The organism is Sulfitobacter sp. THAF37, assembly GCF_009363555.1.
In the GTDB taxonomy this organism is placed as follows: domain Bacteria; phylum Pseudomonadota; class Alphaproteobacteria; order Rhodobacterales; family Rhodobacteraceae; genus Sulfitobacter.
On sequence record NZ_CP045372.1, the window covers coordinates 503,733 to 561,403 of the forward strand.

The 57,671-nt window shown below is 64.4% G+C and carries 49 protein-coding genes and 2 tRNA genes (2 of these 51 cut by a window edge); 26 read left to right on the forward strand and 25 right to left on the reverse strand.

Annotated elements, in window-relative coordinates:
- The 7 genes from ileS to FIU94_RS02550 all read right to left on the reverse strand — a co-directional run.
- Positions 1-2,481, reverse strand: the 5' portion of a protein-coding gene (gene ileS / locus FIU94_RS02520) for an isoleucine--tRNA ligase (protein WP_152464285.1). 531 nt of this gene lie to the left of the window's left edge; the window shows 2,481 of its 3,012 coding nt (coding positions 1-2,481); its start codon is at positions 2,479-2,481; the stop codon falls past the left edge of the window.
- Positions 2,482-2,751: 270 nt separating this feature from the next.
- Positions 2,752-3,399, reverse strand: coding sequence for a phosphoribosylanthranilate isomerase (locus tag FIU94_RS02525; protein WP_152464286.1), 648 nt, complete (start codon positions 3,397-3,399; stop codon positions 2,752-2,754).
- Between the two features lie 7 nt (positions 3,400-3,406).
- Positions 3,407-3,757 (reverse strand): lipopolysaccharide assembly protein LapA domain-containing protein, encoded by a 351-nt coding sequence (locus FIU94_RS02530; RefSeq protein WP_152464287.1) that lies wholly within the window; start codon positions 3,755-3,757, stop codon positions 3,407-3,409.
- A complete protein-coding gene (gene ihfB / locus FIU94_RS02535; protein ID WP_071969997.1) occupies positions 3,757-4,041 on the reverse strand; it encodes an integration host factor subunit beta in 285 nt (94 codons plus the stop codon). Before ihfB ends, FIU94_RS02530 begins: the two co-directional genes overlap by 1 nt.
- A 343-nt stretch (positions 4,042-4,384) precedes the next feature.
- Positions 4,385-6,178: a 30S ribosomal protein S1 gene (rpsA, locus tag FIU94_RS02540; RefSeq protein ID WP_302848717.1), complete on the reverse strand. Its 1,794-nt coding sequence runs from the start codon at positions 6,176-6,178 to the stop codon at positions 4,385-4,387.
- A gap of 190 nt (positions 6,179-6,368) precedes the next feature.
- Positions 6,369-7,067, reverse strand: a complete 699-nt coding sequence (locus FIU94_RS02545) for a L,D-transpeptidase (protein ID WP_152464289.1) — start codon at positions 7,065-7,067, stop codon at positions 6,369-6,371.
- A gap of 55 nt (positions 7,068-7,122) precedes the next feature.
- On the reverse strand, positions 7,123-7,488 hold the full coding sequence (locus tag FIU94_RS02550; RefSeq protein WP_152464290.1) for a hypothetical protein: 366 nt from the start codon (positions 7,486-7,488) through the stop codon (positions 7,123-7,125).
- A 165-nt stretch (positions 7,489-7,653) separates the two neighbouring features.
- Between FIU94_RS02550 and FIU94_RS02555 the strand changes: the two genes are divergently transcribed.
- Positions 7,654-9,051, forward strand: coding sequence for an FAD-binding oxidoreductase (locus FIU94_RS02555; RefSeq protein ID WP_254702596.1), 1,398 nt, complete (start codon positions 7,654-7,656; stop codon positions 9,049-9,051).
- A gap of 259 nt (positions 9,052-9,310) precedes the next feature.
- Here the strand turns inward: FIU94_RS02555 and FIU94_RS02560 are convergent.
- Positions 9,311-9,386, reverse strand: a tRNA-Thr gene (locus tag FIU94_RS02560).
- Positions 9,387-9,740: 354 nt separating this feature from the next.
- Here FIU94_RS02560 and FIU94_RS02565 point away from each other — a divergent pair.
- The 8 genes from FIU94_RS02565 to FIU94_RS02600 all read left to right on the forward strand — a co-directional run bounded on the left by FIU94_RS02565 (position 9,741) and on the right by FIU94_RS02600 (position 22,629).
- Positions 9,741-10,841, forward strand: coding sequence for an ABC transporter ATP-binding protein (locus FIU94_RS02565; protein ID WP_152464292.1), 1,101 nt, complete (start codon positions 9,741-9,743; stop codon positions 10,839-10,841).
- Between the two features lie 111 nt (positions 10,842-10,952).
- Positions 10,953-12,047 carry an extracellular solute-binding protein gene (locus tag FIU94_RS02570; RefSeq protein ID WP_152464293.1) on the forward strand — a complete coding sequence of 365 codons (1,095 nt, stop codon included), beginning with the start codon at positions 10,953-10,955 and terminating at the stop codon, positions 12,045-12,047.
- Between the two features lie 87 nt (positions 12,048-12,134).
- Positions 12,135-13,829 carry an ABC transporter permease gene (locus FIU94_RS02575; RefSeq protein WP_152464294.1) on the forward strand — a complete coding sequence of 565 codons (1,695 nt, stop codon included), beginning with the start codon at positions 12,135-12,137 and terminating at the stop codon, positions 13,827-13,829.
- A 4-nt stretch (positions 13,830-13,833) separates the two neighbouring features.
- Entirely contained in the window at positions 13,834-15,012 is a 1,179-nt protein-coding gene (locus FIU94_RS02580; protein ID WP_152464295.1) for an ABC transporter permease, read from the forward strand.
- A gap of 136 nt (positions 15,013-15,148) precedes the next feature.
- On the forward strand, positions 15,149-17,413 hold the full coding sequence (locus tag FIU94_RS02585; protein WP_152464296.1) for an acyl-CoA dehydrogenase: 2,265 nt from the start codon (positions 15,149-15,151) through the stop codon (positions 17,411-17,413).
- Positions 17,410-18,705 carry an acetyl-CoA C-acetyltransferase gene (locus tag FIU94_RS02590; protein WP_152464297.1) on the forward strand — a complete coding sequence of 432 codons (1,296 nt, stop codon included), beginning with the start codon at positions 17,410-17,412 and terminating at the stop codon, positions 18,703-18,705. Before FIU94_RS02585 ends, FIU94_RS02590 begins: the two co-directional genes overlap by 4 nt.
- Complete coding sequence (locus FIU94_RS02595; RefSeq protein ID WP_152464298.1) at positions 18,705-20,780, forward strand: 3-hydroxyacyl-CoA dehydrogenase NAD-binding domain-containing protein; 2,076 nt, start codon at positions 18,705-18,707, stop codon at positions 20,778-20,780. Before FIU94_RS02590 ends, FIU94_RS02595 begins: the two co-directional genes overlap by 1 nt.
- On the forward strand, positions 20,773-22,629 hold the full coding sequence (locus FIU94_RS02600) for an acetyl-CoA hydrolase/transferase C-terminal domain-containing protein (protein WP_254702597.1): 1,857 nt from the start codon (positions 20,773-20,775) through the stop codon (positions 22,627-22,629). Before FIU94_RS02595 ends, FIU94_RS02600 begins: the two co-directional genes overlap by 8 nt.
- Here FIU94_RS02600 and doeB read toward each other — a convergent pair.
- Together doeB and doeA are read right to left on the reverse strand one after the other, a co-directional pair.
- Positions 22,626-23,615, reverse strand: a complete 990-nt coding sequence (gene doeB, locus FIU94_RS02605; RefSeq protein WP_152464300.1) for a N(2)-acetyl-L-2,4-diaminobutanoate deacetylase DoeB — start codon at positions 23,613-23,615, stop codon at positions 22,626-22,628. The genes FIU94_RS02600 and doeB overlap by 4 nt on opposite strands.
- A complete protein-coding gene (gene doeA, locus FIU94_RS02610) occupies positions 23,612-24,796 on the reverse strand; it encodes an ectoine hydrolase DoeA (RefSeq protein ID WP_152464301.1) in 1,185 nt (394 codons plus the stop codon). The genes doeB and doeA overlap by 4 nt, the downstream gene beginning before the upstream one ends.
- Positions 24,797-25,200: 404 nt before the next feature.
- Between doeA and FIU94_RS02615 the strand changes: the two genes are divergently transcribed.
- From FIU94_RS02615 to FIU94_RS02625, 3 genes are all read left to right on the forward strand, one after another.
- Positions 25,201-25,683, forward strand: a complete 483-nt coding sequence (locus tag FIU94_RS02615; RefSeq protein WP_152464302.1) for an Lrp/AsnC family transcriptional regulator — start codon at positions 25,201-25,203, stop codon at positions 25,681-25,683.
- Between the two features lie 118 nt (positions 25,684-25,801).
- Complete coding sequence (locus FIU94_RS02620; RefSeq protein WP_152466925.1) at positions 25,802-27,277, forward strand: NAD-dependent succinate-semialdehyde dehydrogenase; 1,476 nt, start codon at positions 25,802-25,804, stop codon at positions 27,275-27,277.
- 25 nt (positions 27,278-27,302) lie between these two features.
- The gene (locus FIU94_RS02625) at positions 27,303-28,679 is read left to right on the forward strand and encodes an aspartate aminotransferase family protein (protein WP_152464303.1); all 1,377 of its coding nucleotides are present in this window, start codon (positions 27,303-27,305) and stop codon (positions 28,677-28,679) included.
- A 57-nt stretch (positions 28,680-28,736) separates the two neighbouring features.
- Here the strand turns inward: FIU94_RS02625 and FIU94_RS02630 are convergent, their stop codons facing one another.
- The 4 genes from FIU94_RS02630 to FIU94_RS02645 all read right to left on the reverse strand — a co-directional run bounded on the left by FIU94_RS02630 (position 28,737) and on the right by FIU94_RS02645 (position 32,563).
- On the reverse strand, positions 28,737-29,165 hold the full coding sequence (locus FIU94_RS02630; protein ID WP_152464304.1) for a cytochrome c: 429 nt from the start codon (positions 29,163-29,165) through the stop codon (positions 28,737-28,739).
- A complete protein-coding gene (locus tag FIU94_RS02635; RefSeq protein ID WP_152464305.1) occupies positions 29,162-29,593 on the reverse strand; it encodes a cytochrome c in 432 nt (143 codons plus the stop codon). The genes FIU94_RS02630 and FIU94_RS02635 overlap by 4 nt, the downstream gene beginning before the upstream one ends.
- On the reverse strand, positions 29,590-30,012 hold the full coding sequence (gene cueR, locus FIU94_RS02640) for a Cu(I)-responsive transcriptional regulator (protein WP_152464306.1): 423 nt from the start codon (positions 30,010-30,012) through the stop codon (positions 29,590-29,592). The genes FIU94_RS02635 and cueR overlap by 4 nt, the downstream gene beginning before the upstream one ends.
- A gap of 91 nt (positions 30,013-30,103) precedes the next feature.
- A complete protein-coding gene (locus FIU94_RS02645) occupies positions 30,104-32,563 on the reverse strand; it encodes a heavy metal translocating P-type ATPase (protein WP_152464307.1) in 2,460 nt (819 codons plus the stop codon).
- A gap of 161 nt (positions 32,564-32,724) precedes the next feature.
- On the opposite strand from FIU94_RS02645, the gene FIU94_RS02650 reads away from it, so the two are divergent.
- Entirely contained in the window at positions 32,725-33,717 is a 993-nt protein-coding gene (locus FIU94_RS02650; protein ID WP_152464308.1) for an aldo/keto reductase, read from the forward strand.
- 19 nt (positions 33,718-33,736) lie between these two features.
- Here the strand turns inward: FIU94_RS02650 and FIU94_RS02655 are convergent, their stop codons facing one another.
- The 6 genes from FIU94_RS02655 to FIU94_RS02680 form a co-directional block, all read right to left on the reverse strand.
- On the reverse strand, positions 33,737-33,919 hold the full coding sequence (locus FIU94_RS02655; protein ID WP_152464309.1) for a hypothetical protein: 183 nt from the start codon (positions 33,917-33,919) through the stop codon (positions 33,737-33,739).
- 16 nt (positions 33,920-33,935) lie between these two features.
- Positions 33,936-35,384 carry a peptidoglycan-binding protein gene (locus tag FIU94_RS02660; RefSeq protein ID WP_152464310.1) on the reverse strand — a complete coding sequence of 483 codons (1,449 nt, stop codon included), beginning with the start codon at positions 35,382-35,384 and terminating at the stop codon, positions 33,936-33,938.
- Positions 35,366-37,144, reverse strand: a complete 1,779-nt coding sequence (locus tag FIU94_RS02665; RefSeq protein WP_152464311.1) for a hypothetical protein — start codon at positions 37,142-37,144, stop codon at positions 35,366-35,368. Before FIU94_RS02665 ends, FIU94_RS02660 begins: the two co-directional genes overlap by 19 nt.
- Positions 37,141-38,850 carry a hypothetical protein gene (locus FIU94_RS02670; protein WP_152464312.1) on the reverse strand — a complete coding sequence of 570 codons (1,710 nt, stop codon included), beginning with the start codon at positions 38,848-38,850 and terminating at the stop codon, positions 37,141-37,143. The genes FIU94_RS02665 and FIU94_RS02670 overlap by 4 nt, the downstream gene beginning before the upstream one ends.
- Before the next feature lie 172 nt (positions 38,851-39,022).
- Complete coding sequence (locus tag FIU94_RS02675; RefSeq protein WP_152464313.1) at positions 39,023-40,174, reverse strand: lytic murein transglycosylase; 1,152 nt, start codon at positions 40,172-40,174, stop codon at positions 39,023-39,025.
- Between the two features lie 101 nt (positions 40,175-40,275).
- Positions 40,276-40,686 carry a CreA family protein gene (locus FIU94_RS02680; RefSeq protein WP_254702642.1) on the reverse strand — a complete coding sequence of 137 codons (411 nt, stop codon included), beginning with the start codon at positions 40,684-40,686 and terminating at the stop codon, positions 40,276-40,278.
- Between the two features lie 176 nt (positions 40,687-40,862).
- On the opposite strand from FIU94_RS02680, the gene FIU94_RS02685 reads away from it, so the two are divergent.
- Positions 40,863-42,092: a putative DNA modification/repair radical SAM protein gene (locus FIU94_RS02685; protein ID WP_152464314.1), complete on the forward strand. Its 1,230-nt coding sequence runs from the start codon at positions 40,863-40,865 to the stop codon at positions 42,090-42,092.
- Positions 42,089-43,528, forward strand: coding sequence for a UdgX family uracil-DNA binding protein (locus tag FIU94_RS02690; RefSeq protein ID WP_254702598.1), 1,440 nt, complete (start codon positions 42,089-42,091; stop codon positions 43,526-43,528). Before FIU94_RS02685 ends, FIU94_RS02690 begins: the two co-directional genes overlap by 4 nt.
- Before the next feature lie 212 nt (positions 43,529-43,740).
- Here the strand turns inward: FIU94_RS02690 and FIU94_RS02695 are convergent.
- From FIU94_RS02695 to FIU94_RS02710, 4 genes are all read right to left on the reverse strand, one after another.
- Positions 43,741-43,817: transfer RNA gene (locus FIU94_RS02695), tRNA-Arg, on the reverse strand.
- Positions 43,818-43,894: 77 nt separating this feature from the next.
- Positions 43,895-45,280 carry a HAMP domain-containing sensor histidine kinase gene (locus FIU94_RS02700; protein WP_152464315.1) on the reverse strand — a complete coding sequence of 462 codons (1,386 nt, stop codon included), beginning with the start codon at positions 45,278-45,280 and terminating at the stop codon, positions 43,895-43,897.
- Positions 45,281-45,343: 63 nt separating this feature from the next.
- On the reverse strand, positions 45,344-46,762 hold the full coding sequence (locus FIU94_RS02705; RefSeq protein WP_152464316.1) for an NAD(P)/FAD-dependent oxidoreductase: 1,419 nt from the start codon (positions 46,760-46,762) through the stop codon (positions 45,344-45,346).
- Positions 46,759-47,493, reverse strand: a complete 735-nt coding sequence (locus FIU94_RS02710; protein ID WP_152464317.1) for a TVP38/TMEM64 family protein — start codon at positions 47,491-47,493, stop codon at positions 46,759-46,761. Before FIU94_RS02710 ends, FIU94_RS02705 begins: the two co-directional genes overlap by 4 nt.
- Positions 47,494-47,794: 301 nt before the next feature.
- On the opposite strand from FIU94_RS02710, the gene rpmH reads away from it, so the two are divergent.
- From rpmH to yidD, 3 genes are read left to right on the forward strand one after another with little or no spacing between them, the layout of a single operon-like run.
- Positions 47,795-47,929 (forward strand): 50S ribosomal protein L34, encoded by a 135-nt coding sequence (gene rpmH, locus FIU94_RS02715; protein WP_037911188.1) that lies wholly within the window; start codon positions 47,795-47,797, stop codon positions 47,927-47,929.
- Between the two features lie 22 nt (positions 47,930-47,951).
- Positions 47,952-48,377 carry a ribonuclease P protein component gene (rnpA, locus tag FIU94_RS02720; RefSeq protein WP_152464318.1) on the forward strand — a complete coding sequence of 142 codons (426 nt, stop codon included), beginning with the start codon at positions 47,952-47,954 and terminating at the stop codon, positions 48,375-48,377.
- Positions 48,374-48,616 carry a membrane protein insertion efficiency factor YidD gene (gene yidD, locus FIU94_RS02725; protein ID WP_152464319.1) on the forward strand — a complete coding sequence of 81 codons (243 nt, stop codon included), beginning with the start codon at positions 48,374-48,376 and terminating at the stop codon, positions 48,614-48,616. The genes rnpA and yidD overlap by 4 nt, the downstream gene beginning before the upstream one ends.
- Before the next feature lie 414 nt (positions 48,617-49,030).
- On the opposite strand, the gene FIU94_RS02730 is transcribed toward yidD, so the two are convergent.
- A complete protein-coding gene (locus FIU94_RS02730; protein ID WP_152464320.1) occupies positions 49,031-49,933 on the reverse strand; it encodes an alpha/beta fold hydrolase in 903 nt (300 codons plus the stop codon).
- 133 nt (positions 49,934-50,066) lie between these two features.
- On the opposite strand from FIU94_RS02730, the gene ttcA reads away from it, so the two are divergent.
- The 8 genes from ttcA to FIU94_RS02770 all read left to right on the forward strand — a co-directional run.
- Positions 50,067-50,930 carry a tRNA 2-thiocytidine(32) synthetase TtcA gene (ttcA, locus tag FIU94_RS02735; protein WP_152466928.1) on the forward strand — a complete coding sequence of 288 codons (864 nt, stop codon included), beginning with the start codon at positions 50,067-50,069 and terminating at the stop codon, positions 50,928-50,930.
- Positions 50,931-51,030: 100 nt separating this feature from the next.
- Positions 51,031-52,572 carry a bifunctional diguanylate cyclase/phosphodiesterase gene (locus tag FIU94_RS02740; protein ID WP_152464321.1) on the forward strand — a complete coding sequence of 514 codons (1,542 nt, stop codon included), beginning with the start codon at positions 51,031-51,033 and terminating at the stop codon, positions 52,570-52,572.
- Positions 52,573-52,732: 160 nt separating this feature from the next.
- Positions 52,733-54,547, forward strand: coding sequence for a membrane protein insertase YidC (yidC, locus tag FIU94_RS02745; RefSeq protein WP_152464322.1), 1,815 nt, complete (start codon positions 52,733-52,735; stop codon positions 54,545-54,547).
- Positions 54,544-55,284, forward strand: coding sequence for an MOSC domain-containing protein (locus FIU94_RS02750; protein ID WP_152464323.1), 741 nt, complete (start codon positions 54,544-54,546; stop codon positions 55,282-55,284). The genes yidC and FIU94_RS02750 overlap by 4 nt, the downstream gene beginning before the upstream one ends.
- Positions 55,284-55,934 carry a ribosome biogenesis GTP-binding protein YihA/YsxC gene (yihA, locus tag FIU94_RS02755; RefSeq protein ID WP_152464324.1) on the forward strand — a complete coding sequence of 217 codons (651 nt, stop codon included), beginning with the start codon at positions 55,284-55,286 and terminating at the stop codon, positions 55,932-55,934. Before FIU94_RS02750 ends, yihA begins: the two co-directional genes overlap by 1 nt.
- A 29-nt stretch (positions 55,935-55,963) precedes the next feature.
- Entirely contained in the window at positions 55,964-56,827 is an 864-nt protein-coding gene (argB, locus tag FIU94_RS02760) for an acetylglutamate kinase (RefSeq protein ID WP_172975833.1), read from the forward strand.
- On the forward strand, positions 56,824-57,477 hold the full coding sequence (locus FIU94_RS02765; protein ID WP_152464325.1) for a ferredoxin: 654 nt from the start codon (positions 56,824-56,826) through the stop codon (positions 57,475-57,477). Before argB ends, FIU94_RS02765 begins: the two co-directional genes overlap by 4 nt.
- A 1-nt stretch (position 57,478) precedes the next feature.
- Positions 57,479-57,671 carry the start of a histidine phosphatase family protein gene (locus FIU94_RS02770; protein WP_152464326.1) on the forward strand. 299 nt of this gene lie beyond the right edge of the window, so only the first 193 of its 492 coding nucleotides appear in the window; it begins with the start codon at positions 57,479-57,481; the stop codon falls past the right edge of the window.

Genomic DNA, 57,671 nt, shown 5'->3' on the forward strand with positions numbered 1-57,671 from the left:
CAGGTCCAGCACGGTGCGCGCCGACCGGCGGCGCAGCGTGTCGCCGTCGCAATAAAGCGCGTCCTTGCGGATGTCGAAGTAGAAGGCCGACAGGTCCACCGTGGCGAAGGTGAAGACCGCCTGGAACACCCCCTGGAAGTCGAACCGCGCGTAGCCGTCGCGCACGACCTTGTCCAGTTCCGCCAGCCGGTGCAGCACCCAACGCTCAAGCTCGGGCATGTCGGCGGGGTCGGTACGGTCGGCCTCGGTGAAGTCGGTCAGCGAACCCAGCATATAGCGCATGGTGTTACGCAACCGGCGGTAGCTGTCCGCGACCCCTTTCAGGATCTCGTCCCCGATCCGCTGATCGGCGGTGTAATCGGTCTGCGCCACCCAAAGCCGCAGGATATCCGCGCCGTACTGATCCACGATCTGCTGCGGCACGATGGTGTTGCCGATGGACTTGGACATCTTCATGCCCTTGGCATCCAGCGTGAAACCATGCGTCACCACGTTGCGGTAAGGCGCGCGGCCCGTGGTGCCGACCGATTGCAGCAGCGAGGAATGGAACCACCCGCGATGCTGGTCGGTCCCTTCCATGTAGACATCCGCGATGCCGTCCTCCGTCCCGTCGGGCCGGTCGCGCAGGGTAAAGGCGTGGGTCGACCCGCTGTCGAACCAGACGTCGAGAATATCGCGCACCTGGTCGTAGTCGTCCGGGTTCACGATCCCCTCAAGGAAGCGCGCCTTGGCGCCCTCCTCGTACCAGGCATCGGCGCCCTCGGCCTCGAACGCTTCGACAATCCGCTTGTTCACCTCTTCGTTGCGCAGCAGGAAATCCGCATCCGTGGGCAGCGCACCCTTCCTGGTAAAGCACGTCAACGGCACGCCCCAGGCGCGCTGGCGCGACAATACCCAGTCGGGCCGCGCCTGCATCATGGAATACAGGCGGTTGCGCCCCGATTTCGGGGTCCAGTTCACATTGTCGATCTCGGTCAGCGCGCGTTCGCGGATGGTTTTGCCATGCATGTCCAGCCCGTCGCCCACCGGTTTGTCGATGGCCGCGAACCACTGCGCCGTGTTGCGGTAGATCACCGGCGCCTTGGACCGCCATGAATGCGGATAGCTGTGCTTGATCTTGCCGCGGGCCAGCAGGCCGCCCACCTCGGCCAGCTTGTCGATGACCGCCGCGTTGGCGTTGCCTTCCTTGCCGTTCGGCTTGAGAATCGCCTTGCCGCCGAAAAACGGCAGATCGTCGCGGAAACGCCCGTCGGGGTTCACGTTGTAGGTGATCACCTGCCCCAGCATCCCCAGACCCCGGTAAAGCTCGTATTCCTCCAGCCCGTGCGACGGCGCACAATGAACAAATCCCGTGCCCTCGGTATCGGTCACGAAATCCGCCGCGCGAAAATCGCGCAGCGCGTCCCATTCGCCCTCCGACCCTTCGGAACCCGCCAGCGGGTGCTGCAGCCTGATGCCCGCCAGCTGTGCCGGTGTGACATCGCGCAGGCGTGTCCACATCCCCTCCTCCAGCCGCGCGCGGCCAAGGACATCGGCGGCCAGCTTGTCCGCCAGAAGGTACCGGTCGCCCACTTTGGCCCAGCATTCCTCCGGCGTGGCTGTGACCTCGTAGAGGCCATAGGAAATGTCATCGCCGTACACCACGGCCTTGTTGCTGGGCATGGTCCAGGGGGTGGTGGTCCAGATCACCACATGGGCACCCATCAGGTCCTCGGCCACCTCCGCGCGTGCCGCCTCGATGCGCTGACGCGCGTCCGGTGTCTCTTCCTCGCCCATGGTGACGAGATCCGGCAGGTCGAAATCGGCGACGCGGAATTTCACCCAGATGGTGAAGCTTTCCTTGTCGTGGTACTCCACCTCCGCCTCGGCCAGGGCCGTCTGCTCGACCGGCGACCACATCACCGGCTTTGAGCCTTGATACAGCGTGCCATTCATCAGGAACTTCATGAATTCCTCGGCGATCACCCGCTCGGCGTGGAAATCCATGGTCAGATAGGGATCGGCCCAGTTGCCGGTGATGCCCAGCCGCTTGAATTCCTCGCGCTGCACATCGACCCAGCCGGCGGCGAACTGGCGGCACTCCGCGCGGAACTCGTTGATCGGGACCTGGTCCTTGTCGCGCCCCTTCTTGCGGTACTGCTCCTCGATCTTCCACTCGATCGGCAGGCCGTGACAATCCCAGCCGGGGATATAGCGCGCGTCAAAGCCCATCATCTGGTGGCTGCGCACGATCATGTCCTTGATCGTCTTGTTCAGCGCGTGACCGATGTGCAGGTTGCCGTTGGCATAGGGCGGACCGTCATGCAGGGTGAAGGGCGTCCTGCCCTGTTTCTCGCGCAAGCGGTCATAGACCCCGATCCGTTCCCAGCGTGCCAGCCACTCGGGCTCGCGCTTGGGCAGGCCCGCGCGCATCGGAAAGTCGGTCTTGGGCAGGTTCAGCGTGGATTTGTAGTCAGGCGTTTCTGGCGTGTCGGCACACATGTCTTGCGTCCTTCGAATCTCGGGAAAAATGGTCTGATCGGTGCGATGGTCTCGAACACCTCAAGCCCGGCGTCTCCGATCGGTCAGAGCGCCGGGGAAATAATTCGAATGAGGATCGCGAAATGCCATGCCATGGGGGGCTTATAATCAGGCACCGCCCGACGGACAAGGCCCGACCCCCCTCTCTTTTTGCACATAAATACTCCGGGGGAGTTTGAGGGGGCAGCGCCCCCTCATCAGCAAAATGAAATCGCGTACCGCGTCAGCGGTTCATTGCGAAAGCGCCGCCGCGCAGAAGGCCGCCATCCGGTCCGCGTCCTTGACCCCCGGCGCGCTTTCCACGCCCGAGGACACGTCGACCTGCCGCGCTCCGGTCATCGCGATCGCCTCTGCCACGTTGTCCGGGGTCAGCCCGCCCGCCAGCATCCATGGCACGGGCCACCGGCGGCCCGCGATCAGCCGCCAATCAAAGGACAGGCCATTGCCGCCGGGCAGTGCCGCCTCCTTCGGCGGCTTCGCATCCACCAGGATCTGATCCGCGACATCCGCGTAATCGTCCAGCGCCGCCAGGTCGTCAGCTCCGGCCACGCCGATGGCCTTCATCACCGGCAGACCGTACCGCGCCTTGATCCCGCGCACCCGCGCCGGGGTCTCCTTGCCGTGAAGCTGAAGCATGTCGATCGGCACCTCGGCCAGCATCCGGTCGAGAAATGCGTCGGTCGCATCCACCGTAAGCGCGACCTTGCAGATGCCCTCGGGCACCGTGCCGGCCATGAAGGCGGCATCGGGCAGCGCCAGGTTGCGCGGCGATTTGTCAAAGAACACAAAGCCAAGATAGCGCGCCCCCGCCAGGATGGCGGCGGGCACGTCGGCGCTGTCGGTCAGACCGCAGATCTTGACGTTGACGGAGGGGGGCACCGCTGGTTCAGCCGGTCTCGTCCAGCAGGGCCAGGACCGCGTCCTTGTCCTTGTGCTTCTCGCCCTTCAGGCGCGCCACCTCGCGCTCCAGCCTGCGCATCTCGCGCGCCTGCCTGGCCGCCTCGGCCCGTTCGCCATACTCGCGGATCCATTCCCAGATGAACCCGATCAGCAGCCCCGCCAGGATGCTGCCCAGGATCACGACGAACAGCGGCAGGCCAATCTCAGGCGTGACCGCGAACCATTGCGCCACCTCGGAGGGCAGAACCCGCAGCACCACGACCTCGCGGTTCGCAAGGGCAACGGACACCAGCGCAATCGCGAAGATCGCGATGCAGAAATAACGAATGTAACGCATCAGGCCTTTCCGTTCAGACGATCCCGGAGCAGCTTTCCGGTCTTGAAAAAGGGTACATGCTTTTCTTCCACATGCACGGTCTCCCCGGTGCGGGGGTTGCGGCCCACCCTGGCATCGCGCTTCTTGACGGAAAATGCGCCGAATCCGCGCAGTTCGACCCGGTCGCCCTTTGCCATGGCGCCTGTGATCTCGTCGAAGATCGTATTCACGATGCGTTCGACATCCCGTTGGTAAAGGTGCGGGTTGTCGTCTGCAATCTTCTGGATCAATTCAGACCGGATCATCGCGATACCCCCCAAGGCACTTAATATTATATGTCTTCAAGCCGACACTATAGGAAGAAACCCCGCGCCAGTGAAGCCGTGGCGGAGACAGACCCCGACTTTTTTGGCCGCAGAACCCGCTGTTTTTCGGGCTTTTTTGCATAACTCCAGAACTTGCGCAGCCCTCCGCGGCAAAACCCGGGCCGGGTTTGCGCAGGGCCGGAACCGATTCGCCGCGCATGTCACAGGACATACAGGCTGACGCCGGGCACCGCAGGACAGCGCCGAAGATGCTACCATGACGTGCAAAGGGCCCCGCATTTTTCGATGCGGGGCCCTCTGACGATGGTCGGTTGCGATGCGCTTACTTGTCGTCGTCGCCTTTCAGCGCCGCGCCAAGGATGTCGCCCAGCGATGCGCCGGAGTCGGAGGAGCCGTATTGTTCGACGGCCTCTTTCTCTTCGGCGATCTCGCGTGCCTTGATCGACACGCCCAGGCGGTGCGCCTTGGTGTCGACGTTGGTGATGCGGACGTCGACCTTGTCGCCGACCGAGAAACGCTCGGGGCGCTGTTCGGCACGGTCACGCGACAGGTCAGAGCGGCGGATGAAGGACTTCATGCCTTCGTATTCCACCTCGATGCCGCCATCCTCGATGGAGGTCACGGTGACGGTCACGATGGAGCCGCGCTTCACACCGCCCACGGCTTCGGCGAACTTGTCACCGCCGACACCCTTGATGGAAAGCGAGATGCGCTCCTTCTCGACGTCGACTTCGGAAACGACCGCCTGGACGACGTCGCCCTTGCGATAGTCCTGGATGGCTTCCTCGCCGCGCTGGTCCCAGCTGAGGTCGGAGAGGTGAACCATGCCGTCGATGTCGCCGGGCAGACCCACGAACAGACCGAATTCGGTGATGTTCTTGACCTCGCCCTCGACCTCGGTGCCTTCGGGATGGGTTTCGGCGAAGACTTCCCACGGGTTGCGCATGGTCTGCTTGAGGCCAAGCGACACGCGGCGTTTGGCCTGGTCGATTTCCAGCACCATGACTTCCACTTCCTGAGAGGTGGAGACGATCTTGCCGGGGTGGACGTTCTTCTTGGTCCAGGACATTTCCGAGACGTGAACCAGACCCTCGACACCGGGCTCCAGCTCCACGAAGGCGCCGTAGTCGGTGATGTTGGTCACGCGGCCGGTGTGCACCGTTTCCAGCGGGTACTTGGCGGCAACCAGATCCCACGGATCTTCCTGCAGCTGCTTCATCCCGAGGCTGATGCGGTGGGTTTCCTTGTTGATCTTGATGACCTGCACCTTGATCGTCTCGCCGATGGCGAGGATCTCGGACGGGTGGTTGACCCGGCGCCACGCCATGTCGGTCACGTGCAGCAGGCCGTCGACACCGCCAAGGTCAACAAACGCACCGTATTCGGTGATGTTCTTGACCACGCCGTCGACGTTCTGACCTTCGGTCAGGTTGCCGATGACTTCGGCGCGCTGTTCGGCGCGGGATTCTTCCAGGATCGCACGGCGCGACACCACGATGTTGCCACGGCGGCGGTCCATTTTCAGGATCTGGAACGGCTGCTTGAGGCCCATCAGCGGGCCGGCGTCGCGCACGGGGCGCACATCGACCTGAGAACCGGGCAGGAAGGCGACGGCGCCGCCGAGGTCCACGGTGAACCCGCCCTTCACGCGGCCAAAGATCGCGCCTTCGACACGCTCTTCCGCGGCATAGGCTTTTTCCAGGCGATCCCAGGCTTCCTCACGGCGCGCCATCTCGCGGGAGATGACTGCTTCGCCACGGGAATTTTCGACCTGGCGCAGGAAAACTTCGACTTCGTCGCCGACTTCGATCTTGGGCGCTTCACCCGGATCGGCAAATTCTTTCAGCTCGACACGGCCTTCCATCTTGTAACCGACGTCGATGATGGCCTGACCGGCCTCGATGGCAATGACCTTGCCTTTGACAACAGACCCCTCCTCGGGGGTGTCCATCTCAAAGCTCTCCTCCAGGAGTGCTTCAAATTCGTCCATAGCGTTTGACATGTAGCTTTTCGTTTCCTTTTTAGATGTATCTGGCCGCGCGGTTGTCTCCGCCGGTCTTGAGTGTGAATTGGACCTCGGGCCGTTCCGGCAGACGCAAAAGAAAGAGGGCCGGATGGTTCCGACCCTGCCTCAGTCCTGCGTCCGGTGCTGTCATCGCCCCTTAGACAGAGGCGCGTATAGGTCATTTGCCGCCCGCGCGCAAGGCCCCCGAACCGCGGAGCGGCCCGAAAAGCCGCTATACGCGTCTTGCGCGCCCACGCCTTGCGGACCCACCCACCGGCAGATCCGCAAGCCGGGGCCGCGATCAGTAGAGCGCGGTGGTGCGTTCGGGCTTCATCGACGGCAGGACGATCACCGCCGCCCCGTGGACGCTGCGGTCAAAAAGGTGGATCACATCCTGGTTCAGCATCCGGATGCAGCCCGACGACACCGCCTTGCCCAGCTCGCGCGGCGAGGCATCGCCGTGGATGCGGTAAAGCGTGTCGATGCCGTCCTGGAAGAGGTAGAGCGCGCGCGCGCCCAGCGGATTGCCCGGTCCCGGATCCATCCCGCCATTTGCCACCGAATAGGGCGCCAGTTCGGGCTTGCGCGCGATCATCGTCTCGGGGACCTTCCAGCGGGGCCATTCGCGCTGGAACTGCAGCCGGGCGGTGCCGTTCCAGGCGAACCCCTCTGCCCCGACGCTGACACCATAGCGGGTGGCGGTGTCGGAGGTTTCGACGAAATGCAGCATCGCCGCGTCGGGATCGACGACGATCGTACCGCGCGGGCGGTCGGGCCAGGGGTTCGCCACCTCCTGCCGCCAGAGCGCCGGGTCGATACTGCCCGCGGGAATCGCCGGGACCGGGAAAGGTTCGCCCGGCACCGCATCGTAGAAGGCGGGCATGGGCGGGGGTGGCGCGGGCACGGGGGCGGGCGCCGTTGGCGCCTGAGGAAGCTGCCGGGCGCAGGCGCCAAGCGCCACCGCCCCGCCAGCGGCGAGGAAAGTTCTTCTGTTCATCATCTGTGATTGCCTTTTCTAATCCACGTCAGGGCGCTGTGGTGCGCCCGCTGTCAGATCAGGCGGCGCGCGGCGGCGTCCGGGGCGGCGCACGGGTCAGACCGGTCAGGGAACAGACCGGCTCCGCCGCCCGGGCATGGGGGCCACGGGCATCGGCCAGCGCAGGCTCTGCAGGCAACACGCCGACCGCGCCGCTGCAATGCAGTGTGGACAGGGACAAAAAGCGTGTTTCCTTCGCCTCGGCAGGGCCATCGAGGATGCGGTCCGCCCTGGCATCGGCGCGTGCCTCGGCGGCGGGCAGGATCGTGTCCGCACGGGTCAGGGCATCCGCCCCAGCACCACCCGCCCAGGCCGAAGCGACACCGCACCACGGCAAGAGCCCGGCCATCAGCAGGAGGATCAGAAGATGTCTCAGCGTCCGCATGGCATCCATGTCGCCCAAACCGGTCCGGCGCGCAATCGACAGCACGAGGTTGTGATCGGAAAGCCTTGCTTAAGGTCGCGTTTGCCACAGAATGAGCACGAACGAGGATCGGACGACAGGAGCACCGGGCAGTTGGTAGCATTCAGGACCGCGGAAGACAGAACTTTGAATGATATCAGGGCGATTATCGGGGATGCCGCCTGCAAGTCCGGGGCCGATGCCGCGCGCTATTACGAGGACCCGCGCGGCAGCTTTACCGGCAGGGACTGCGTGGTCGTCCTGCCCGAAACCACCGACCAGGTGTCGCAGATCCTGCGGCTGTGCAACGCGGCCGGCGTCGCGGTCATCCCCTATGGCGGGGGGACGGGCGTGGTCGCGGGGCAGCTTTCGCTGGACAGCGGCGATGCCATCATCCTGTCGCTGGAGCGGATGAACCGCGTGCGCAGCGTGTCGCCGGACGATTTCGTCATGGTGGCCGAGGCCGGTTGCGTGCTGGAAAACCTCCATGCCGAGGCCGACCGGCACGACCTGATGTTCCCGCTCAGCATGGCGTCCAAGGGCAGCTGCACCATCGGCGGCAACCTGGCCACCAACGCGGGCGGCATACAGGTGCTGCGCCACGGCAATGCCCGCGACCTTTGCCTGGGGATCGAGGCGGTGATGCCCTCGGGCGAGGTGCTGGAAGAGCTGAGCCCGCTGCGCAAGAACAACACCGGCTATGACCTGCGGCACCTGCTGATCGGCAGCGAAGGCACGCTGGGCATCATCACCGCCGCCAGCCTGACACTGAAGCCGCGCGACCCCGAGGCCGCGACCGCCTTTTGCGCCATCGGGTCGCCGGCGGATGCCTTGCGGGTCCTGCGGGCGCTGCGCACCGCCCTTGGCAACCGCATCAACGGCATGGAATTGATGAGCGGTTTCGGCGTGGGCCTTGTATGCGCGCATTTTCCGACGCTCAGAAACCCCTTTGCCGACGACCACGCCTGGTATCTGCTGATCGACACCGCGGGCAATCCGGGCGTGCGCGCCGAGACCGAGGCGGCGCTGGCGGCGTGTATCGAACAGGGCTTTGTCATCGACGTGATCATGGCCGCGTCCGAGGCGCAGCGCGATGCGCTATGGACCCTGCGCGAACATACGCCCGAAGCCAACCACAGGACCGGCGCATTCTGCAGCAGCGATACCGCCGTGCCGATCGGCCGGATCGACGCCTTCGTGTCCCGGACTCATGCCGCGATCACCGCCGTACATGGGGGGCTGCGCACGAACAGCTATGGCCACATCGGCGACGGCAACATTCATCACAACGTCTTCCCGCCCGACGGCATCGCCAAAGCCGACTTTCTGCAGGATCAGCCCGGCATCGCCGACCGGGTCCGCGAGGCGATCAACGAGGCGACCCTGTCCCTGGGCGGATCAATCAGCGCGGAACACGGGATCGGCCGCCTGAAGCGCAAGGACCTGAAGCGACATGCAAGCGCCAGCAAGATGACCGTGCTGCGCCAGATCAAAAAGGCGATCGACCCCAACAACATCCTGAACCCCGGCGCCCTGATCGACTAGCGGGGTGCGTTGAGGGCGCTTAGCCCCTGGCAGCCAAACCGGCCTCAAGTAGCCAAAGGCGGTGGGCCATAAAGGGTGGTGCCGGTGAGAGGACAACCCTCGAACCAAACCGGCCTCAAGTACCAGAAGGCGGTGGGCCGATTAGAACTGGTGCCGCTGAAAAGAGAGACCTAGAACCAAATGCTCTCATCGCTCCCCTGGAGCGACCGCCGCATGCAGTTGTTTCGAGAGTTGCGGCATCTTCCTTCGGAAGAGCCAGTGGTGCCGCTGAAGGGACTCGAACCCCCGACCCCATCATTACGAATGACGTGCTCTACCAGCTGAGCTACAGCGGCGTTCCTTTGTGATGCGGTCTGCCATGGCTCTGGCAGCAGACCGCGCGCTTCCATTAGCCTCTTCGTCTGGTTCACGCAAGACCGGTCAGTCGCTGCGCTGGCCGACCGTCGGGGTGTGGCTGTGTCGGCCACCGCCAGCCCACCGGGATCGGATGGCAGATGACGTAGCGGCAGCTTCTGAAATCAGTTCCGTCATGGATGCGGACCCGCCCGGAAATGCCTGATCATGCGTCGAAAAAGCATGCTTTGCGCGGTTTAGAGCGACCAGTCGGTTGCATTGTCCGGGGGCATGTGCTTGGCTACTTGAAACGCGCCGGAATGGCGCACAATACATAACACCTGGGGAGGTGCGATTTGTCTGAGACAGCGACTGGCGGCGATTTCGTCGTTTTTGACCGCGTGCAGAAAAGCTATGATGGCGAAACGCTTGTGGTCAAAGACCTCAACCTGTCCATCGGCAAGGGCGAATTCCTGACGATGCTCGGGCCGTCGGGGTCGGGAAAGACCACCTGCCTGATGATGCTGGCCGGATTCGAGACGGCGACTCACGGCGATATCCTGTTGGACGGAAAGCCGATCAACAACATTTCGCCCCACAAGCGCGGCATCGGCATGGTGTTCCAGAACTATGCCCTGTTTCCCCATATGACCATCGCCGAGAATCTCAGCTTTCCGCTGGAGGTCCGCAAGATGGGCAAGTCCGAGCGCGAGCAAAAGGTCAAACGCGCGCTCGACATGGTGCAGATGGGCGACTTCGGCGGCCGTCGCCCCGCGCAGCTTTCCGGCGGTCAGCAGCAGCGGATCGCCCTGGCCCGCGCCCTGGTGTTCGAACCTGACCTGGTGTTGATGGACGAACCATTGGGCGCGCTGGACAAGCAGCTGCGCGAACACATGCAGTTCGAGATCAAGCACATTGCCGACAACCTCGGGATCACCGTGGTATACGTGACCCACGACCAGACCGAGGCGCTGACCATGTCGGACCGTGTCGCGGTGTTCGAAGACGGGCGCATTCAGCAACTGGCGCCGCCGGACGAGCTGTACGAAAAGCCGCGCAACAGTTTCGTCGCGCAGTTCATCGGTGAGAACAACACGCTCGAAGGCGAGGTGAAGGAGATCAACGACGGGCTCGCGGTTGTGAAGCTGGACGACGGCAGCCTGATCGACGCGATGCCTGTCAACGTGTCCAAGTCAGGCGAGCGGACGCTGGTGTCGATCCGGCCCGAACGCGTCGAATTTGACATGACGCGCCTGAAGCCGGGTGCGCATACGCTGAATGCCGAAGTTCTCGAGTTCATCTACATGGGTGACATCTTCCGCACGCGCCTTCGGGTCGCGGGGAACGAGAACTTTATCGTCAAAACACGCAACGCACCGGATCAGGTGCGTTTTGAGCCGGGCCAGACCGTCGAGATCGGCTGGCAGGCAGAGGATTGCCGCGCACTTGACGCATAGGTGCGCGTGTCATGTCGCGGGCAGCCGCCCGCGATGAACACGAGGCCGGTATCCAATCCCGTTGTTGCTGGTCTCGTCTGAAGAAACGGGAAAAAATTGGGAGAATACCAAATGAAATTCACCAAGACGCTACTTGCTACGACCGCACTCAGTGCCGTTGCCGGCGTTGCGGCTGCTCAGGAAATGTCCAACGAGATGACCATCGTCTCGTGGGGCGGCGCCTATCAGAACAGCCAGCTGAAGGCCTATGTCGAGCCCTACCTGGAAATGAACCCGGATGTGAACGTGATCTGGGACGAAAGCTCGAACGAGGCCGTGGCCAAGCTGCGCGCGATGAACGAAGCGGGCAACATCACCTGGGATCTGGTTGACGTTGTCGCCTCGGACGCGATCCGTCTGTGCGACGAAGGCCTGGCGATGGAATACGACCCCGAAGAGCTGCTGGCAGAGGGCGATGACGGCACCTCCGCCGAAGACGACTTCGGCGACCTGATCGTCTCCGACTGCTACATCCCGCAGATCGTCTACTCGACCACCTTCGGCTACCGCACCGACATGGTGCCGGAAGGCGCCGAAGCCCCCAGCGACATCTGCTCGGTCTTCGACCTGGAAACCTATCCGGGCAAGCGCGCGCTGGAAAAGCGTCCGATCAACAACATGGAATGGGCGCTGCTCTGTGACGGTGTTGCGAAGGACGAAGTCTATGACGTTCTGGCCACACCCGAAGGTCAGGAGCAGGCGCTGGCCAAGCTCGACACGATCAAGGATGACGTGATCTGGTGGTCGGCCGGTGCGGACACGCCGCAGCTGCTGGCGGATGGCGAAGTCTTCATGGGCTCCACCTACAACGGTCGTCTGTATTCGGTCATCGAAGAGCAGGACCAGCCGGTCGGCATGATGTGGGACGCCCAGGTGTTCGACCTGGACGGCTGGATCATCCCGGAAGGTCTGGAAGAAGCCGACCTGAACCGCGTGAAGGACTTCATCAAGTTTGCCACGGACACCAAGCGTCTGGCGGATCAGGCGAACTACATCTCCTACGGCCCGGCCCGTGCCTCTTCGGCGCCGCTGGTTCCGGAGAACATGAAGCAGCACATGCCGACTGACCCGGCGAACTCGCAGAACACGTTCCTGTACAACTACGAGTTCTGGGCCGACTATCGCGACGATATCGACGCGAAGTTCCAGTCCTGGCTGGCACAATAAGCTGATACGGGGCGGGCCGTCTGGCCCGCCTCTCGCAGGCCGGATACTGCATCCGGCCTGCCCCCATTCCCTGCGAAGGACACCCCGATGAGCGATGTGACCGAGAAGACCGCGCCGATCCCTCAGGATCCCCCCGACCGGGAGGAGAAAAAATCCGATGGCAAGATCAGGGCCGCGGACGGCACATCCCTGAAAAGCAGTCTGAACCGCGCCCTGCGCCGCGAGAAGCTGCGCGCACTTGTCCTGATCGCCCCGCTGCTCATCTTCGTTCTCGTCACCTTCATCGCGCCGATCGCGGACATGCTGTTCCGCTCGGTCGAGAACCAGATCGTCGCCCAGACCCTGCCGCGCACCACGGATACGCTTGCGGATTGGGATTCAACCTCCGGGGAGCTTCCCGGCGCACCGGTCTACAAGGCACTTTACGAAGACATTTTCATCGCGCAGGAGCGCAAGCTGCACACCCGCCTCGGCTCGCGGCTGAACTACGAGCTGACCGGCGCGTCCTCGCTGTTCCGCAAGTCCGGCCGGGGGGTTGATGACATCGGCGAGGTCTACCAGGACCAGTTCGAGGATTTCGATGAATTCTGGGAAGAAGGCGAAAACTGGAACTCCTTCATGGGGTCCGACGCCTGGCTGGCCGACATACAGGCCTGGGACGAAGATTCGGGCGACCGCCAGCCTGCATTCGAGCTGCGCGAGGGCATCGACGAATTCTTTCCGCAGACGGCTGCAAAATACGCGATCTACGCCGACGTGATCCAGAACGAGGAAGAAGACAACCTCTACGACGAAGACCCCTGGGCGTTGATCTATTCGGCATTCTACGACGATCTGACCGGCCCGAACGCTGAAATCGCGGCCGCCTATACCGGGCCCGCTGCCGCACAGATCCAGTCCGCCGCCGCCGCCGCCGCGGACTTCGAACCGGTGGATTATCCCGCCGCTTTCGCCGAGATCGACGGGGATTGGGCGCAAACCCCGATCTGGCAGACGATCCAGACCTATTCCGGTCCCTTCACCAATGGCTACTTCCTGAACGCCGTCGACATGCAGAAGACGCCTGACGGCCCTGAACTGCGCCCCGAGAACGAGCGTATCTACGGCACCCTGTTCATGCGCACGCTGTTCATGTCGCTCATGATCACAGGCAGCTGCATCCTGCTTGGCTACCCGGTGGCCTGGCTGCTGGCGAACCTGCCCGCGCGCACCGCGAACCTGCTGATGATCCTGGTGCTGCTGCCGTTCTGGACATCGTTGCTGGTGCGGACATCGGCCTGGAAGGTGATGCTGCAACAGCAGGGCGTGATCAACGACACACTGGTCTGGCTGGGCATCGTGTCCGACGCGGGCCGGCTGGCGCTGATCAACAACCAGACCGGCACGATCATCGCGATGACGCATATCCTGCTGCCCTTCATGATCCTGCCGCTCTATTCCGTGATGGCGACCATCCCGCCTGCCTATCTGCGGGCCGCCAAGAGCCTGGGCGCGACGAACTGGACGTCTTTCTGGCGGGTCTATTTCCCGCAGTCGGTGCCGGGCATCGGCGCGGGGTCGATCCTCGTGTTCATCCTGTCCATCGGCTATTACATCACGCCGGAAATCGTCGGCGGCACCACCGGTACGTTCATTTCCAACCGGATTGCCTATCACATTTCCAGCTCGCTGAACTGGGGCCTTGCCGCCGCGCTGGGGTCGATCCTGCTGGCGGTGGTGCTGGGGCTTTACTGGGCCTACGACAAGATCGTCGGCATCGACAACGTGAAACTGGGGGGCTAGGACCATGACCGCACTCACGCCAATCAGCCGCACCGCCCCGTCCTTCTACGTCACGGTCGTGGCGCTCGCCGGGGCTTTCGCCGGGCTTTTCGTCGGCACCGCGCAGGGCAGCGGGCTGTTGGGCATCGTCATCGGCGCCATTGCAATGGGCGCGCTGGCCTTTGTCCTGACCCAATTCGTCAAACCCGAGAAGGCCGGCATCTGGGGCACCGTCGCGCTGCTGGCGGTCATCGGCTTTTTCATGGGCGGCATTCCCGCGCTGGTCATCGGCGGGCTTTTCGGCTGGTTCTTTGCCTGGTTCAGCTACTGGCTGTACGAGGGCCGCTACCGCCGGAAACTGCCGCCCTACCTCACACCGGGACAGGTGCTCTGGCACTTTGTCTTTCGGGTCATCTGCGGCGCGATCCTGGTCTTTCTGATCACACCGATCCTCGTCGTCATGCCGCTGAGCTTCAACGCCGAGAACTTCTTCACCTTCACGCCCGAGATGCTGCGCTTCGACCCCGAAGGATATTCGCTCAAGCACTACCGCGACTTCTTCAACTCTTCCGACTGGCAGAACACGCTGCGCAACTCGCTGCTGATCGCACCGGTCGCCACCCTGTTGTCGGTGTCCTTTGGCACACTGGCGGCCATCGGGCTCAGCCAGCCGCATGTGCCATTCCGGCGCGCGATCATGGCGATACTGATTTCCCCGATGATCGTGCCGCTGATCATCTCGGCGGCGGGCATGTACTTCTTCTACAGCCGCATCGGGCTTCAGGGCACCTACGTGGGCGTGGTGCTGGCGCACGCGGCGCTTGGCATCCCCTTCGTGATCATAACCGTGACGGCGACGCTGGTGGGCTTTGACCGTTCGCTGACCCGTGCGGCGGCCAACATGGGTGCCTCTCCGGTGCGGACCTTCTTCAAGGTGCAGATGCCGCTCATTCTGCCCGGCGTGATTTCGGGCGGGCTGTTCGCCTTCATCACGTCCTTCGACGAAGTGGTCGTCGTGCTGTTCGTCGGCTCGGCGGGGCAAAAGACCCTGCCCTGGCAGATGTTCATCGGCCTGCGCGAACAGATCAGCCCGACCATTCTGGCGGTCGCGACGCTGCTGGTGATGATCTCGATCGCGCTGCTGACCACGCTGGAACTGCTGCGGCGGCGGTCCGAACGGTTGCGGGGCATGTCGCCGGGCTAAGCCCGGCAGCAGCCGCACCACAAATGACACTGCGGGCAGCGCCAGTCATGCGCGGCCCGCAGAGACCCCAGAGACTTCCCTGGGGTCTGGAACTGATTGACCGCGCCCCGAGTTTGCTTTGCAGGAGGGTCCAGTCATGTCCAACGCTCGCGCGAACTATCTCACCAAACCGATCCACAAGTGGGCCAAGGGCGTCCTGCCTGCCTTGTCTTCGACCGAGAGCGAGGCGCTGTCGGCGGGCGAGGTCTGGTGGGAGGCAGAGCTGTTTTCCGGCAACCCCGACTGGGACAAGCTGCACGCGATCAAGGCCCCCAAGCTGAGCGCCGAGGAACAGGCGTTTTTCGACGGCCCGGTGCGCGACCTGTGCGGCATGATCGACGACTGGAAGATCAACCACGAGGACGGCGACCTGCCGCCAGAGGTCTGGCAGTTCCTGCGCGACAAGAAATTCTTCGGCATGATCATCCCCAAATCTCACGGCGGTCTGGAATTCTCGGCCTTCGCCCATTCCGAGATCGTGCGCTACATCTCTTCGCGCTCCGTCGCGGCGGCGGTGACTGTCATGGTGCCCAACTCGCTTGGGCCGGGCGAGTTGCTGCATCAGTTCGGCACCGAAGCGCAAAAGGATTACTGGCTGCCCTGCCTTGCCGACGGACGCGAGTTGCCCGCATTCGGACTGACGAGCGCCGAGGCCGGATCGGACGCATCCGCGATGGTCGACAGCGGCGTGGTCTGCAGAGGCATGTGGAAAGGCGAGGAAGTGCTTGGCCTGCGGCTTAACTGGGCCAAGCGGTACATTACCCTGTCGCCGGTGTGCACGGTGCTTGGGCTGGCGTTCCAGATGCAGGATCCCGACGGTCTGCTGGGCGGCGAAAAGGACATCGGCATCACCTGCGCGCTGGTCCCCACCGACTTGGACGGTGTGGAAACCGGGCGGCGCCATCTGCCCTCCTCCACCATGTTCATGAACGGTCCGACAACCGGCGAAGACGTGTTCATCCCGCTCGACAACATCATCGGCGGTCAGGAATACGCGGGCAAGGGCTGGATGATGCTGATGTCGGCGCTGGCGGCGGGACGGGGCATTTCGCTGCCGTCGATGGGCTGCGCGGCGATTGCCGTGTCGGCCCACACGACCGGCGCCTATTCCCGCATCCGCCAGCAGTTCAACCTGCCCATCGGCAAGTTCGGCGGCATCCAGGATCGGATGGGACGGCTGGCTGCGGATTCCTACGCCATGGACGCTGCCCGTCATCTGACCTGCGCGGGCCTTGATGAAGGCCGCGCGCTGTCCGTCATTTCGGCGATCATGAAGGCACATGCGACGTTCCGCATGCGCGAGGCGATCAACGATGCAATGGACGTCCACTCCGGCAAGGCGGTGATCGACGGGCCGTCGAACTATCTGTTGCCGCTTTACCGCGCGGTGCCCATCGGCATTACGGTGGAGGGCGCGAACATCGTGACCCGCAGCCTGATCATCTTTGGCCAGGGGTCGATCCGGGCACATCCGCACATGCTGGACAACATGTTTGCCCTGCAGGAGGAGGACCAGCAGAAGTCGCTGGAGATGTTCGACAAGTCCTTCTGGGCGCATGTGGGTCATACGACCAGGACGCTGTTCCGTGCCTGGGGCCGTGCGATCACCGGAGGCCGCTTCGCGCCGGCAGGGAATTTCGGACCGGCCAAGCCGATCTATCAGGAGTTGTCCCGCTGGTCCGCCGCCTATGCGCTGACTGCCGACTTCTGTTTCCTGACACTGGGCGGCGCGCTCAAGCGCAAGGAAATGATCTCGGCCCGGATGGGCGACATTCTGTCGGAAATGTATATCCTGTCTGCCGCTTTGAAGCGGTGGGAGGACGAAGGTCGGCAGGAGGCCGACCTGCCGGTGCTGCAATACGCGGCCGACGCGGCATTCCGGCGGATACAGACCGCGCTGGACGAGGTGATCGCGAACCTGCCCGCCCGCTGGGCGGCGTATGTACTGCGCTTCCTGACGTTGCCGGGGTCTACACGTCGCGGGCCCGACGACAGGCTGACTGCCGCGGCCAGCGATCTGATCTATGAGCCTTCCGAGACACGCGACCGGATCATCGGTCGCCTTGACGGCGGCAAGGAGGGCGATGGGGTCCATACGCTCAACGCCTGCTATGCCAAGGTGGTCGAAATGGCGCCGGTGATGAAACGCCTGCGCGACGCCAGGCAGACGCCGGAAGAGGCAAAGGCCAAAGGCACGCTGAGCGACAGCGAGATGGCGCAGATTGAGGAGATGAACGCGCTTGTGGCCAGGGTCATCGCGGTGGACGACTATACGCCCAAAGAACTGTCCCGCTACTTCAAGGATCATGCGGCCCAGTCGTCGGATGACTACGAAGCGACCCCCAGAGAGGCAGCAGAATGAGCGATGCAACCCGACAACGCGTCTACCTGGTGGATGGCGCGCGCACGCCCTTCCTGAAGGCGCGCGGTGCGCCCGGTCCCTTCACACCCGTCGATCTGTCGGTGCAGGCCGGGCGCCCCCTGCTTGCCCGGCAGCCCTTTGACCGCACCGCTTTCGATCTGGTGATTCTCGGGTGCGTCAATGTCATCGCGGACGAGATGAACCCGGCCCGCGTCGCGGCGCTGCGCCTCGGGCTGGGGGAGGCGATGGTCGCCTTTACCGTCCAGATCAACTGCGGATCGGGCATGCAAAGCATCGACACCGCGTATCGCTACATCCGCGACGGCAGCCACCAGATGATCCTTGCCGGGGGAACAGAGGCGCTGAGCCACGCGCCGCTGACGCTGCGCCAATCCGCCGTCGAATGGTTCGGCAAGATGAACGCCGCCAAGGGACCGCTGGAACAGGCAAAGGCCATGACCGGCATCAGGCCGGACTTCTTCAAGCCCGTTGTCGGGCTGGAGCGTGGCCTGACCGATCCGATCACCTCCCTGAACATGGGCCAGACCGCCGAGGTGCTGGCGCATCGCTTTGGCATCGACCGCACCTCCGCCGACACCTACGCGATGCAGAGCCATCACCGCCTTGCCGCCGCGCAGAAAGACGGGCGGCTGTCGGACGAGATCATGCCCGCCTTTGACCGCGACGGAACGGTCTACGACCACGACGACGGTGTGCGTCCGGACAGTGACCTGGAAGGGCTGGCCAAGCCCAAGCCGGTTTTCGAGCCGCCCTACGGGAAAGTCACGGCGGGCAACGCCAGTCAGATCACCGATGGCGCAAGCTGGTGTATCCTTGCCTCGGAAAAGGCGGTGGAGGCGCACGGGCTGGACCCGCTGGCCGAGATCACCGACAGCGAATGGGCCGCGCTGGACCCGTCGATCATGGGGCTTGGCCCGGTGATGTCGTCGACGCCGATCCTGCAACGCCATGACCTTTCCCGCGACGACATCGGCGTCTGGGAATTGAACGAAGCCTTCGCCGCACAGGTGCTGTCCTGTCTTGCCGCCTGGGACGACGCTGATTTCTGCCGCGAGGTGCTGGGCTACGACAGCGCGTTCGGCATGATCGACCGCGACCGGCTGAACGTGGACGGCGGGGCGATCTCGCTGGGCCATCCGGTGGGGACCAGCGGCAACCGCATCGTGCTGCACTTGGCAAACGCCATGAAGCAGCGCGGCGAGAAACGCGGCATCGCGACAGAGTGCATCGGCGGCGGTCTGGGCGGCGCCATGATGCTGGAGGCCGTGTGATGACCGGAACAGTTCTCAATTTCCTTGGCGAAACCAGGCTCGAACTGGGGCCTGCGGGCGCGCGTGACGGCAACTGGCGTTCCGGGCGCGACGATGCGGGCATCCTGTGGCTGGTGCTGGACAAGCACGACAGCTCTGCCAACACCATATCGGAAGACGTGCTGCGTGAACTCGACGCGCATGTGGCCAAGGCCGAAGCGGATCTGCCCAAGGCGCTGGTGATCCGGTCGGCAAGGCCCGCCGGGTTCGCAGCCGGTGCCGATATTACCAGTTTCGAGGCCATGAGCGACGAGGGTGCGGATGCGCTGCTGAAGCAGGGGCATGACGTGCTGGACCGGATCGAGGCCCTGAAGTGTCCCACCATCTGCGTGGTACACGGCGCGGCGCTCGGCGCGGGTTTTGAGCTTGCCCTGGCCTGCGATCTGCGCATTGCCACACCCGGTGCGTCCTTCGGGTTTCCCGAAGTGCAGCTGGGCCTGCATCCGGGTCTTGGCGGGACTTTCCGCCTGCCTGCGCTGATCGACCCGCTGGAAGCGATGACAATGATGCTGACCGGCAAGACGGCCCACACCGACCGGGCGAAATCGCTGGGTATTGCCGACAAGGTGGTCGAGGAACGCCACGTTGCCGCCGCCGTCAGGGCCGCTGCGGACGGCAAGGTCGAGGCGCACAGTCAGGGTCTGAAGGCCCGCGCCCTTGGGTTCGAACAGGCCCGCAGTCTGGTCGCCCGCCAGATGCGCAGCAAGACGGAGCAAAAAGCGCCGGAAGTACATTACCCCGCGCCCTATGCCCTGATCGACCTGTGGGAAGAATACGGCGACGACCGCGAGGAAATGCAGAAGGGCGAGATCCACAGTTTCGCGTCGCTGCTGAAAACCGACACGTCGAAGAACCTGCGGCGGGTCTTTTTCCTGCGACAGAAGCTGAAGGACGCGGGACGGGGCGAGGACGGGATCAGCCATGTGCATGTGATCGGTGCCGGTGCGATGGGCGCCGAGATCGCAGCGATGGCCGCCATTCGCGGCAAGCGCGTGACGCTGGGCGATGTGCAGACCGACCCGCTGGGCAAGGCCGTCAAACAGGCCGCCAAGATCTGCAAGGACAAGCACCTGTCGGGCATCGAAACCCGCGACGCGCTGGATCGGCTGATGCCGGACCCCAAGGGGTATGGCATCGGCAGTGCCGACCTGATCATCGAGGCCGCGCCCGAAAAGATGGACCTGAAGGAAAAGATCTATGCGGATCTGAAGGGCCGGATGAAGCCTGATGCGATCCTGGCGTCGAACACGTCAAGCCTGTCGGTGGATACGCTTGCCGGACCATCGCCGGACAGGGCGCGTTTCGCGGGGCTGCATTTCTTCAACCCCGTGTCCCGTGTCGATCTGGTGGAGGTGGTGCGCGGATCCGAAACCGATGACGACACCGCGACACGTCTCGCCGCGTTCTGCGGCGCCATCGGCAAGTTGCCCGCGCTGGTCGGCGATTATCCCGGTTTCGTGGTGAACCGCGCCCTGACCCCCTACCTGATGGAGGCGATGGTCCTGATGGACGAAGGCCTGAGCAAAGAGGTGATCGACACTGCCGCGCTGCGCTTTGGCATGCCCATGGGGCCTGTGACGCTGGCCGATCAGGTCGGATTGGACATTGGCCTGCACGTCGCGGAATCGCTGCGCGGCAACCTGGAAAAACCGATGGCCGAGATTTCCGATGATCTGCGCAAGAAGGTCGATGCGGGCGATCTGGGCAAGAAGACCGGCAAGGGGTTCTACGATTGGTCGGACGGCACCCCGCACCCTGACGCCGATCTGTCCGACGCGCCGAACGACCTGACCGACCGCCTTATTCTGCCCATGCTCGATGCCTGTGTCGAAGTGCTGCGTCTGGGTGTCGCGAAGAGCGAGGATCAGGTGGACGGGGCGATGATCTTTGCCACGGGCTGGGCGCCGTTCCGCGGCGGGCCGATGCATTATGCACGCACGCGGGGGGTGCCGGAGGTCAGAACCCGCCTGCACGAACTGGCGGAAAAACACGGCCCCCGGTTCGCACCGGACGAGGGATGGGACACTCTTGGCTGACCTGCCCCGTCGATTTAGCGATGCGGATGCGATGGCGCGCGCCATTTTCGACAGGACCGGGGGCAAGGTGCGGTTGGCCCTGCCCCTCGGTCTTGGCAAGCCGGTCACGCTGGTCAACGCGCTGACCCGCCTTGCCGCCGAAGACAGCGCGCTGTCGCTGTCGATCTTCACGGCCCTGACCCTGCGCCGCCCAGATCCCGCATCGGACATTGAACGGCGGTTCCTGGAACCGGCGATGGACCGTCTGTTCGGGGCCTATCCGGCGCTGGATTATGCCCGGATGATCGCCGACGACACGCTGCCTGACAACATCACGGTGTCCGAGTTCTTTTTTCAGGCAGGCACCTGGCTGGGCAACAGCTACGCACAACGGCACTATATCTCGGCCAATTATACCCATGCGCGCGACGTGCTGATCGCGCAGCGGCCCAATGTTCTGTGCCAGTTGCTCGGGCCGGGCGACGACAGCTTCAGCCTGTCGTGCAACACGGATATTTCAACGGACCTTTTCGCCCTGCGCGAACAGGGAGAGATGGACTTTGTCGCGGTGGGCGAAGTCAACACCAACCTGCCCTTCATGCCCGGCCCGGATGCAGAGATCGCCCCCGAGGCGCTGGCCATGCTGTATGAACCGGCAACCTCGTTCGAGCTTTTCTCGGCGGTGCGCCGCCCGGTTTCCGATGCGCAACACGCCATCGGCCTCAACGTCGCGCGGCACGTCGTGGACGGCGGAACGCTTCAGATCGGGATCGGAGCCATCGGCGACGCTGTCGCGCAGGCGCTGTTGCTGCGCGACAGGGCGGCGCTGGCACCGATCTGGCAGGATGCGCCTTTCCCGCTGTCCGGCGACCACACCGGGCCTTTCGATACCGGCCTCTACGGTGTGACCGAAATGCTGGTGGGCGGCATGCTGTCCCTGTTCGAGGCAGGCATCCTGCGGCGCGAGGTGGCGGGGGCCGCGATCCACGCCGGTTTCTTTGTCGAGGCGCGGGATGTCTATGAACGCCTGCGCGACATGCCGCTAGACCGGCGCGCAAAGATCGCAATGAAACCCGTCAGCTTTACCAACGCGCTTTACGGGGACGAGGCCGCCAAGCGTGCGGCGCGGGTTCACGCCCGCTTTGTCAACGGCGGGATGCAGGTCAGCCTGTTGGGTGACGCCATGTCCGACAGCGCCAAGCCCGGCCAGGTGATCAGCGGTGTGGGCGGGCAGTTCAACTTTTTCGAGCAGGCCTTTGCGCTGGAAGACGGCCGCGCCATCCTGACCCTGCCCGCAACACGCAGCAGCGGGGGCGAAACCGGGTCGAACATCGTCTGGCAACTGCCGGTCACAACAGTGCCGCGCCACATGCGCGATATGGTGGTGACGGAATACGGCGCGGCGGACCTGCGGGGCCAGACCGACGAAGAGGTGATCAAACGGCTGATCTGCATCGCCGACAGCCGATTTCAGCAAGATCTGCTGGAACAGGCGCGGGCGGCAGGCAAGATCGCCCCGGACTGGGAGGTGCCGCAGGCACATCGGCAGAACACCCCGGCGCGTCTGTCGGCCTGGTTGCGCCCCTACCGGGCGACGCTGCTGCCCGACTTCCCCTTCGGCACCGATTTCGACGCAACCGAGCGGGAACTGCTGCCTGCGCTGTCCCGGCTCGGCGTTGCGGCTGCGGACAAGAAGGCGCTGGCGGGGCTGATCTGGGCATCCTTCGCGCAGCCGGCGCACCCGCGGGAAGGGCCTGCTATGGAACGGATGGGTTATCCACCCGAGCCTGCCCTGACCGAACCGGTGCAGGCCCGCGCCCTGCGCGGGGCGTTGCGGTTGACTGCCCGGGACCAGGCATCGAACGCCTAGGTCGCGACGGCCACCAGACCGACGAAATCGCCCATCTTGACCAGCCCCGGCACATGCCGTGCAGCGAGAATGCCGTCGCGCCGCGCAAGGCACGGTATGGGCGCGACGCCGGTGCGGTCGGCGGGCCAGATGCGGGCGATCGGCTGCCCCTCGGCCACGGTATTGCCAAGGTCGACCAGATATTCGATCAGCCCCGCGTTCATGGCAAACTGGAAGCAGGTCTCGTCCGGCATGTCCAGTTGGACGGTCTCGGCGATTTCAGGCGTCCCTGCGATTATCCCGGCATGGCGCAGGAGATTGCCGATGCCCTTGCGGGCGATGGCGACGCTGCGCGCGGTCGAGGTGCCTGCCCCGCCCAGTTCGGTGGTGACAAAGGTCTTGCCCTGGGTTTCCACCTCGGTATCGAACATGCCCACGGCGTCGATTTCCAGCATCCGCACCGAATAAGGCGCGTTGAACGCCTGCATCGCCGCCATGCAGGCATCCTCCTGCGTCTTGTCCTCCAGCACATGGGCGGCGGCGAAAGGCAGGAAATCCAGGGTGCTGCCGCCAGAGTGGAAATCCAGCACGATGTCGGCGGCCGGGACCAGCGTGGTCGCGATGTAATGCGCGATCTTCTGGGTCACGGTCCCGTCCGGACGGCCCGGATAGCTGCGGTTCATGTTGCCGCCGTCAATCGGCGAACAGCGCCGCCCGGCGGCGAATGCCGGGGTGTTCATCATGGGCAGGATGATCACGCGCCCGGTGATGTCCTCGGGCCTGAGCGTTGCGGCAAGCTCCTGCAGGGCCACCGGCCCCTCGTATTCGTCGCCGTGGTTGCCGCCGGTCAGCAGCGCCGTCGGCCCCGCCCCGTTGGCGATCACGCTGATCGGGATCATGACGGACCCCCAGGCGCTGTCATCCCGGCTGTAGGGCAATTTCAGAAACCCGTGATGGGCGCCATCTGCATCCAGCGGGATTGTCGGGCTGATGGGATTGGCCGTCATGTCTTCACCGACAGTTCGCGCGGCGTGGTACAAAGGCATTCGTGCCCGTCTTCGGTGATCAGGATCGGCTCGGTAATCTCCAGCCCGCCGTCATCCAGCCAGAGCGCAGGCATGAAATGAAAGGTCATGCCCGGTTCCAGCACGGTGGTATCGCCCCGGCGGAAAGAGATTGTCCGCTCTCCCCAGTCGGGGGGATAGCTGATCCCGATGGCATAGCCGCAGCGGCTGTCTTTCTCGAAACCGGCCTTGTTCAGCGTGGCGTTGAAAGCGTTGGCGATGTCCTGCGCCTGGTTGCCGGGCCTGGCCTGTTCCAGCCCCGCTTCGATGGCATCCAGCACCGCGGCCTCAGCATCGCGGTATTTCTGCGGCACTTCCCCCAGAAACAGCGTGCGCGACTGCGGGCATTGATACCGCCGGTGCGCGCCCGCGATCTCAAAGAACGTCGCCTCGCCCACTTCGAGCGGGCGGTCGTCCCAGGTCAGATGCGGCGCTGTGGCATCCAGCCCCGAGGGGGCCATCGGTACGATGGCGGGGTAGTCGCCCCAATAGCCCAGCGCCCCGCGAATCCCGGTGGCATAGATTTCCGCGATCAGATCGTTCTTGCGCATCCCCGGTTCGGCGACCTCAAGGATCTGGGCGTGCATCGCCTCGACGATGCGGGCGGCGCGCTGCATGTACTCGATCTCGCGCTCGGACTTGACCGCGCGCTGCCAGTTGACCAGCCCGGTCGCATCCGACAGGCGGACCTTGGGCAATTGTTTCTTCAGACATTCGTGCGCGGTGGCGGAGTAATAGTAATTGTCCATCTCAACACCGATCCGCGCCTCTTCCAGGCCCAGTTCGGCCAGGAGCCGCGACAGGTCCTCCATCGGGTGTTTTTCCGGGTTCTGGACAAAGGTGTCGTCATAGCCGCGTATATTGTCCTCTTCGTCCATAAAGACGGTGCGCCGCGCGCCCAGCGCGTCCATCGCCCGACCCCACCACACCGGATCGCCCTCATGCGTCAGGACAACGCCCTGGAACACGTAGAAGGACCATCCGTCATACCCAGTGAGCCAAGACATGTTCGACGGATCGGAAACAAAGATCGCATCCAGCCCACGGTCCGACATGGCGGCACGGGTCTTGTCGATGCGGCGGTAGTATTCGGAGGTGGTGAAGTTCTTTTCGAAGGTCGTCATTACTGCTGTTCCTTCCCGGCAATCGTCGCCAGGCATGAGTTACGATTACGGTGCCCCGTATGCCTGTGCCTGTCCGGTCGGCAATGGTGATGTCGCCGGAACCGACCCGACCGCGTGCCGCGCGGCACGCCACCATCGCCCGGTTCCACGATGGCATCGTCATCTTCTATGCCGCCCGCGTCAATGGCTGCGCGCAATTCCATCCCCCTGGCGGTCGGCATTTTTCACCCCAGACCGGAGCGGAACCCAGCGCACCCGCAGCATCCGGCGGGCGCCCCCGGATGGCCGGCGATCGCGCAAGCGTCTGAGTTCGCTCTTGTGGGGGTCGAGGTTTTTCATGACAATCCCATCAGAATTTGCAGGACAATCGCCGTGGACGGCGGTGCCGGGAACAGGATGACCGAATGAAAATGCACCGGCTCGACCGGACCGATCTGGACATCCTGGCGGTTCTCTCGACCAGCGGGCGGATCACCAAGAGCGATCTCGCCCGCCGCGTCGGTCTGGGCCAAACCAGCTGCTGGGAACGGATGCAGAAGCTGGAGGAAGCCGGGGTCGTCACCGGCTACCGCGCCGAGGTCTCGTTGCGGGCACTGGGGCCGTCGGTGACGGTATTCGTGATGGTCGAACTGGGCGAACACCGGGCCCAGAGCTTTGACCGGTTCGAACACGAAGTCGCCCGCCACGACGAAATTGTCGGGTGCTGGGCGCTTGGCGGCGGCTACGACTACTTGATGCAGGTGGTGACACGGGACATCGACAGCTACCAGACGCTGATCGAGGAGGTGCTGGAACAGCGGGCGGGCGTCGCGCGTTTCTACAGCTACATCGTGACGAAACCGGTCAAGGACAGCCCGCCGCCGTTCGACATTCTGTTCGGAAAATAGCGGCCACCGGCGAGAGCTATTCGGATCGACACCGGAAATTACCGAAAAACTTTCGGGCGCTTACCGGTTATGTTTCGCGAAACCCGACATCGAACGTAGTGAGGCTGCCGTGTCCGACGTGATCAACAGGAAACACCCGATACTTGCCGCTTTGGATGACCCGGAGCTGCTGCGGACCAAGGCCTATCTGGGCGGCGCCTGGATCGAGGCGCAGGATGGCCGGACCAAGGCCGTTACCGACCCCGCGGACGGCACCGAACTGGCGCAGGTCGCCTGCATGGGGGTCGCCGACGCCCGGCTTGCCGCCACCGCTGCCGATGACGCATGGCAGGACTGGGCCGTGACCCTCCCGCAAGAGCGGATGGCGATCCTGCGCAATTGGTTCGACCTGATGATGAAGCACAGCGAGGATCTGGCCCGGATCATGACCGCCGAACAGGGCAAGCCGATTTCCGAGGCGCGGGGCGAGATCGAATATGCCGCTGCCTTTGTCGAATTCTACGCCGAAGAGGCGCGCCGCCCCAACATCGAAAGCGTCACGTCCCACCTGCCCGACGCGGAAGTCGAGGTCTGGCGCGAGCCCGTGGGCGTTGCGGCGCTGGTGACGCCGTGGAATTTTCCCTGCGCCATGCTGACGCGCAAGGCAGCGGCGGCCCTGGCCGCGGGCTGCACCGTGGTGGCGCACCCGTCGATCGAGACACCTCTGTCCGCACTGGCGCTGGCCAAGCTGGCGGAGCGCGCGGGCATGCCCGATGGCGTATTCAACGTCATCACCGGTGACGCGCCCGAGATCGTCGGCGCCTGGATGGAAGATCCGCTGGTCCGGGCGGTGTCCTTCACCGGGTCGACCGAAGTGGGTCGGCTGCTCTACCGGCAGGGGGCCGACACGATCAAGCGGCTGGTGCTTGAACTGGGGGGCCACGCACCGTTCCTGGTCTTTGCCGATGCCGACATGGATCAGGCCGTGGACGAGGCCATCAAGGCAAAATTCGCGACCTCCGGTCAGGACTGTCTGGGCGCCAACCGGTTTCTGGTGGAGCGATCCGTCTATGACCAGTTCTGCGCCGCCTTTACCGAACGCACCCGCGCGCTCAGCATCGGGCGGGGCATCGACGACCCCGACATCGGGCCGCTGATGAACGCCCGTGCCGTGGCCAAACAGCGCGAGCACGTCGAGGACGCCAAGGCAAAAGGCGCCCGCGTGCTGTGTGGCGGGGGCGGCCATGCGGCGGGCGATCTGTTCTTTGAGCCCACCGTGCTGGCCGACGTGTCCGAGGACGCGCTGATCATGCACGAGGAAACCTTTGGCCCTGTTGCCGCCATCGCCCCCTTCGACACGGAGAAGGAGGCGATCAAACGGGCGAATGCCACCGAATACGGGCTTGTCGCCTATCTGCACACGCAGGACCCGCGGCGGATCTATCGTGCCAGCCGCGCCATGCGCTTTGGCATGGTGGCGGTGAACCGCACCAAGGTCACGGGGGCGCCGATCCCCTTCGGGGGCATGAAACAATCGGGCCTGGGCCGCGAAGGATCCCGGCTTGGGCTGGAAGCCTTTACCGAAGTCAAATACGTATGCCGCGACTGGGCCTGAGCCCCGCACCAGAAAGGACCGAAACATGGACAATGCACGCGCCAACGATCAGCTGACCCAATGGGATCACGATCACTTCTTCCATCCTTCCACGCATCTGGGCCAGTTCGCCCGCCGCGAGATGGGCAACCGGATCATCCAGAAGGCCGATGGCGTGCGCATCACCGACCGCGAGGGCAAGACATCGCTGGATGCCTTTGCCGGTCTTTACTGCGTCAACGTCGGCTATGGCCGGACCGAAATCGCCGATGCCATTGCGGAACAGGCGCATGAGCTGGCCTATTACCATTCCTACGTGGGCCACGGCACCGAGGCGTCGATCACCCTGTCGCGCATGATCGCCGAACGGGCGCCCGAGGGGCTGAACCACGTTTATTACGGCCTGTCCGGGTCGGATGCGAATGAAACCAACATCAAGCTGGTCTGGTACTACAACAACATCTTGGGCAGCCCCGAGAAGAAGAAGATCATCTCGCGCTGGCGCGGCTATCATGGCTCGGGCCTGATGACCGGGTCGCTGACCGGTCTGCATCTGTTCCACCAGAAGTTCGACCTGCCGCTGAGCCAGGTCATCCATACCGAAGCGCCCTATTATTATCGCCGCGACGACCTGTCGATGAGCGAGGACCAGTTCACGGCCCATTGCGCCGCCGAACTTGAGGCGCTGATCGAACGCGAAGGCGCGGACACCATCGCCGCCTTCATCGGGGAACCGGTGCTGGGCACCGGCGGCATCGTCCCCCCTCCCGCGGGCTACTGGGATGCGATCCAGAAAGTGCTGAAAAAGCATGACATCCTGCTGATCGCGGATGAAGTCGTTACCGGCTTTGGCCGTCTTGGCACCATGATGGGGTCGGACCACTACGGGTTGAAACCGGATCTCATCACCATCGCCAAGGGTCTTACCTCGGCCTATGCGCCGCTGTCGGGGTCGATCGTGTCCGACCGCATGTGGGAAGTGCTGGAACGCGGCACCGATGAAAACGGCCCCATCGGCCACGGCTGGACCTATTCGGCCCACCCCATCGGTGCGGCGGCCGGGGTGGCGAACCTCAAGCTGCTGGATGAGCTGAACCTGGTCAGCAACGCGGGCGAAGTCGGCGCCTACCTGAACAAGGCGATGACCGAAGCCATCGGCGGACACGCCAACGTCGGCGAAGTCCGGGGCGAAGGCATGCTCTGTGCCGTCGAACTGGTCAGGGACCGCGATGACCGTGTCTATTTCGACGCCTCCGAAAAGGTCGGCGCGCGGGTCGTGGCGGCGATGCTGGACCGGGGCATCATCGCCCGCGCCATGCCGCAGGGCGACATCATCGGCTTCGCCCCGCCGTTCTCGCTGACCCGCGAAGAAGCCGACGAGATTGTCGCGGCCACCAAGGCGGCGGTCGAAGAGGTGCTCTGACGGCCTGCCCGGACAGCATCGGGATGCACAAGGAGGGGGCCGGCGACGGCCCCCTTTTCAGTCCGCCCCGTGGGTACGCTGCCGCTGCACGTTCTGCGCTTCGACAGGCCAGGAAGCGCGAATGTAAGCGAGGATGTCCAGAACGTCATCTTCGCTGAGCGTATCGCGAAAGGCGGGCATCCCGCTCTTGAAGCCGGTGACGCCCCGCGCTTCGAGCGTGGCCTGCCCCCCGTCGAGCGTATAGGCCATCAGCATCGGTGTATCGTGGTGCCATGTGTGCCCCGTGACGTCGTGCGGCGGCGCGGGCAGCACACCGTCCGTTCCGGGCGTGCGCCAGTCGGGCTGGCCCTGCAACTCCGCCCCGTGGCAGGCGGCACAGTTTTCCGCATAGAGCGCCGCACCGGTCGCGATGTCGCGATCTTCGAACAGGTGATCCGCGAACGATGGCGGAGCCGCAAGGATGAAGGCCAGAAGAAGACCTCTCATTTGCGAAACGCCTCGTGGCAGGCACTGCAGGATTTGCCGATCCGGCGCATCACCCCGTCCAGATCGGGTGCTTCCGTCACCGTGCCTTGCGCATTGGTGGCGACGTCGCGCAGGTCTTCGGCACGCGCGGTGAAAGTCTCGAACCTTTCCCAGATCACCGGCAACGCTTCGGACCGGGGATGCAGGACGCGGTCGCCGAATTGCGCCGGGATGCGGGCGGCCTCTGTCGCGATGCCATCCAGCGCGGTGTTGGCCGCGGCGGCATCGAAGGGATCCTGCCCCTTGGCCATCCGGCCCAGCAGCTTGGTATGCGCGGCGATGTCCGTCATGCCGACCATGCGTTTCATCACGACCGGATCGTCGACACCGCTGTGCGCCAGCGCCGTCGTTCCGACTGCCAGGGCGGCGGCACAGGCAAGCCCCCTCATTCCACCGCCTCGGTCTCGCGCAGGGTGTCGTCGGGGGCAAGCGCCAGCCCGTTCAGGATCGCGCAATCCGGCGCGTCGTCGCCATGGCACTGGTTGATCATCACTTCCAGTTCCATCTCCAGGGTCTGCAACTGGGCGATCTTGTCGCGCACCGTGTCGAGGTTTTGCAGCGCCAGTGCTTTGACATCACGGCTGGCGCGCGCCGGATCGGCGTCGAGGTCCAGCAGGCGGCGACATTCCTCCAGCCCGAAGCCGAGGTGACGCGCCTGAGCAAGCATCCGCAGTTGCGTGATCTGCTTGCCGCCGAACTCGCGGTATCCGTTCTCCGAACGGGCGGCGTTGATCAATCCGATGTCCTCGTAGTATCGGATCGTCTTGACCGTCAGGCCGGTCTGTTTCGCGGCGTTGCCAATATTCATCTGCAGGCTCCTTTCGGAAAGGATAAAGGTTCCATCGGCTGGAAGGTCAAGGGGCGCTCGTCATCACGGGTCATGCACGCGGCGGCGGCCCCTATAGTTTCGACGCTCTGAGCCTCAGCGCGTTGCCGATGACCGACACCGACGACAGGCTCATGGCGGCGGCGGCCACCATCGGCGACAGGAGCAGGCCGAACACCGGGTAAAGCACCCCGGCCGCCACCGGCACACCGGCCGCGTTGTAGAGAAACGCGAAGAACAGGTTCTGGCGGATGTTGCGCATCGTCGCCTCGGCCAGCTTGCGGGCGCGCACGATGCCGGTCAGGTCGCCCTTGACAAGCGTGATCCCCGCGCTTTCCACAGCCACATCCGCACCGGTGCCCATGGCGATGCCCACGTCCGCCTCGGCCAGGGCTGGCGCGTCGTTCACGCCGTCACCCGCCATGGCCACGGACAGGCCCTCGCCCCGCAACCGCTTGACCAGCGCGCCCTTATCCTCGGGGCTGACCCCGGCGTGCACCTCGTCGATGTTCAATTCGGTCGCGACCGCCTGCGCGGTGGCTTCGGCGTCGCCGGTGGCCATGACGATGCGCAGGCCCAGGTCGTGCAGCGCGCGAATGGCCTCGGGCGTGGTCTGTTTGATCCGGTCGGCCACCGCGACCAGCCCCGCCGCCTGCCCGTCCACAGCCACGAACATCGCTGTCTTGCCTTCGGCCTGCAGTGCCTCGGCCCGGTCGGCAAAGTCGTCGGTGGCGACACCAAGCTCGGCCATCAATGCCCTGTTGCCCAGCGCCACAGGGCGCCCGTCGACCATGCCCGTCACCCCCTTGCCTGTGATCGCCTCGAAATCGGTGCAGTCCTTTCTCGTGGCACCGCGGCTTTCGGCCCCCGCGACCAATGCCTCGGCCAGGGGATGTTCGGACCCCCGCTCCAGTGCCGCGACCAGCGTCAGCAGCTCGGCCTCTGCCATGCCGCGCGGGGCGACGTCGGTCAGGGTGGGGGCGCCTTCGGTCAGCGTGCCGGTCTTGTCCACGATCAACACGTCCACCCCGGCCAGCCGCTCCAGAGCCTCGGCGTCGCGGATCAACACCCCGGCATTGGCGCCCCGGCCCGACGCGACCATGATCGACATCGGCGTGGCAAGACCCAGCGCACAGGGGCAAGCGATGATCAGCACCGATACCGCCGCGACGAAGGCATAGGTCAGCGCGGGCGACGGCCCGACGGCCCACCACACCGCAAAGGCAAGCAGCGCGCAGGCCACCACGGCGGGCACGAAATAGCCCGCGACCCGGTCAGCCACCGCCTGTATCGGTGCGCGGGATCGCTGCGCGCTGGCCACCATCTGCACGATCCGGTTCAGGGTGGTGTCGTCGCCGACTTCTTTCGCCTCCATCAGGAACGATCCGGTCTTGTTCACGGTGCCGCCGGTCACGGCATCGCCCGCAACCTTTTCCTGGGGCACAGGTTCGCCGGTGATCATGCTTTCGTCGACCGACGACCGCCCTTCGGTAACGACGCCGTCCACCGGGACGCTTTCGCCGGGCCGGACCCGCAGAATGTCACCGGCCCTGAGCGCGTCCAGCGGCACGTCCTCTTCGCTGTCGCCCGAGACACGGCGCGCCGTCTTTGGCGCAAGGTCCATCAGCGCGCGGATCGCGTCGCCGGTGCGTTCGCGGGCGGCCAGTTCCATCACCTGCCCCAGCAGCACCAGCACCAGGATCACCGCCGTCGCCTCGAAATAGACCGGGGTCATGCCCATGGCGTCCGCCATCTGCGCGGGCAGGACATCCGGCGCCAGCAGCGAAAAGATGGAAAAGAGATAGGCCGCGCCGGTGCCCAGCCCGATCAGCGTCCACATGTTCGGGCTGCGGTTCCTGAGCGAATTCCACGCCCGCTTGAAAAACATGCGGGTGAACCAGACCACCCCGGTCGCAAGCACGAATTGCACCCAGACAAATGCGGTGTGGCCCATCCACTGCGCAAAGGGGATGCCGATGTGGCTGCCCATCTCCAGCACGAAGACCACCGCCGCCATGGGGGCCGTGATCCAGAGCCGCCGCTTGAAATCGACGTATTCGGGGTGCGGGCCGCTATCCAGCGTGGGATTTATCGGTTCCAGCGCCATGCCGCAGATCGGGCAGTCTCCGGGATGATCCTGCACGATCTCGGGGTCCATCGGGCAGGTGTACATCGTCCCTTCCGGCATTGGCTCCGGCGCGGGGCGGTCGCCCAGGTAGGCCTGCGGATCGCCTTCGAATTTCGTCTGGCACCCGGCAGAGCAGAAATAGAACCGCTCGCCCGCGTGTTTCGCCATTTGGGCCGCGCTGGCGCGGTCGACAGTCATGCCACAGACCGGGTCCCTGGCCGTGCGGTAGGGTTCCGGGTCGGCCTCGAACTTCTTGCGGCAGCCGTCGCAGCAGAAGTGATAGGTCCGGCCCTCGTGCGTGGCGGTGGGCTTGCCCGCCGTGGGGTCGACGGTCATCCCGCAGACGGGATCGCGGATCACCCCGGCCGGGGATTGCGGGTCTTGTCCTGCCTGTACGTTCGTCATCGTGGCGCCTTTCTGCAACGGGTCTGTCGCGGATGTAGGGGTTCCAGCAACTGGAGGGTCAAGAGGGTTTCGGCAATTTTCCGGTTACGGATTATTCGCTTGCAGGGCGCAGGGAACGCCGGTTTGCTGCCGACACATCAGCCCGCGCACAGGAGCACCGCATGAAGACCACCCGTCTCGGCCCCGATGGCCCGTCCGTTTCGCAATTCGGTATCGGCGCAATGTCCTTTGCCGGGATCTACGGCGACGCGACGATGGCCGAAAGCCACGCGATCCTCGACGCCTGCCGCGCCGCCGGGGTAAGCCACATCGACACGTCGAACAGGTATGGCAACGGGCGGTCCGAAGACATCATCGGCAGCTGGTTCGCGAACACCCCCGGCGCACGGGCTGACATGGTGCTGGCGACCAAGGCGGGCATTACCGGTGACGCCGACCGGCGGTTCAACAACGACCCCGACTACCTGGAGGCCTGCCTTGACGACAGCCTCAGGCGGCTGGGGGTCGATCACGTCGACCTGTTCTATGTCCACCGCTACGACCGCAGCCACACCCCCGAGGAGGTCGCGGGCACGCTGAAACGCCTGATCGACGCGGGCAAGACACGGACGATCGGCTTTTCCGAGATCGCGCCATCCACCCTGCGCCGGGCCTTTACCGAATGTCCCGTCGCGGCGGTACAGTCGGAATATTCGCTGTCGACCCGCGCGCCGGAACTGGGGCTGGTCCAGACCTGCCGGGAGCTGGGAACGACGCTGGTGGCCTTTTCCCCGGTGGGACGGGCGTTTCTGACCGATGCGCCGTTCAGCTACGACCGGGCACAGTCGATGGCCTTTACCAGGGGCAACCCGCGCTTCATGCAGCCGAACTACGATGCCAACATCGCGGCCACCGATGGATTTCGCGCGCTGGCCGCTGACATGAACGAACCTGCCGCGGCCCTCGCCATCGCCTGGCTGATCGCACAGGGCGACCGGGTGCTGCCCATTCCGGGCACCAAGAACCCGAACCACCTGGCGGAACTGATCCGGGGGACCGAGATCGACCTGTCAGCCGAAGACCTCGCACGGATCGAAACCGTGCTGCCCGTCGGCTGGGCGCATGGAGACCGCTACAACGCAGCACAGTGGGAAGGACCTGAAAGGTACTGCTGAAGGACCGTTCAGGCCCCGCTCAGCACCCGCAGCCCGCTGGTTTGCTGGCCCCGTCCAGGGACCCCGCGCAACATTGCTGCCCGTTGGTGAGCGAACAGCAAAAGACGGTGCTGCCCTGCACCTGCTGGACGGTCACGCATTGCGGCAGGGAGCCGGTCGACGGAGCGGACAGAAACGCGAGCAGAGAAATCACTTTGGTCATCGGTGTCTTCCTTTGTTCAGTCGGCGGCGGCCACGCCGTTCAAATCCGCCGAGAGGTATTTGGGGAACGAGGTGACGATGCTGCGGTACAGTTTGAGAGCCGCGCCATCGGGGTTCTGCGCGCCACCCGAGGGCGGGCCAACCCGTGCCAGGAATTCCGCCATCGCGGCCCGTGTCTGCGGCCCGAGGATGCCGTCAGCGGACCCCGCTGGCAATTCCTGCGCGTTCAGTTGTTCCTGAAGTCTGCGGACGGAGGGAAAGCTGGCGGGCAGGTTCAGCCGGCCCGACAGGCCGCCGGGGTTGCCGATGACGGTAATGCGCCAGTCCCCGCCAAAGAGATCGCTGCCCGTGACAATGGCCGCGGCGGAGCCATCGCGGCTCATCTTCAGTCGCTGCACCGGTGCATCCATCTGGATCTGCCCCCGGTGGGCCAGGCCGGTGCCGTCGAAGGAAAACCGCAGGACGATGTCGGCGGCATTGCTGCTGACCTGAATCTCATGGCCCTGTGCATCGGTCGCAAGGTCGGTCAGCACCGCTTCCCGCGCGGCGGATGGCATGTATTTGCTCAGATCAATTTCCAGCGCGCCGAGGCGGGACAGGAAATGCCGGTCGCCAAAGGGTTCGATGCGAAACAGCGACAGCCGGTTTGTGTTGGGGTCGAGGACCAGGATCGCCTTGCTGGCGCCGTCCACGGCAAAGGGCGTATCGCCCAGGTCGATGACCGCGTGGCGCACCGCATCGAAGGTCGGTTTGCGCTTCTGCCCTTTCTCCGCCTGTTCGACCACAAAGCAGTCGCCGGTCGCGCTGCGGTCCGCGCCGAGGTCGAGCCTGCCGAATTCCAGGGTGGCCTGTCCGGCGGTGGAGCCGAGATAATGATCGACGCCGTCGATGGCAAAGATCGAAAGTTGCGAAACGCCACCGCAGCGAAACCTCAGCTGCGGATAATTGAGCCCCCCCTTGGCGGGCAGTTCGGCGCGGCGCGGAAACGGGCTGGCGGTATAGCTGCTGGCGCTGGCCAGGATCGCATTGCCGCCGCTGTCGAAGGCGATCGAGGAATACTGCGAGATGCCGAGGTTGGAATTGGCATCAACGGCTTCGAAGGCCGCGCCGTCCGCCACCATGTCACGGGCAAAGGCGACGGCCTTGCTGCCCGCCTGTCCGAACGACCCGCGCGCCCGGCCCAGCCCCACGAAGTACAGGTTCTGATCCGGGCCCAGCACCATTTCGTTGGCCAGGATCTGGGTCGGACCGTAATGGGTCAGGCGCAGCGGATCGAGCTGCCATTGCAGCAGCTGACCCTCTACCGCGACGAACAGCTCTTCCCCACCGGAGGCGAACTCCAGGCTCTGGACCAGCGGCAGGTCGAAGATCCTTTCGAACCGCAGCCTGCTGTCCGTCTCGGCGCCCGCGGTTCCCGCCAGAGTCAGCAGCGAGACCAGCAGCGCAATCAGGTATCCTTGGCGCATTCGTTTTCCCTTGGCAGGCTTTCTTCACCATCCGCGACCGCCTCGATGAGGCTGGGACCATCTTTAAAGATTTTACACGGCATTGCCGAGCCTTCATTCGCCCAATCGTCATCCCGCAGCAGATCGACCAACGCGCGGGTATGGACCTTGTAGCGTGTTTCGCCGCTGTCACCGATGGCGACACGCTCGAACACCTGAAAGTAAAAGATGCCGTTCCAGTCGCTGTCGGGATAGCGCCGCCTTGCCCCCCGGAGCAGATCCACCAGCGTGTTCGGTGAGCGCGTCCACTGATAGCTGCCCTGCGTCACACCGCCCGCGTCCGCGGCGCCTGACCCGGTGTGCGCAACCGGATAGCAGCTGTCGGGCATTGTGCCGCGCTGTTTGAAGACGCCGTCAAGGGGCGTTTCACTGGGTTCGAACGGCCCTTCCAGCGGCACGTAAAAGTTGCGGTTGGTCGGGTCCTCGTCATTGGGGATGCCAGCCGGCACGTTCCAGGCAATGGGGGTAAAGCAGAAGGCCAGTTCGTCGGCGTAGGGCGGACCTGACAGGGCCCGGTCGTAGGAAAACATGATCGCCACGTCGTTGTTGGTGCTGATGGACCCTGCGAGGTTCCACTCCGGACTGCCCAGTTCGCTTGAAATGCGCGTTACCGTCGGGCGCAGGGGCGGCAGGTTGATCGGCTCTTCCACCAGTTTCTTGTTGGCCGCATGCAGCATTTCGTTGGCGGCCAGAATTTCCAGACCCTCTGTCTGCGGCAGCCCGGACGTGCCCGTGCCTGCCCGCTCAGCCTCGGTGGCGAGCCAGTTCTGGTTGCGCATCAGCGTATTGATCTGGACCATCAGCATGTCGTTGCGCGATGACAGCGCCGCGAATTTATCCAGAAGCATGTCCTTTTCGCCGTGCAGGGTCGCGATGGCCGCCTGCGCCGCATCAAGGTCCGCGCGCAGGTCGTCTATCTGACGCAGCCGGACCCGTTCGCTGCAGGGAATATCGAGGTATTCCCGCGACCCGATCTGCAAGGGAATGAGATCGAGAAAGGATTTGACCAGCGTGACATGGACCTCGTCGCGCGAGGTATCGCCGCTGTCGGCGTTGATGGCCGATACCAGCCCGATGACGCGGTTCTCGGGGTCCAGCACGGGGGAGCCGCTGTCACCCTCCACGATCGTTCCCCTGGGGCCGCTCATCACCGCGACGCTGCCTGCATCGCCCAGGTTCGACCGGCCATAATCCTCAAGCCGGATTGCCACCTCTCTGGGCTGGAACACGTTGCCGTCATTGAATTTCAGGACGCGGTAGACGCCCCCCTTGCGAATGTCGCAGGCCGTCAGGTCGAAGGGGATCGCCTGCAGATCCGGAAAGCCGATGCGCGCGGCGTCGATGCTTTCGAACGGGGAAGGCGTAACGATGCCGCGGGGGTACTTTTCGGCCGGGACGCCCTGGAAAATGCGCGTCCCGCCGACCTCTACCGTGACATCGCGGCTGGGGATGAACACCTTGTCGGAGGCGGACATGTTCTTGTAATTCAGCGCCTTGCCGGTGACGTGGTCGGCCGTGATCAGAATGCCCGGCGCCACCGCCCAGGCAGTGCCCTTGACCGGCTGCAATGCCGTGCCGTCGGCACCCAGCCCCTTGACGATCACCCGGAACAGCTGCCGGGTCTCCAGATGGTCGGGCCAGTCCTGCGCCGCGGCCCCGCAGGCCGTTGCCGCCAGCCAGACCGCCGCCCCCCGCAGGCAGGTCGCAAAACGATGTCTCATCCTTCGTCCTCCAGCACGTACAGCAGGTCCTGCGCGATGCTCCGGCCCGCGAGGTCCGCGCTGAGCACATAGACCCCTTCGCCCGGCGCGGTGAGAGTGGCGGTAAAGACGGCCAATCCCCCGGCGGCAAAGGAAAGATCCCCGTTGATGCCGACGGATTGCTGCCAGATCGGCGTCGCTTCGCCATAGGCCGTCAGCGTCAGATCGACCCGCGCATCCGCCAGCGCGTCCTCGTCGAAGATCTGCGCCGGGTCCGCGTTCATCTCCAGCCGTAACTCGACGGTTTCGCCCTCGCCCGAGATCTGGGGCATGGCATTCAACGCCAGCGACTTGACGTCGCCGCCGCCCAGGAAAATCCGTTCCGAATTCACCATCTGCGGAACGCTCTGAACCGGGTCGATCAGGATGTTGTAGACATAGCGGTGCACCTCGTCGCTGCCGACGATGAAGGGATGCTTGGAGCGCAGGACAAAGGCCTGGTTGCCTTGCGCCAGCGCGCTGCCTTCATAGACCGTGCCATCGCCCCGCGCGCTGACCCGGTAGGTGATCCCGGCGCCGTCGCCCGCAGCCCCCCGCGCGACATACATCGTCTCGCGCGTGCCATCGACAAGCCGGCCCACCATCACGTGATTGGCATCGACCGAAGCCGGCAGCCCCTGGGCATAGACCTGATCCATCACCGCCCGGTTCTGCAATCCGATCCGCAGCAGCGCCCGTTTTGCCGCGCAATGAACATAAGGACATGGCGTGACCTCGAAACCGAGGACCAGCTTGGCCCAGTACGTTTCATCGAGCGCGGCCACCACGCTGTTGCCGGGGCGGCCCGCCTCGCCCACGGCGCAGCAGTTCTCGTAGGACGGGATCAGTTCATAGGGGCCGACCATGGACAGCAGGATGTCCTGAATCTCGCGTTTGCCGCCGATCAGGATCTGGCTGAGCCTGCCCCAGCCGTCGATCAGCGTGCTGGCCACGTTGACGGAGCCCTGATGCGGTGTCGCGATTTCGATGAAGGTATGCAGGCGCGACGCCTCGGAAAAGCGGTCGTCGGCCCCGATGCCGCGCCATCCCCCGTCGCCCAGGCTGCCGTAGGCCGCGGCGCAGGTCGCCTCCCGCGTTTCGGGCGGCAGGTCGGTTTCGACCTCGGGGTCGGTGCAGAAATCCTGCGGGCGCAGGTCCGACAGGAACGCCCGCGTCAGCAATCCGCCCATCGAATGGGCCACGATGTCGAAATCCTCTCCTGCGGGGATGTTCGCCCTGACGAAATCGTTCAGCAGAACCGCATTCGCGAAATTGGAGCGCCGCCAATCATAGGCAAAGACGAAAAGGTCCGTGCCCTCGGTATAGTTGCCCAGGATCTCGCGCTGCGCGGCACTGTCGAAAATCGACCTCTCTCCCACCAGAAAGTCGATCAGGCCGGAATAGAACCCGATGTTGATGGTGCCGAACACCAGCGGCACGTCGCGCAGCGCATCAGTGGGCGTCAGCGGCACCGCCGCGCCGGTCTCGGGCAGCAGGTCAAGCTGTCGGAAGTTGGATGCCTTGAGAGAGCTGGCCCGGCCCCAGATGACATTTCCGCTGTCATCGGAAAGCTCGGACCCGACGATTCCGGGAATGACGATCAGCTTGCGATCGACCTGCGCCATCGCAGGCAGCGCCGTAAGCGTCAAGGCAAGAGCCAGAAGAAATTGAAACACGCGACGCGTCATATCGGGACTCCGTAGGTGTAAAATGCAAAGAACAATCAGCGAAATATTCTACCGATGGTAGCGTTTATCAGCGATTCGGGGCAAGCCGCTCGAATCGGCGCGGCCCGACGCAAAGAAGGCGGGTGACTTGCATCACCCGCCCCTTCTTTTACAGAGCATCAAAAATTCAGCGTCAGAGCGTCTGGAGAAGGTCCAGCGAAGGATCGCCCGTCGCCGCACGCCCGATGCTGGACTGGTAGGCGGCAATCGCCTTGCGGCTGTTCGGTCCGATCACGCCATCCGCGCCATCGGTGTCGAACCCCTTGGCGGTCAGCCGCTGTTGCAGTTGAACGCGCTGGTCTTTGGTCAGCCCGTACTTGTCGGGCGGAAAACTTGCGCGGATCGGACCGCCACCCGCAATCCGGTCGGCCAGATGACCGACCCCGATCGCGTAGCTGTCGGAGTTGTTGTACCGCTTGATGACGTTGAAGTTGGATGTGACATTGAAGGACGGCCCGCCCGGCTGGGGCCGAAGCGTGCGGCCCGCCGGTGCGCCGTTGCCGACCTCGCCGCCCCAGCGAACACCGCGCGTCCAGCCGTTGCGCTGCAGGTAGGCAGCGGTAGAGGCCAGCGAATCCGTCGGGTCATCCGACCAGATGTCACGCCGCCCGTCGCCGGTGAAATCGACGGCGAAGGCTTCGTAGGAGGTCGGGATGAACTGCGTATGCCCCATCGCCCCCGCCCAGGAGCCGGTCATGTTCTGCGCCGAGATGTCGCCGTTCTGGATGATCTTCAGCGCCGCCAGCAGCTGTTTTTCAAAAAACGCGCCCCGCCGTCCGTCGAAGGCCAGTGTCGAGGTAGACGAGATCACCGGAACATTGCCGCGCCGCTCGCCGAAGAAACTCTCAAGACCCCAGATCGCGGTGACGATCTCGGGGGCGACGCCATAGCGGCTTTCGATGGCGCCGAGGGTGCTGCGGTGCCGCGCGTAGGCAGCCCGCCCCTTGGACACCCGTTCGTCCGAGGCGGCGATGGCCAGGTAATCCTCCAGCGTGCGGGAAAATTCCGTCTGGTTGCGGTCGCGCTTGACCACGCCGGGCAGATAGCCGGTGCCGCGGAACGCAGCGTTGAGTGTGGAGGCCGAGATGCCCTGCCCCGCGGCCCTGTCGCGAAACGACGCGACCCAGGCGTCATAGGCGCCGTTGGGCACCGGGCGCAAATCGTCCGGCAGGCTGGCGGTGCCGCCGCTGCCCGCGACCGGCCCCAGCGCCCCGCCACCGGTCGTACAGGCCGCCAGCCCCAGCGCGCCCAGCCCAAAGGTGAAATTTCTGCGTGTCGATCTCATGGTACTGCCGCGTTTCTCGGATTTTTGCGGATGGTAGCCCAAGAAAAACCCCGCGCAAAGCGGGGTTCTGAAGCATGTGCGGCTTTACGCTGCTGCGGGCATCAATCGGGAAACGACCCGAACAGCGGCACGGTCGACATCGACATCTTGGCTGAGCCGTTCTGCACGTCACGCGCGTGGCTGATATAGATCAGGGTCTGGTTCGCCTCGTCGAAGATCCGCTTGACCCGCAGCGTCTTGAAGATGATCGAGCGGCGTTCGCTGAACACGTCCTCGCCCTCGTCGCCCCGGTCGATATCCCCGATCTCGATCGGTCCGGTCTGGCGGCACGAGATGGAAGAGTTCGACGGATCCTCGAACCAATTGCCCTTTTGCAGCCGGTCGATCAGCCCCCGTTCGAAATAGGCCAGGTGACAGGTCACGCCCTTCACCTCGGGGTCGGCGACCGCCTCGACCACGATATCGTTGCCCAGCCAGTCGACATCCACATTGCCGACGGTTTCGGCGCGCATGGGTCCGGTCGATGACAGGCAGAGGGCGATGGCGGGCAGGACGTGCGTGATCTTCATCTCGGCAAACGCGATGCGCGGCAAAAGGTTCCCGGACGACGGTTGAGAAAATGTCCGAAAAAATGCCGATTGCGTGAGCGGGGCTTGCCCCGGCCCGCATGGGAACATATCAAGAACACATGGCAAAATTGAGTCTACAGGAAAAGCTGGCATTGCTCAGCGATGCGGCGAAATACGACGCCTCCTGCGCGTCGTCCGGAACCACGCGCAAAAACAGCCGCGATGGCAGTGGCCTGGGCAGCACCGAAGGTTCCGGCATCTGTCATGCCTACGCGCCGGACGGACGCTGCATCAGCCTGCTCAAGATCCTGATGACGAACTTTTGCATCTACGATTGCGCCTATTGCATCAACCGCGTCAGCAGCAACGTGGACCGCGCGCGGTTCTCGGTCGAGGAGGTTGTGCACCTCACCACCGAGTTCTACCGCCGCAACTATATCGAAGGGCTGTTCCTGTCGTCGGGCATCATCAAATCGCCGGATGACACGATGGCCGACATGGTGCGCATCGCCCGCGAATTGCGCCACACCCATCACTTCCGCGGCTATATTCACCTCAAGACGATTCCCGATGCCTCCCCCGAACTGATCGAGCAGGCAGGCCTGCTGGCCGATCGGCTGTCGATGAACATCGAACTGCCGACCGATGCGGGCATCAAGGCTTACGCGCCCGAGAAGAACCCCGATGGCATCCGCGCGGCGATGGGCAAGGTCCAACTGCGCAAGCTGGCGGCGAAGGAGACCACCCACAGGGGCCGCAAGCCCGCGAAGTTCGCCCCCGCCGGGCAATCCACGCAGCTGATCGTCGGCGCGGACGGGGCCAACGACGCAACCATCCTGCAAAGCTCTACCCGGCTTTACAGTTCCTACAAGCTCAAGCGGGTGTATTATTCGGCCTTCTCGCCGATCCCGGACAGGTCCAGCACGCTGCCGCTGATCAAGCCGCCCCTGATGCGCGAGCACCGCCTGTACCAGGCCGACTGGCTGCTGCGGTTCTATGGCTTCGACGCACAGGAAATTGCCGGGGCGGATGGGATGCTGGACCTGCACATCGACCCGAAACTTGCCTGGGCGCTGGCCAACCGCCATGCTTTTCCGGTGGATGTGAACCGCGCCAACCGCGAGGCGTTGCTGCGGGTGCCGGGGTTCGGCACCAAATCGGTGGCGCGCATCCTGTCGGCGCGGCGCAGCGGGGCGCTTGGCTATGACGACCTGCGCCGCATCGGGGCGCTGGTCAGCAAGGCAAAGCCCTTTATCACCGCCCGTGACTGGTCGCCCGGATCAATGACGGACGCCGCCAACCTGCGCGCGCGCTTCGCCCCCCCGCCCGAGCAACTGTCGCTGCTGTGAGCCATGTGGTGCGCCTGCCCCGGCTGGGCACCTTCGACGCCTGGCGCACCGCAGCCCGTGCGCTGGCCAGCAACGGCGTGCCCGCGGAACGGGTGATCTGGACGATGGAGGACACGGCACCGGGCCTCTTCGAAGAGACCGCCTGCCCCCTGCCCGCGCCGAAACCGATCACCGTGCCCAAAGCCTTTCCGCCGCTGGCGAAGCTGCTGTGTGCCAGCCGTGCCGACGGGGCCGTCGATCTTGCCTACCGGCTGCTGTTGCGCTGCCAGGACACGCCGCGTCTGCTGACCAACCGCGCCGATGCGCAAGTCGCCCGCGCGGAAGAACTCGGCAAGAACATCCGCCGTGACATGCACAAGATGAAGGCCTTTGTCCGGTTTCGCGACGTGACGCCGAAGGGCGCGAACCGCCGCAAGTTCCTGTCGTGGTTCGAACCCGACCACCGGATCGAAGAGCTGATGACCGGCTTTTTCGCGCGCCGTTTCGGGGATATGGACTGGATTATCGTGACACCTGAAGTCACCATGCGTTTCGATGGCGAGGTCAGCCTGCAGGCTGTCGCCTCTGACAGGCCCGATCTTTCCGATGACATGGAAACGCTCTGGCAGACCTACTACGCCAACATTTTCAATCCCGCCCGGCTCAAGATCAAGGCGATGACCGCCGAGATGCCCCGCAAATATTGGAAGAACCTGCCCGAGGCGGACCTGATCCCCGGGCTGATCGCCAAGGCGGAGGCGCGGGCGCGCGGGATGGCAGAGGCCGCGCCGACCCTTCCCCCGGACCGCGCGGCGGCGATCACCGACCGGCTGCGTCAGGGGCTGGCTCCACCACCCGACGGTACAACCCTGGGGGGCTGTACCCGCTGTCCACTGGCGCAGCATGCCACACAGGCCGTGCCGGGCGAAGGGCCGCGGGATGCCGCGCTGATGATCGTCGGAGAACAACCCGGCGACATGGAGGATCTGTCGGGCCGCCCCTTCGTCGGTCCGGCCGGGCAGGCCTTTGACCGGATTGCGGCAGAGGCCGGTCTGGACCGCCGCGCGGCCTATGTCACCAACGCGGTCAAGCACTTCAAATTCACCCCGCGCGGCAAGCGTCGCATCCACCAAAGCCCGAATGCCGACGAGGTAAGCCACTGCCGCTGGTGGCTGGCCCGAGAGCTGGAGACAGTGCAGCCTGCGCTTGTTCTGGCCCTTGGGGCGACTGCCGCTTCGGCGCTGACCGGCGATGGCGCCAACATCACGCGGCGGCGCGGCAGCATTGAGCGCGGCCTGCACGGCGGCCCGGTCTTTATCACCACGCACCCTGCCTTCCTCCTGCGGCAAAGCACCGACTTGGGCCGTGAGAGCCAAGAGGCGCTGTACCGCCGCGACCTGGAGCAGGTTGCGCAGATGATGGCACAGGTGGTCAGGTCGCACGATGTCGAGGCGTGAACAGGCAGGCGTAATCGGTTCTGAAAACAATGCCGCCTGAAAGGCCAGCAACCAGCGCATTTATCGCCAGCCGGATTTTGCAAGTAATATCAAAATCATGAAAGCAGGCGTAGATGAAGGCAGTTTGATCCGCACCGAAAATCTTGCGGACTGCCCCAAGAAGTTCACCCTATGCGTGAACGGGTAAATTTATTTCTTTTTAGGGGCTTAAGTGGCGGACCGAGGAGGATTCGAACCCCCGACCCCCTGATTCGTAGTCAGGTACTCTATCCAGCTGAGCTATCGGTCCACTGTCGGGCGGTTTAGTTGTGCGCGGCGGAGTTTGCAAGCCCCAGTTTTGACCTGAACCGGATTTCCTGATCCGCCTCAGATGGCGGTACCGCCCTTGGGCAGGCAAACAGAGAAACAGGTGCCCGAAGCGTCGCTGTCAACAAGGGTCAATTGTCCGCCGTGGCCCCGTACCAACTCCGCCGCGATGGCAAGGCCCAGGCCCGACCCGTCCTTGCGGGTACCCCCTTGAAAGGGCTTGTAAAGATGGGTCAGCGCCCTCGGCGGCAAACCGGGGCCGGTGTCGGAGACCTCGATGTTCCAGCTGCTTTCGGTCTCGGAGGCGCGCAGCACGATCTCGCCGCCCTTGCCCGTCCCTGCCAGCGCCTGCCGCGCGTTTCGCGTCAGGTTGCCGAGAACCCTGTAGAGTTGTTCGGGGTCGGCCCGCACCTTGAGGCCGGGGGCAACTTCGGCCCGCAGGGTAATCGGCTGATCCTGCACCGCCAGGCGCTCGTTCTCGATCACTTCGTCCACCAGTTCCGCCAGCGGCACCATGGTCAGGGTCGGGCCAGGCTCTTCGGCCTTGCCGAAGGCCAGGGTGCTTTCGCACAGGTGGACCGCGCGGGTGATCGAGCCCACCAGCTTGGGCGCCAGCCGTTTGACGGCCGGATCTTCGGAGGTCTCGATCCGGTCCGTGAACAGCTGCGCGGTACTCAGAATGTTGCGCAGGTCGTGACTGATCTTGCTGACAGCACCGCCGAGCTGGGCCAGCCTGTCCTTCTGCTTGAGCGCCTGGGTCAGTTCCGTCTGCAGCGTGCGCAGCGCCACTTCGGCCTCGCGCAGCTCGGTCACGCCGGCCTCGGGTTCGATGATGCGGCGCGCGTCCTCGGGCGCCTCGGCGTAGCTTCGAATATGATCCACAACGCGCTTCACGGGTTTCAGGAACATGGCCCGGATGGTCAGGAACAGCAGGGTCGCGGTGATCGCGGAAATCACGGCCGAGAGCAGCAGGATACGCACGCCATAGTCGATCATCGCCATGCGCATCGGCGCGGTTTCCATCGTGATCTCGATCAGCAGCCCCGCGTCGCGGACCGGCGCGCCGATCACGCGAATGACCTCGTTCTCGGGCTTGCCCAGCCGCAACAGCGCATCCCTGATCAGCGTCATCGCGGTGGCCCGGCGCAGATCGTAGGTCTGTGAAATCGCCTGCGGCATCTTGGAGGACAGCATCAGCTGGCGCACCGCGTCCCGGCGCAACACCACGTTGAAGACTTCGGCATTCTCCAGAAGCTCCGCCTCCAGTTCCGGGTCGAGCATGTCATCGGCCAGAAGCGCCAACGAGGCGATCTGCGCCCGTTCCAGCCGCTGCAGCATGTAGTCCTCGCGGAACCGGGCGATGGAGGGGACGAAAATCAACACCTCGGCCAGCATGACGAAGACGGTGGTCAGGATCAGCAGGCGTCCGGACAGGGAGTTCATCATGCCAGACCTACCCCCACGGGACGGCGGGCGGGCTGTCGCGCATCGGCGCGCAGGCCCCCGTTGTCACGGCAAGAATCGCTGAACAAGGCGCACCACCCACTTAACAAGACCGCTGTCGAACAGGCGCGGGCTGAAATAGGCCCCCGCCACACGTTTGTTGACTTCACCGATTGTCGGATAGGGCGCAACCATACCTGCAATCTGGCTCATTTTCATGTTGTTGGCCAGCGCCAGCGCCCAAAGGCCGATCAGTTCCCCCGCCTGATGCCCCACGACAGAGGCGCCCACCGGCCTGCCCCTGACGATCATGACCTTGATAAACCCTTTGGCCCTGCGCTCCGCCAGCGCGCGGTCGTTGTGTTCATAATGGAACCGGACCACCTCCAGCCTGTCGCCGTGCTTTTCCCGCGCCTCGGCTTCTGTCAGCCCGACCTGCGCCAGTTCCGGGTCGGTATAGGTCGCCCAGGGGATATGGGATGTCTTTGCCCTGGACGGCAGGCCGAACAATATGGATCGGATGATCACCCCGGCGTGGTAGCCCGCCACATGGGTGAATTGCAGCCCGCCTGCCACGTCGCCGATGGCATAGACCCTGCGGTTGGTGGTGCGCAGCGATGCATCGACCTTGATCCCGTTGGCGGCTGCCTCGATCCCCGCCTTGTCGAGGTCCAGCTTGTCGGTGTTCGCCTTGCGCCCCACGGCGATCAGCAGGTGGGAGCCTTTGAAAATCCGCCCATCCTCGGTCTCAACCTCTATCTTGCCCGCCGTGCCGCGCACTTCTGCGGCGGTGGTGTTCTCCTCGATCACCACGCCCTCTTCGCGCAGGCTGTCCAGCACGACGCGGGCGGTTTCCGGGTCATCCTTGCCCAGCGCCCTCGTCCCTTCGATCACAGTGACCGTGCAGCCCAGACGCAGATGGGCCTGGGCCATTTCCATACCGATGGGGCCACCGCCGATGATCAGCAGATGTTCCGGCTTCTCGCGCAGGGCAAACAGCGTTTCGTTGGTCTCATACGGCACCTGGTCGAGCCCCGAAATGGGCGGCACCAGCGGCGATGACCCCGTGGCGATCACGATGCGGCGCGCCTTGATCACCGTATCGCCCGCCTGCACTTCATCGCGGGAAATAAAGCGCCCGACCTCGCGGATCACCTTGACGCCCAGCCCTTCAAAGCGTTCCTGGCTGTCCACCGGGGCAATCTGCGCGATCACATCGGCGACATGATCCTTGGCGGCGGCGTAATCCACAGCACCGGGGGCGTTGGCCACGCCATATTTTGCAGCGTGACGCTGCGCATGGGCCGACTTGCCGCTGGCGATCAGCGCCTTTGAGGGCACGCAACCGTAATTCAGGCAATCGCCGCCCATTTCATGGCCTTCCAGCAGAACCACATCGGCCCCCATCTGGACCGCGCCGGCCGCGACCGACAACCCGCCAGAGCCCGCGCCGATCACAAGGATATCCGTCTTGATCCGGTTCATTTTATCACTTCTTTCCGGCCAGTAGCCCATTTGATTCCGACCGGCAGCAGCGACAGGGCGCACAGACCGAGGATGGGCAACAAGATATGCGGCTCGAAGATGATGCCAAGGTCCGGCGTCCCGCCACGCTCGAAAACCGCCCCCAGGCCCGCACCGACAGAGGTGTAGACCACCGCCCCCGGCACGATCCCGAAAAAGGTGGAGATCACGAAGCGATGGAGCGGCACCGCCAGGAACGCCGGGATCAGGTTGGCGACGAAGAAGGGAACCGCCGGCACCAGCCGGATCAAGAACAGCATCGACCATTGATTTTCGTCCAGACCCTTGCGGATCTTCGACACCAGCCCCTCTGACGCGTCCATCCGCGCTCTGAGCGTTTCGCCCAGGCCCATGCGCGCCGCGAGAAAGATCAGCGTTGCCCCGATGGTCGCCGCCGTCACGTTGAAGGTCGCGCCCAGGGCCGTGCCGAACAGGAATCCCCCGGTCAGGGTCGCTACGGTCGCGCCGGGCAGGGAAAAGGCCACGATGACCACGTAGGCCAACATGAACAGGACCGCGGTTGACGGATAATGCGCGTCGCGAAAGTCGATCAGCGCGGCGCGGTTGTCGCGCAGCGCATCGAAACTGAGGTAGTCGCGCAGTGTGACGGCCCCGATCACCGCCACCAGGGCAATGGCGATCAGCGGCACAAACCGCAGCCAGGCGGACCCTGTCGAATTCTTGTCGGTCATATCGGTCCTATCCAGATTGCGGAAGCGACGCGTGGCGTCCGCCGCTTGAAAGATGATACGAAACAGCGCCCGCGCCCAGCCCGATCACGCGGCATTGAACCATGGTGTGCATTTGCCCCGTTTCACTCGACAGATCGACGGGAATTGAAATAATCGGCGATCCTGGTGCGAAAATTGTTGCAAAGCGGGGGAAAACCCGATGGCAGGGTTTGACTTGCCCCCCTATCCTGACTAGAGAGCGGGTCTGAATTGACGTGACGGGCCGAATCTGCGCCCCGCATGACCTATTGGAGATCGACGCATGAAACGCACCTATCAACCTTCGAACCTTGTCCGCAAGCGTCGTCACGGTTTTCGTGCGCGCATGGCCACCAAGGCGGGCCGCAAGATCATCAACGCACGCCGTGCCCAGGGCAGGAAGTCGCTGAGCGCGTAATTCGCGCCGCGTCTTGCACTGAATGACACCGCCGGAGGCCCCCGTGGACGGCAGCATCGCCTGTCCGGGGACAAATCCTCCGGCGGTTTCTTTGCGCCTGGAAACTCTTGCCAAGCGGACCGATTTCCTGCGTGCCGCCCGGGCGAAGCATGTGGCGATGCCCGGTTTCGTCGTTCAGATGCGCAGACGAACACCGGACGAGACGCCGGACGCGGATCTGGTGCGTGTCGGGTTCACCTGCTCCAAGAAGGTCGGCAATGCCGTGGCCCGGAACCGGGCCAAGCGGCGGCTGAGGGAAATTGCACGCCTTACCCTGCCGCAACTGGGCCAACCGGGGTGCGACTACGTGCTGATCGGGCGGCGCGGAGCAACGGCCACGCTGCCCTTTTCGCAGATGCAGACCGATCTGGACCGCGCGCTGACCCGCCTGCACAGGTCTGCCGAATGAGCGCGCTCGCCCGCCTGCTGGCGCTTCCGGTGAGGGGGTATCGACTGGTTTTCAGCCCCTGGGTCGGCTTCAACTGCCGCTATCAGCCAACCTGTAGCGCCTATGCGCTGGAGGCGTTGGAAATCCATGGGGGCCTCAGGGGCGGCTGGCTGGCGCTGCGCCGGATCGGGCGGTGTCATCCGCTGGGCGGCAGCGGCTACGATCCGGTCCCGCCGCGGCAAAGCGATGGGTCGTCCTGAGACGGAACGACGGTCACGCGTTCTGACGATTAATACCTGCCTTATGCTTGCCACTTCGCATGTCGGTTAAGCCCCATACCGGGGCATAGAGCATCAGCCATCCTCAAGCTCGGCGGGCGACGGTCCTTTCCCGGCCAGCAGTGCCGCGTAGACATGTCATTTTTGACATGTCTACATTTGCACATGGCAAGGACGAGGCGGTTGTGATGACGAGGCGGTGGTGATGACGAGGCGGTGGTGATCCACTACGCCTTCTCCGCGTTCCCACCGACCGGCCACCAAATGCAGACAGCGCCCGGTAGACATGTCAAAAATGACATGTCTACATTTCTGCGGCATCGTCGCAGATCGGGATCTGAGGCGTATGGTCGGCCTTGCCCTTCCACACCGACTTGCGAGCGATCCGTTCTCCCCTCATGCCAACAGAACCGCATCTCCATTGGTGACTATCCGTGTTGGCATCGCCTCTGCCGCCGTGCCCGCCACCGTCAGCGCCACGTCGCGAAAGAACAGGTCGTCCTCGAAGTAGAACCGGTGCGATATCTGCGCCCCCTTCTGCGGAAAGGCCGCGTATCGCCGGGTCGCATCCACATCCACCTGGTCGGCAGCGACCAGATCAGGCAGCCCCTTGCGTCCCGCCCGACTGCGCCCGCCATTGATGAAGTCCCCCGAGAGTTGCAGGACCGCATCATCGGCATTGTAATAATTCGTCAGCCGTCTGGCGCGGCGGTCCATCACCAGGCTCCCCCAGGCCCCTTGCCGCATCCACTCCACGTCCACATCCGCCGCCGCGAACATCACCTGGTCCACACCCCATTTCCGCGCCCCCGGTGCATCGCCGACACCTGAAAACCCGCGCAGGGCCAGGTAGGCACCCATCGAATGCGCCAGCAGATGCAGCGTGAACCTCGGCGTCTCGTTCAGAAACAGCCCGATCACCTCTGTCACCAGATAGGGTGCCACCTTCTTTGCATCGTTGCGGTCTGAATCATACGCCAGCACATTGCCGTCGCTGGGCCAGTCAAAGCCCACCACCGCCCCACGGTAGCCATGCCGCCGCAACCCTTGCTCCAGCGCCGTCTGCCTTTGCAGCATCGTCGATTGGGAGGTATTGAAGCCGTGCACGTAAAGCAGGATCTCGCGGCTGTCCGCCGCGCGCAACACCTCGCGGTGCCAGTCCGCCCGGGAAATGATCCCGCCCTTGCTCACCGGTCCGTCGCCACCTGTCATGAGAACGTATCGCGTGAGGGCGGCGGCGTTGTTGGTAAAGCGATGGGTCTGCGCATTGTAGGTGCGCCGGGTCGCGAACAGCGTCATATCTTAAATTCCTTTTTGAATGGGTTCTGCAATATGCGCGCAGGATAGCACAAATTCGCCCTTTGCGCGAAACCCGTCCGGGCCGGCGCATCGCGTCCTTGATCGAACGAGGGCGATGGATTACTGCGACGGCATGCTCGACGAAACCGAAGAAATCCACGCGCTGTTCCGGGGTGCGCCCCGGACGACGGAGTTCAAGAAGCTCCGCAAGCGGATTGTGCGCGCCACCCGCGAGGCGATTGAACAATACGGCATGATCGCACCCGATGCACATGCCCCCGACGCCCCCCGCGCGCGCTGGCTGGTCTGCCTGTCGGGCGGCAAGGACAGTTATACCCTGCTGGCGGTCCTGCACGAGCTGCAATGGCGCGGTCTGCTGCCGGTGGACATCCTGGCCTGCAACCTGGATCAGGGACAACCGGGGTTTCCGGCGACGGTGCTGCCCGCCTTTCTGGAAAAGATGGGCGTGCCACACCGGATCGAGTATCAGGACACCTACTCCATCGTCGTGGACAAGGTGCCCGCGAACCGGACCTTCTGCGCGCTATGTTCGCGGCTGCGGCGCGGGCACCTCTACAGGATCGCCCGCGAGGAGGGGTGTTCGGCGGTGGTGCTGGGCCACCATCGGGACGATATACTCGAAACCTTCTTCATGAACCTGTTCCACGGCGGGCGCCTGGCCACCATGCCGCCCAAACTGGTGAACGAGGAGGGCGATCTTTTCGTCTATCGCCCGCTGGCTCATGTGGCCGAGGCGGATTGCGAGAAATTCAGCGCCGCGATGAACTATCCGATCATCCCCTGCGATCTCTGCGGGTCGCAGGACGGGTTGCAGCGCCAGCAGGTCAAGCAGATTCTCGACGGCTGGGAACGCAACAGTCCCGGCCGTCGGCAGGTGATGTTCCGGGCCCTGATGAACGCCCGTCCCTCGCACCTGCTGGATCCAAAACTCTTTGATTTCGCGGGCCTTTCCCTTGATCCGCAAAACTTTACATAAATACCTGCCGTTTTCCCCGATCCTGTTAACCCTCGCCTGACACAAGGCGGGTTAGGCTTCCGATGATATGGCCTAACCCACCAATGGCGGAGGATGACCGATGGCGCACAAGCCGCCCGGTACACTGGAAACATGGCAATCGCAGCTGACAGCGGTGCTGGATGGGCCGGGCTGGCTGCTGATCCTGCCCGCGCTGACGCTGGGCATCTACGCCACTGCCGGGGAAACCGGTCTGATCGGACTGTGTCTGGCGCTGCCGGTGCTCTACCTCGGCGTCGGTCGGCGATTGCGCGCCGCCGACGCCGCCGACGCGCGGACTGGCCTGATCCTTGACCGGCCCGCCTTTGCCGAAGCGGTCGAAGGTTGCCTGAATCGTGCGCGGCTCGAAAACCGGCAGGCCGCCGTTTATGTCATCGCGCTGGACAGTTTCGATGCATTGTCCGACCAGCACGGGCAGGACGCCGCCGACAAGGTGGTCCGCCGCACCGGTGAACGACTGCTCGCTGTTCTGCGCGATTCCGATATCGTGGCGCAGCTGGGTGATACACGCTTCGGCATCTGCACCGCCCCCGTGCAGCATCTGGACCTGGAAACCTGCATCCAACTGGCCGCGCGGCTGCAGACCGCCATCGAAGAACCGGTCGCCGTCGACGGCATCAACGTCTATGTTTCGGCCAGCATCGGATTTTGTCAACGGGCCCGCGCCCCCGGCAGCGGGGCCGAGGATTGGATGCGCGCCGCCTTCAACGCCCTGCGCGAGGCCCAAAGCCGGGGACCCTCGGCGATCCGGGCATTTTCGGACCAGATGCGCATCGCCATCGAAACCCGCGACGAGATCCGCGATGAAGTGGTGCAGGCGGTCGAGTCCGGACAGATTCAGCCATGGTTCCAGCCGCAGATTTCGACCGACACAGGCGCGGTAACGGGGTTCGAGGCGCTGGCCCGCTGGCACCATCCGCGGCGCGGCGTCCTGCTGCCGCAGGAGTTCCTCCCCGCCGTCGAAAGCGCGGGCCTGCTGGACCGGCTGACCGAGGTCATGATGTACCACACTTTCGCCGCGCTCAAGGCCTGGGACAGTGCGGACCTGAACGTGCCGCAAGTGGGCGTGAACTTCACCAGCGCCGAGCTGCGCAACCCCCGCCTGACCGACAAGGTGAAATGGGAGCTGGACCGCTTCGACCTCGCGCCAGAGCGGCTTGCGGTGGAAATTCTGGAAACCGTGGTTGCAGGTGTCACGGACGATCTGATCACCCGAAACGTCAATGCCCTGAGTGCGATGGGCTGTCGGATCGACCTGGACGATTTCGGCACTGGCCATGCCGCGATCACCTCGATCCGGCGGCTATCCGTCAGCCGTATCAAGATCGACCGTTCCTTCGTGATGAAGTCCGACCGCGACCCCGAACAGCAGCGCATGATCAGTGCCATCCTGACCATGGCCGAGCGGTTGGAAGTCGAAACTCTGGCGGAAGGAGTGGAGACAGTAGGCGAACACGTTCTGCTGGCGCAACTGGGCTGCGACCACGTGCAGGGCTACGGGATCGGGCGGCCGATGCCGTTCGACCAGACGCTGGACTGGATCAAACGCCACGCGGCCAAGCTTGAGAACACCCCCAGGATCATGGACGGCAAGCGCCGCTGACGCCGTCCCGGATCAGGCGCGCGCCGCCCGGACACAGGCCTGCCGCGCGCCGCGTCGGATCATTGCGCACCGCCGGAGTTTCCCCGAATCCGCTTGACCTCTGGTGCTCAACTCTGTTCAACCCACCCAGATCGAAAGCATCCCGAAGGTGGCGGTCCCCATGGACGAACAGAACAAGAATCTCATCCTCGCGACGGCGCTCAGCTTTATCGTGATCCTTGCATGGTTCGTGCTGTTCCCGCCCCCTGAGCCTGAGACCGCGGTGGATGGGTCCGCCCCCACGGCTGAGCAAAGCACCGCGGGCGCCCCGCCCGTGGCCCCGGCGGATACCGCCACCGCCCCCGTCACGGAAAGCGGCGATGCCGTATCACTGGCCGATGCACCCCGTGTGAACATCGAAACACCGCGGCTGACCGGCTCCATCTCCTTGATCGGGGGGCGGGTCGACGACCTGAAGCTCAAGGACTACCGCACCACGCTGGCGGACGATGCGCCCATCGTGACACTGCTGTCGCCGCAGGGCACGAACGATGCCTACTATGCCCTTCAGGGCTGGGCCGCAGGCAGCGGGCTGGATCCCGCCGCCGTCCCCGGACCGGACACGGAATGGACCCTGACCGAAGGCGATACATTGGGCGTGGATTCCCCCGTGACCCTGACCTGGGACAACGGCGCGGGCCAGATCTTTACCCGCACGATCTCGGTCGACGACAACTACATGTTCACCCTGGGCCAGAGCGTCGTCAACAACGGCGAGGCGCCGGTGAACCTCGCCCCCTACGGCATGATCGTACAGCATACCCAGCCCGACGACCTGGAGAATTTCTTCATCCTCCACGAGGGCGCGGTCTCCATCGCGAACGGCGAACTGATCGAAACAGACTGGGATGACATCGCGGAATCCGAAACCAATGCCCGGTGGGGCCGCCAGGCCATCGTCAACGAGGGCGTCACCAACGGCTGGATCGGCTTTACCGACCATTTCTGGCAGGCGATCCTGATCCCTGACCAGGGCGAACCCTTTGACGAGGCACTGACCTACGACGCCCGGTCGGATGTCTACCGCGCGATCACCCGCCAGCCCACGCAGACCGTGGCCGCCGGCGGTCAGGCCAGCATGACGACCCAGCTTTTCGCCGGGGCCAAGGAATGGGCCATCCTGCGCAGCTACGAGGACGCCGGGGTGCCGAAGTTCATCGACAGCATCGACTGGGGCTGGTTCTTTTTCCTGACCAAACCGATCTTTTGGCTGCTGCACGAGCTGAACAAGCTGATCGGCAACATGGGCATCGCCATCATCGGCCTGACCCTGCTGATCAAGGCGATCCTGTTCCCGCTGGCCTACAAGTCCTACGTCTCCATGGCCAAGATGAAAGAACTGCAGCCGCAGATGGAGAAGCTGAAGAAAGATGCAGGCGACGACCGCCAGAAGCTTCAGCAGGGCATGATGGAGCTGTACCGCAAGGAAAAGGTGAACCCGGCTGCGGGCTGTCTTCCGATCCTGCTGCAAATCCCGATCTTCTTTTCGCTCTACAAGGTGATTTTCGTAACCATCGAGCTGCGCCACGCGCCCTTCTTCGGACCGTTCCAGGACCTCAGTGCGCCTGACCCGACCTCGCTGTTCAACTTCTACGGGCTTTTGCCCTGGGCCGCGCCCGAGGCGGGCACGATCATGGCGCTGGTCTTTATCGGCGTCCTGCCGCTGCTGCTGGGCATTTCCATGTGGCTTCAGCAAAAGCTGAACCCGGCGCCCACCGATCCCACGCAACAGATGATCTTTGCCTGGATGCCCTGGGTGTTCATGTTCATGCTGGGCAGCTTTGCCAGTGGCCTGGTGGTATACTGGATCGCGAACAACACGATCACCTTCACCCAGCAGTATCTGATCATGCGCAGCCAGGGGTACAAGCCGGACCTGATGGGCAACATCATGGGCACGTTCAAACGCAAACCCAAGCCGGACGCAAAGAAATGACCACGGTCACACAGCTCTTCCGTCACCCTTTGAAAAGTCACGGACGCGAAGAGCTGCAGACCGTGGCCCTGACCGCCGGTCAGGCGATGCCCTATGACCGGCTCTGGGCTGTGGCGCATGACCACTCCAAGGCGGATGGGTCGGAATGGGCGAAATGCGTGAATTTCAGCATCGGCACCAAGGCCCCCAAACTGGCCGCGATCAATGCCGTTCTGCACCCGGATGGCGAAACCCTGACATTGACCCACCCGGACCGGCCCGATCTGAGCTTCCGTCCCGACAGCGAGGGCGCGCGGCTGATCGAATGGGTGCAGCCGCTGGTGCCCGAGGACCGGGCGCAACCCGACCGCATCCTGCGGCTGACAGGCCGCGGTTTCACCGACACCGACTATGCCTCGGTCAGCCTTTGCAACATGGCCTCGCATCGCGCGGTCGAAGGAAAGGCGGGCACCGACCTGTCGAACCTGCGCTGGCGCGGCAACATCTGGTTCGACACCGGCCTGCCCTGGGACGAACTGGACTGGATCGGCAAGGACGTGACCGTCGGCGGCGCGGTGCTGCGGGTACGCGAACCGATCCGGCGCTGCCTGCATACGGCTGCCAACCCCGCGACCGGGGAACGCGACGTGGACACGCTGGGCCTTCTCAACACCTGGGACCATCAGGATTTCGGCGTCTACGCCGAGGTGATCCGCTCGGGTCCCGTGGCGACGGGCGACAAGGTGGAGCTGACCTGATGCAACTGCCCTTCCCCGTCGCAGAGGACCCCGACACCCAGACGCTTGAAAAGGGCCGGTTGCTGTTCGCGGGCGAGACTGTCTTTGTGAAAGGCGTGGTCGCCATGGACGGGCTGCCGCCCGCCGACCGGATGGAGGTATGTTTTGCCGGGCGGTCAAACGTAGGCAAATCGACGTTGATCAACGCGCTGACCGGGACCAAGGCGCTTGCGCGGGCGTCGAACACACCGGGCCGCACGCAGGAGATCAACTATTTCACTGCCGGTGACGGTCACTACCTCGTCGATCTGCCCGGCTATGGCTATGCCAACGCCCCCCTGCCGGTGGTGGAAAAATGGCAGCGCCTGCTGAAGCAGTACCTCGGCGGCCGCCAGACCCTGCGCAGGGCCTTTGTGCTGATCGACGCGCGCCACGGGGTCAAGAAGGTCGACGACGAGATCCTGTCGCTGCTGGACAGTGCCGCCGTGACCTTTCAGGTCGTCCTGACCAAGGCCGACAAGGTCAAGGAAAAGGACCGCGCAAAGGTGCTGGACCAGGTGCGCGGGGCGCTGTCGAAACACCCCGCGGCCTATCCCGAAATCGTCGTCACCTCTTCGGAAAAGGGCTGGGGCATCCCCACGCTTCGTGCCATCATCGCGACGCTGGAATAGCTCCGCCACCGATCCCGGAAATACAAGGCATGAGAAAACAAGACATGAATCGCGACTGGATCGCCACCGCCAAGACCCTCAGCCAGGCTTTGCCCTACATGCAACGCTACGCCGATGCGACCGTTGTGATCAAACTTGGCGGTCACGCCATGGGCAGCGACGAGGCGATGGATGAATTCGCCCGCGATGTGACGCTGATGCGCCAGGTCGGGGTGAACCCGGTGATCGTCCACGGCGGCGGTCCGATGATCAATGCCATGCTGGACCGGCTGAACATCCAGTCCGAATTCGTGGACGGCAAACGGGTCACAGATGCGGCGACCATGGAAGTGGTCGAGATGGTCCTGTCCGGCCTGGTAAATGCCCGCATCGTGCAGGCCATTTCCGAACAGGGCGGGCGCGCTGTGGGCCTTTCCGGTAAGGATTCCGGCCTGATCGTCTGCGAACACGAAGACCCGCGCCTGGGGCTCGTGGGGCGGCCCACCCGCGTGAACCCCCGCATTCTGCGCGACATGGCGGACAAGGGGATCATCCCGGTGATCGCACCGCTGGGCATGGGCGACGGGGGCGAGACCTTTAACATAAACGGCGACACCGCCGCCGGTGCCATCGCCGCAGCACTCAAGGCCGACCGGCTGTTGCTGCTGACGGATGTGGCCGGGGTCAAGAACGCCGAAGGCGAGGTCCTGACCGAACTGACCGCCGCGCAAATCCGCGAGATGGTCGTGGACGGCACCATCGCGGGCGGCATGATCCCCAAGACCGAGACTGCGCTTGAGGCACTGGAGGGCGGCGTGCGGGCTGCCGTGATCCTGGACGGTCGCGCGCCAAATGCCTGCCTCCTGGAGCTGTTCACCGAACACGGTGCGGGCAGCATCATCCGGCAGGGATGAACCTGTCCGCGCTTCAGGACGGCGCGCGGGAAAGGTCGCTGAGCATCCTGGGCGGCTTCCACCCCGTACCTTCAGATGATGTGCCGCGGGCCTCCGAGACGATCCTGCTGCTGGGCCCCGACGAACCGGCCTTCTGGCCCGCGTTCCGCAACAGCCCGGAGGCGGAAGACGGTGGCGCCGACCCCATGGACCGCTGGTCGCGCCGGGTGATTGGCGGCTGGGCCGAGACACTGGGCGCGCGGGCGCTTTTTCCCTTTGGCGGCCCGCCGTTCCTGCCCTTTTACAGCTGGGCGCTGCGCAGCGGGCGGGTGCATGCCTCTCCGGTACAGTTCCTTGTGCACGACACCGCGGGGATGATGGTGTCCTTCCGGGGGGCATTGGCCCTGACGGAACGGATTGCCCTGCCTGAGCCGCCGCCCGCACCTTGCGACACCTGCGTCGAAAGGCCCTGTGTCACCGCCTGCCCGGTGGGCGCGCTGACGCCAGCGGGGTACGATGTGCCCGCGTGCAAATCCTACCTCGATACGCCTGCCGGGTCCGCTTGCCTGACTGGCGGCTGCCGCGTGCGCACCGCCTGCCCCGTCTCGCACCGCTTCGGGCGGCTGGCGGCGCAATCCGAATACCACATGCGCCAGTTCAAAGGGGCCTGACATGAAACGCCTGATCCTGATGCGTCACGCGAAATCCGACTGGTCGGGCGCAAGCCTGAACGACCATGATCGCAGCCTGAACGCGCGGGGGCGCAGCAGCGCGCACGCCTTGGGCGACTGGCTGCGGCAGGAGGGTCTGATCCCGGACGAGGTGCTGTGCTCCTCGGCCACGCGCACCCGCGAGACGCTGACCC

Bases quoted from the DNA above. Each gene is read 5' to 3' on its own strand.
- FIU94_RS02710 (WP_152464317.1), bottom strand. From the start codon at position 47,493: ATGACCGACAAGAATTCGACAGGGTCCGCCTGGCTGCGGTTTGTGCCG.
- FIU94_RS02740 (WP_152464321.1), top strand. From the start codon at position 51,031: ATGGCGCACAAGCCGCCCGGTACACTGGAAACATGGCAATCGCAGCTG.
- FIU94_RS02625 (WP_152464303.1), top strand. From the start codon at position 27,303: ATGGACAATGCACGCGCCAACGATCAGCTGACCCAATGGGATCACGAT.
- doeB (WP_152464300.1), bottom strand. From the start codon at position 23,615: ATGACGGCCAATCCCATCAGCCCGACAATCCCGCTGGATGCAGATGGC.
- argB (WP_172975833.1), top strand. From the start codon at position 55,964: ATGAGAAAACAAGACATGAATCGCGACTGGATCGCCACCGCCAAGACC.
- FIU94_RS02705 (WP_152464316.1), bottom strand. From the start codon at position 46,762: ATGAACCGGATCAAGACGGATATCCTTGTGATCGGCGCGGGCTCTGGC.
- FIU94_RS02645 (WP_152464307.1), bottom strand. From the start codon at position 32,563: ATGACGAACGTACAGGCAGGACAAGACCCGCAATCCCCGGCCGGGGTG.
- FIU94_RS02630 (WP_152464304.1), bottom strand. From the start codon at position 29,165: ATGAGAGGTCTTCTTCTGGCCTTCATCCTTGCGGCTCCGCCATCGTTC.
- ihfB (WP_071969997.1), bottom strand. From the start codon at position 4,041: ATGATCCGGTCTGAATTGATCCAGAAGATTGCAGACGACAACCCGCAC.
- FIU94_RS02700 (WP_152464315.1), bottom strand. From the start codon at position 45,280: ATGATGAACTCCCTGTCCGGACGCCTGCTGATCCTGACCACCGTCTTC.
- FIU94_RS02750 (WP_152464323.1), top strand. From the start codon at position 54,544: ATGACCACGGTCACACAGCTCTTCCGTCACCCTTTGAAAAGTCACGGA.
- FIU94_RS02615 (WP_152464302.1), top strand. From the start codon at position 25,201: ATGAAAATGCACCGGCTCGACCGGACCGATCTGGACATCCTGGCGGTT.
- cueR (WP_152464306.1), bottom strand. From the start codon at position 30,012: ATGAATATTGGCAACGCCGCGAAACAGACCGGCCTGACGGTCAAGACG.
- doeA (WP_152464301.1), bottom strand. From the start codon at position 24,796: ATGACGACCTTCGAAAAGAACTTCACCACCTCCGAATACTACCGCCGC.
- FIU94_RS02570 (WP_152464293.1), top strand. From the start codon at position 10,953: ATGAAATTCACCAAGACGCTACTTGCTACGACCGCACTCAGTGCCGTT.
- FIU94_RS02545 (WP_152464289.1), bottom strand. From the start codon at position 7,067: ATGATGAACAGAAGAACTTTCCTCGCCGCTGGCGGGGCGGTGGCGCTT.
- rpmH (WP_037911188.1), top strand. From the start codon at position 47,795: ATGAAACGCACCTATCAACCTTCGAACCTTGTCCGCAAGCGTCGTCAC.
- FIU94_RS02730 (WP_152464320.1), bottom strand. From the start codon at position 49,933: ATGACGCTGTTCGCGACCCGGCGCACCTACAATGCGCAGACCCATCGC.
- FIU94_RS02655 (WP_152464309.1), bottom strand. From the start codon at position 33,919: ATGACCAAAGTGATTTCTCTGCTCGCGTTTCTGTCCGCTCCGTCGACC.
- ttcA (WP_152466928.1), top strand. From the start codon at position 50,067: ATGCTCGACGAAACCGAAGAAATCCACGCGCTGTTCCGGGGTGCGCCC.
- FIU94_RS02635 (WP_152464305.1), bottom strand. From the start codon at position 29,593: ATGAGGGGGCTTGCCTGTGCCGCCGCCCTGGCAGTCGGAACGACGGCG.
- FIU94_RS02650 (WP_152464308.1), top strand. From the start codon at position 32,725: ATGAAGACCACCCGTCTCGGCCCCGATGGCCCGTCCGTTTCGCAATTC.
- FIU94_RS02585 (WP_152464296.1), top strand. From the start codon at position 15,149: ATGTCCAACGCTCGCGCGAACTATCTCACCAAACCGATCCACAAGTGG.
- FIU94_RS02680 (WP_254702642.1), bottom strand. From the start codon at position 40,686: ATGCGCGCCGAAACCGTCGGCAATGTGGATGTCGACTGGCTGGGCAAC.
- FIU94_RS02765 (WP_152464325.1), top strand. From the start codon at position 56,824: ATGAACCTGTCCGCGCTTCAGGACGGCGCGCGGGAAAGGTCGCTGAGC.
- FIU94_RS02575 (WP_152464294.1), top strand. From the start codon at position 12,135: ATGAGCGATGTGACCGAGAAGACCGCGCCGATCCCTCAGGATCCCCCC.
- FIU94_RS02595 (WP_152464298.1), top strand. From the start codon at position 18,705: ATGACCGGAACAGTTCTCAATTTCCTTGGCGAAACCAGGCTCGAACTG.
- FIU94_RS02580 (WP_152464295.1), top strand. From the start codon at position 13,834: ATGACCGCACTCACGCCAATCAGCCGCACCGCCCCGTCCTTCTACGTC.
- FIU94_RS02530 (WP_152464287.1), bottom strand. From the start codon at position 3,757: ATGCGTTACATTCGTTATTTCTGCATCGCGATCTTCGCGATTGCGCTG.
- yidD (WP_152464319.1), top strand. From the start codon at position 48,374: ATGAGCGCGCTCGCCCGCCTGCTGGCGCTTCCGGTGAGGGGGTATCGA.
- FIU94_RS02660 (WP_152464310.1), bottom strand. From the start codon at position 35,384: ATGCGCCAAGGATACCTGATTGCGCTGCTGGTCTCGCTGCTGACTCTG.
- FIU94_RS02590 (WP_152464297.1), top strand. From the start codon at position 17,410: ATGAGCGATGCAACCCGACAACGCGTCTACCTGGTGGATGGCGCGCGC.
- FIU94_RS02685 (WP_152464314.1), top strand. From the start codon at position 40,863: ATGGCAAAATTGAGTCTACAGGAAAAGCTGGCATTGCTCAGCGATGCG.
- yihA (WP_152464324.1), top strand. From the start codon at position 55,284: ATGCAACTGCCCTTCCCCGTCGCAGAGGACCCCGACACCCAGACGCTT.
- rnpA (WP_152464318.1), top strand. From the start codon at position 47,952: ATGACACCGCCGGAGGCCCCCGTGGACGGCAGCATCGCCTGTCCGGGG.
- FIU94_RS02550 (WP_152464290.1), bottom strand. From the start codon at position 7,488: ATGCGGACGCTGAGACATCTTCTGATCCTCCTGCTGATGGCCGGGCTC.
- FIU94_RS02675 (WP_152464313.1), bottom strand. From the start codon at position 40,174: ATGAGATCGACACGCAGAAATTTCACCTTTGGGCTGGGCGCGCTGGGG.
- FIU94_RS02665 (WP_152464311.1), bottom strand. From the start codon at position 37,144: ATGAGACATCGTTTTGCGACCTGCCTGCGGGGGGCGGCGGTCTGGCTG.
- yidC (WP_152464322.1), top strand. From the start codon at position 52,733: ATGGACGAACAGAACAAGAATCTCATCCTCGCGACGGCGCTCAGCTTT.
- FIU94_RS02670 (WP_152464312.1), bottom strand. From the start codon at position 38,850: ATGACGCGTCGCGTGTTTCAATTTCTTCTGGCTCTTGCCTTGACGCTT.